The sequence below is a fragment of the Mucilaginibacter sp. GW821-FHT07G05 genome (assembly GCF_059418565.1).
In genome coordinates, this window is record NZ_JBWKQC010000001.1 from 403,699 (window position 1) to 461,369 (window position 57,671).

The following is a 57,671-nucleotide window of genomic DNA, read 5'->3' on the forward strand; positions in this document are numbered from 1 at the left end:
CGAATTGGTTGTTCCAAAATCAATTCCGTATAAAAAGTTATTCATAGCAAGGATTAAAACAGTGAAAAATTTAAAAGGGCGACGAAAATATGGAAAAATTGCCTGTGAACGAAACGATAATTAACTTTTAGCGAAAATTGCATCCACTTAATATTACTAAATATTATATTAGGAAGTATATTGCTAAATTTGCAGGAATGACAGACCTTAACGAGTATGAATGCGAAATGCTTGACACCCTGCTGGAAGCCTTCGGGATTCCGGACAGCCTGACGCGTTTACAATTACTTGAACTTTTTGATCAGGACGAGGCCGCGGCCTTTGCCATGGTTAAGGCGCTAACCAGGGAAGGTTTTATAGCCGAATCGGGCAAGCATGGCGATTATGAACTGCCTGAAAAACTTATTCTGAAACCCAAAGGTGAAAAGTTTCTTAAAGAAGGCGGCTTCACCAAGTGGTATCAGTTAGAGCAGCAAAAGGGTGTTGAGGTTGGCGGTACACTGGCCAAGTTGCAACAGCAAAACATGAAGCTGCAAAACGAAAAGCTATCCAATCAAACACAGATAGGTAACCTTGAAAAAATGGTTAATACACTAAAGGTACGCCAGTACATACTGTGTATATTAATAGTTGTAGCACTGATAATTGGATACTTTATAGGTTCATTCAGTAAAGGCTAATCTGCATTTATACCAGCTGCCTCTATTGCCTTAAGAATAGTATTCTACTATCTTAACTAAGTTCATTCCATCCGGAATTTTAAATTCATTCACTCAGTATATGTTCTAAAATGTGATATCCGTCAGTTTTTAGCGGCTACCGTCATCATTTAAAACATGGTAATTGCGGGGCATTTTTGTAGTAGAAATTTTATCCATGATAGATACTATTACAAAAACAAGCTGTTACCATTGCGGTAACGACTGCAACGCCAATACTTATCATATAGATGAAAAGCAGTTTTGCTGCGCCGGGTGCAAAGGCGTTTATCAGATATTGTCGCAAAGCGGCCTGTGCAGTTACTACAACTTTAACGATCATCCGGGTGCCAACCGTGCAAGTCTTGATAAGCGTTTTGAATATTTGGATGATCCTGCCATTATAGGCGACCTTATTGATTATACCGACGGTCAGGTCACCATTATCACCTTTTATATACCGCATATTCATTGCAGTTCGTGCATCTGGCTGCTGGAGCAACTTAACCGTATCAATCCGGCGATCTACCACAGCCGGATTGATTTTCTGAAAAAGCAGGTTAACATTCGTTTCACCAATGCTGAAATTTCTTTAAGGCAAGTTGTTGAACTACTGTTTGATATTGGTTACGAGCCATTGATCAGCCTACAGGATATTGTTAAAAAACAACATACCGGGCAGAGCGATAAACTGGTGCAGAAAATTGCCGTGGCAGGTTTTTGCTTCGGCAACGTAATGCTGTTAAGCTTTCCCGAATACCTGGGTTTATCTGAATATGAGCATTCATTTAAGCAACTTTTCGGCTGGTTAAATATATTGTTTGCATTACCGGTTACTCTTTATAGCGGCGCCGAATATTTTACATCGGCTTATACAAGCCTGCGTAACAAGGTTTTAAATATTGATTTTCCGCTGGCTTTGGGTATCGCGGTGCTTTTTATACGCACCGTAGCAGAGATACTTACCAAACAAGGCGCGGGTTTTGCCGATACGCTTTGCGGCCTGGTGTTTTTTCTGTTGGTTGGCAAGTTTGTGCAACGTAAAACCTATTACCATATTTCGTTCGAGCGCGATTACCGTTCGTTTTTCCCGGTGGCTGTGCAAGTGATAGAGGATGGTGTTGAGAAACCGGTGCAGCTTTCTAATATTGAAATTGGCCAACGGATCCGTATCCGTCACAACGAAATTATACCTGCCGATGCGATTTTGCTGAAAGGGAATGCACGCATTGATTTCAGCTTTGTAACCGGCGAATCAATACCTGTAAATAAAACCCTGGGCGAGGTAATCTACGCCGGGGGCAGGCAAATGGGCGAAGCATTGGAACTGGAAGTAATTAAACAGGTATCGCAAAGCTATCTTACCCAATTATGGAACAACGAAGCTTTTACCCGGCAGCAGGATAACCGCATGCAAACCTTTAACGAAAGGGTAAGCCGGTATTTTACTATCGTGCTGCTAACTATAGCTTTCGGCTCGCTCTTTTTTTGGTTAGGATCAAACTGGCAAAGAGGCTTATCAGCATTTACTGCTGTGCTTATAGTGGCTTGCCCATGCGCGCTCGCGCTGAGTACGCCCTTCACCATGTCGGCAGCGCTGGGGGTGTTTGATCGTAACCGGTTTTATTTAAAGAATACGGCTGTTGTTGAGCAGCTTGCCCGCATAAATACGCTTGTATTTGATAAAACCGGTACCATTACCATAGCAGGCGATAATACCATTAGCGAAGTAGCCACGCTATCTGCCTACCAACGAAAACTGATCTATAATGTATGCAATAACTCGGGGCACCCATTGAGCAGGCAAATTTGCAGGCACTTGGGGGCAATGGCTATTATGCCCATCGCCGCTTACCATGAAACGGCAGGGAGGGGTATATCAGCTCAAATAGGTGAGGATGTTATCCGTATAGGCAGTTTAGAGTTTGTAGTGGGCGGGTATAGCATTCAAACGGTAAACACCACGCAGGTACATTTGATGATCAACAGCGAATACCTCGGTTATTTCGGTTTTACGCAAACCTATCGTGATGGTTTAAAGCATGTAACCTCTTTAAGTTCTGTGTACAATACATTTCTTTTATCGGGCGACCAGGATCATGAGCGAAACCAGCTTTTGCCTTATTTTACAGATGAGCATATGCAATTCGGCAAGTCGCCGCAGCAAAAGCTCGATTTTGTTAAACAGCTGCAACATGGCGGTAACAAAGTAATGATGATAGGCGACGGGCTCAATGATTCGGGCGCGTTAAAGCAAAGCGACCTGGGTGTGGCGGTGACCGACAATGTCAATAATTTTTCGCCGGGGAGCGATGCTATTCTGGATGGTACTTCATTAAGTAAGCTGCCTGCCTTTTTGCAGTTCTCTAAAGATACGGTCACTATCATTTACATCTCGTTCTTCATTTCGCTTACCTATAATTTTATTGGTTTAAGTTATGCGGTTACCGGTAAGCTATCGCCTTTAACGGCCGCTATCCTGATGCCATTAAGCACGGCGACCATCATATCATTCACCAGCATTGCCACACATTTAGCGGCAAAAAACAGAAAACTGTCATGACCATCATTTACTTCCTCATCGGGTGCAGTATTGTACTCGCGCTCGCTTTTTTGGGCGCTTTTTTCTGGGCGCAACGCAGCGGTCAGCACGACGATCTTTACACCCCATCGGTAAGGATATTGCTGGATGACGAGGCCAGCGATGAATTAAAAAAGTGATTCATCTCACCCTTTTAGCCAACCGCTGTCATTCTGCCGGTAGGGCAGGCTCAATAATTTTACACCATTAAATACAAGCACTAATTAATACATATGCAACCCGAAAAATTTTACTATGACAATAAGATCGTTCGCAATTTTGGTATTGCCACGGTTGTATGGGGCATTATCGGTATGACGGTAGGCCTGCTGGTGGCCATTCAGCTTTACCATCCGGCGGCCAACATGGGTAACCAGTATACCACGTTTGGCCGTATCCGGCCGCTGCACACTAATGCCGTTATATTCGCCTTTGTGGGCAATGCCATATTTATGGGCGTATATTATTCCCTGCAAAGGCTGCTAAAAGCCCGCATGTTTAGCGATGTGTTAAGTAAGGTACACTTTTGGGGATGGCAGCTTATTATACTGGCGGCTGTACTTACATTACCTTTAGGCATTACCACATCGCACGAATACGCTGAACTGGAATGGCCCATAGATATCGCCATTACATTGATATGGGTGGTTTTCGGTGTAAACATGTTCGGTACCATTATAAAACGCCGCGAACGACATTTGTATGTTGCCATTTGGTTTTACATTGCCACGTTTGTAACCATAGCGGTGTTGCATATTGTTAACTCGTTCGAGTTGCCAATTTCGGCTATTAAAAGCTATTACTTATACGCCGGTGTGCAGGATGCCCTGGTGCAATGGTGGTACGGGCACAACGCGGTGGCGTTCTTTTTAACAACACCATACCTGGGTATGATGTACTACTTTTTGCCTAAGATGGCCAACCGCCCTATCTACTCCTATAAACTAAGTATACTGCACTTTTGGGCGCTGATATTCATCTATATATGGGCCGGCCCGCACCACTTGCTGTATACCTCATTGCCGGGCTGGGCGCAATCTTTAGGTGTTGCGTTTTCTATTATGCTGATAGCGCCAAGCTGGGGTGGTATGATCAACGGACTGCTTACTCTACGCGGTGCATGGGATAAAGTACGTGATGACGTGGTGCTGAAGTTTATGGTAGTGGGGCTTACCGCGTACGGTATGGCCACGTTTGAAGGGCCAATGTTATCGCTTAAAAAGGTAAACGCCATCGGTCACTTTACCGATTGGATTGTGGCACACGTACACGTTGGCGCCTTAGGCTGGAATGGATTTTTAACCTTTGCTATACTGTATTGGCTGATACCACGCATTTATAGAACCGAACTTTTCTCAAAAAAGCTGGCCGCGTTCCATTTTTGGATAGGCACACTGGGCATCCTTTTCTACGCCGTACCTATGTATTGGGCAGGGTTTACCCAAGGCCTTATGCTGAAAGAGTTTACTGCGGAGGGCATGTTGAAATACCCTAACTTTTTAGAAACCACACTGCGCATTATCCCTATGCACGTTATGCGTTCGGTTGGTGGGGCATTGTATCTTGCAGGAGTTATTATTATGGCCTACAATCTGGTGCGTACCGCGGCACAGGGAAAATTAGTGGCCAATGAGGGTGCCGAAGCCATTCCGCTTGCGCCTTTACATGTTGACCAGCACCAGGAAAAATGGCACCGCCGTTTAGAACGCCGACCTGTAAAACTGATGGTGTTCTCACTCATTGTTATCCTGATAGGCAGCGTTATTGAGCTCATCCCAACATTTACCATATCATCAAACGTGCCTACCATTGCCAGCGTTAAACCCTATTCACCGCTGGAATTACAAGGCCGGGATATTTACATCAGGGAAGGATGTGTTAACTGCCACTCGCAAACGGTGAGGCCTTTCCGTTCAGAAACGGAACGTTACGGTGATTACAGCAAAGCCGGTGAGTTTGTATACGACCATCCGTTCTTGTGGGGATCAAAACGTACCGGGCCAGATCTGGCCCGTGAAGGAGGGAAGTATGGCGATGCCTGGCATTTTAATCACTTGATGGATCCAAGGTTAATGTCGCCCGGAAGTATTATGCCTGCTTACGATTGGCTGATCACTCAGCAACTGGATACTACCAATACCGCTGCCAAAATAAATGCCATGCGCAAATTGGGCGTACCATATAAAGCCGGTTACGAAAGAATTGCGAATCGTGAACTGGATGCACAGGCGCAGGCAATCGCCTTAAATCTGTCAAAAGATAAAATAAAGGTAAAAAGCGACAAAGAGATCATCGCCCTGATAGCTTACCTGCAACGCATGGGGATCGATATAAAAGCAAGTAAAACCGCCAATAATAACTAAGCATCATGTTTAAGCAATTTACAGAAAATATAAAGGGTAACGAGGTTTACCTGATATCATCATTGGGCCTGTTCCTCGTATTTTTTATAGTGGTGACCATCTTGTTGATACGTGTACGACGAAACCATGTTAATTATATGAGCAATTTACCCTTGAACGATGGCGCGGCAGAAATGGAAAGGATCGGTTTATGAAAAAGCTTTTTCCTGCGTTATTAATTTTAACAGCGATAGTGCAACCTGTATTTGCCGACGACGCTCCTGCGGAACTGACCACCGGTGAGTTGATGAACTATTGGGGTTTCGGCGCAATAGTACTGGTATTGTTGCTATTGCTTGGCGCAATGTTGATGTTGCTGCACACCTTTAAAGTGCTTACCAAAGTACTTGCCCCGGTTACTGCTGATGAACTGGAAAACGATGAGGCTACATTGGCACTGCCTGTGAAACCTAAAAAAACAATAGTAGAAAAACTCTTGTCGCTCAAACCATTATCTGAAGAAAAATCAATATTGATAGAGCACGATTACGATGGGATACAGGAACTGGATAATCCTACGCCAACATGGTTCATGGGTTTATTTTACACCTCTATTATAGCGGCAGCAGCTTATTTGTTGGTTTATCATGTGTTTGAACTCGCTCCCCTGCAAGATGAGGAATATCGTAATGAGGTAGCGCTCGCCAATAAAGAGAAAGAGGCCTATCTGGCCAAATCGGCAAACCGGGTCGACGAGAATACGGTAAAGCTATCAACCGATGCAGCGGTACTTACAGAGGGCGGCAATATCTTCAAGCAAAATTGCGCCGCCTGCCATGGCGATAAAGGACAGGGCATGGTTGGCCCCAATTTAACCGATGAGTATTGGCTGCACGGCGGTAAAATATCCGACCTGTTTAAAACCATTAAATATGGTGTGCAGGCAAAAGGGATGCCTACATGGGAGAAACAGTTATCCCCTAAACAAATTGCCGATGTAGCCAACTATATAAAATCGTTACACGGCACCCATCCGGCAAATGCTAAAGAGCCGCAAGGCGATAAGGAAGGTAATGATGAAGGCGCGTCAGCTAAAACGGCGATGGTAGTAACCCATTAAAATGTTAAGCACACCAATTACCGGGCAACCCAATACAACAGCCGCAGGCGGCCGCAAGTGGTTATATCCGCTGGTACGCAAAGGCAAGCTGTATAACTATCGCAGCTGGCTTAGTTACGCTTACCTGCTGTTGTTTTTTGCCGGGCCTTTCATCCGTATTAATGGCAATCCTTTGCTATTGCTGAATTTTATGGAAAGGCGATTTGTTTTGCTCGGACAGGTTTTTTGGCCGCAGGATTCCATACTCTTTGTACTGGTAATGCTGGTGGGTATGGTGTGTATCATATTGTTCACCATCGCCTTTGGTCGTATTTTTTGCGGATGGATCTGTCCGCAAACCATTTTTATGGAGATGGTTTTCCGTAAGATAGAGATATGGATAGAAGGGCAACCTCAAAAACGCCGCAAGCTGGATGAAGGCCCGTGGACTAACGAAAAGCTGTTAAAGAAAGGGGCGAAGCACTCTCTTTTTATAATACTATCATTCTTAATAGCCAATACGTTCCTGGCCTATATTGTTGGCAGCGAACAGCTTATTAGTATTGTTAGTGAACCGATTGGTTTGCATTGGACGGGTTTTATCAGTATATGGATCTTTACCGCGGTGTTTTACCTTGTTTACAGTCAGGCGCGTGAACTTATATGTACGGTTATTTGTCCCTATGGCAGGTTGCAGGGTGTGTTGACGGATAAGCATACCCTTGTGGTCGCTTATAACTTTTTAAGAGGCGAGCCAAGGGGCAAGTTATCAAAAAAGGAAGCGGAAGCCACACCCAAAGGCGACTGTGTGGATTGCGACCTATGCGTGGCCGTTTGCCCAACCGGTATAGATATACGTAATGGCACGCAGTTAGAATGTATTAATTGTACTGCCTGTATAGATGCCTGTAACCAGGTGATGGCTAAAATTAATAAACCGCTTAACCTGGTGGGTTTCTATTCCGAAGAAATGATCAGGGAAAACAAGAAGCCCACTTTTAATACACGTATGGCGGCCTATAGTACTGTGATAGTTGCTTTATTGGGGGTATTAACCTATTTCGTATTACAGCGAAGCCCTGTTGATGTAACCATTATGCGTTCGGCAGGGATGCTATACCAGGAACAGCCCGACGGGTATATAAGTAACCTTTATAATGCCGAGGTTACCAATAAAACCAATGCAGACCAACGTATCGAATTGGTGGTCGATGATCCGGCTGTAAAGATCAAATACATACAGGTACCCGGGATACTTAAAAAAGAGGAAACAAGCAAGATCGTATTCTTTTTACTGATACCGGAAGCAAATATCCGCAGCGCCAAAACCGATATCACATTACATATTATGCAGAATAAAACAGATGCGGGAAGTATCAGTACCACATTTATAGGTCCGGTAAACGGGGAGGTAAGCAAATGAAAATGAATTGGGGTAAAGGAATAGTAATAGGCATGGTTTGCTTTATGCTATTCATCATAGTGATGGTTGTAGCCATGTTTAGTCAACCGGCCGATGATTACGATAAGCAGTATTACGAAAAAGGCTTGGCCTATGATAAAGATTACAAGCGGGCACAGCAGGTAATAAAAGATAAAGCACAACCTGTAATAGAATTTAAGGGCGCCGAAGCGCTCATCCATTTCAGAACGCCTGTAAAGGGGCAGGTTACGTTCGCACGACCGTCTGACCGTAATATGGATGAGAAGTATTATCTGGATGTTGACAGCGAAAATATAGTCCGCATTCCGTTAACCCGGTTAAAAACCGGTCAATGGCAATTAACATTTGAATGGATAGCTAATAACAATCAATACCTATATAAAAAAGAAGTATACCTGCCATGAGCACCAATGAGGTGGCATTTTTTATCGGCTTATTTGGCAGCGTGCATTGCGTAGGGATGTGCGGTCCGCTCGCGTTTGCCGTGCCTTTTACGGGCAGGTCGCGGTGGTTATTGGTGTGGGACAAGTTTATTTATCAAATAGGGCGTACCATAAGCTACTCATTATTGGGCTTGATAACCGGGATTATAGGTAAACAAATATGGCTGTTTGGCGCGCAGCAAAGCATCAGCATTATTAGCGGTGTACTTATTATAGGAGTGGCGTGTTCAAAGCTATTAAACCTACATTCTTTAAAAACCAAAAGATTATCCGAGTTTCCGTCACTGATCAATAGGTTTATCGTTAGGGCTGTTACTCAAAAAAACGGGCACCTCTATATAGGCATGCTCAACGGGTTACTGCCATGTGGTTTTGTATACCTCGCCTTAATTGGCGCTGTAAACACCCCAACCGTTATATTGTCGGTACAATATATGTTTTGGTTCGGTATTGGCACTTTACCTTTAATGCTGGCGGCCACGCTCGGCGCCGGGTTACTAACTGTAACAGTACGCAACAGGTTGAATAAAGCCGTTCCGTATTTTATGCTATGCTTGGGTTTATGGTTTGTGCTGCGCGGAGTTCCGCTGAATATACCGTATATAAGTCCTGCGGAAATTACCGATCCGGCTTTATGCCGCTGAAATAATCACTGATTTACTATTCTTAAATTTTTTTTATTTTTTTTGTAACGTTTGTTAAGGTGCTACTGTCTTATAGATATAAATTAAACAATTAAATATTTTACATAACACCTTAAATACCAATATCATGAAAACTTTAAAATCAATATTTTTAGGCTTAGCCTTAATCATAGCAACCAATGTAGTTAAAGCAGACGAAGTTGCAAAATTAACCAAAGATCACGCAGTATCTACTTACATAGATGCCCTTACCCACGGCAAAGTTGAAGGTCTTACAGACGTACTTGACAGCAGTGTAAAATTCAGCATGATGCGCGGTAACAAAGTGCTTTCATTTAGCAAAACTCAAATGGTTGACTACTTGAAAACAAACGAAAATATCGAGCAGGAGTGCAAAGTAAGTTCTTCAACAGTTGAAAACAATGGCGAAGTTGCCATAGTAAAAGTAGATATGGAGTACAATGGCTTTACCCGCAGCAACCTGGTCACCGTATCAAACACCGGTAGCGGCTGGAAGATCACCAACGTGCACTCAGTATTTAAATAATCAACAATTTTAATAAAATAGCAAGGCCCCTTTTTAGGGGCTTTCTTGTTTATATCAACAGCCGAAGCGGTCTGCATTTGAATAGTGCTTAATGTATATATAGAATAAACCTTTGAATTTGATAATGAATGGGTTATTTTTGATTTGGTACCTGTATCAAAAATATGCTTTCAAACAAATTCGTACGGTTCGTAATATTAGGCTGCCTGTTTTTGTGCAGTTATAACCGGTCGTACGGGCAGGCTGTGGTTAGTGAGATTGATGGCCATAAGTTTGATAAACTATATCAGATTACCTTAATTGATTCGCTTTGGTATTTTCATGCCGGGGAGTTGCCTAAAGACAATCATTCTTTACTAAATACTACAGGCTGGGATACCATACGAAATACTTCGTTCTCAAAACTTAAGGCGCCGCCGAGCTGGCAGGGGATAGGTTGGTTTGCCCTGTGGGTTAAGATTGACACAGGACTTGTGAACAAAAAATTGGCGCTCCGCATCAACCACGATGGCGCATCCGAGATCTTTGTAGACGGCAGACCTGTCGGCGGTTATGGAAAAGTAGGTAATTCGGCACAGGAAATGGAGGCCATCCGCGCCCCACGCGAGCTGATTCCCCTATGGTTCAATGATACGCGCCCGCATTTGATCGCCATACATTACTCAAACTTTTTTGGTGTCTTTCCGGATTTTTTAGGTTTCCAGGTTTGGATAAGCGATTATACCAACCGTGCCAAACAGTTAACAAGCGGTAAACAGTTGCTGGGTTTTGTACCCATATTCGCGGCTGCCGAGATCATATTAGGGCTTTTACATTTCCTGCTGTTCCTTTTTTATCCAAAGCAAAAACTCAATTTATATTCCGCGGTATTTGTGTTGCTGGTAGGCATTAATGGTATTGGGGCGTATTTATTTTACCTCACCAGTTTCCCTACAGTACAGTTTTGGGCAGAGTTGTTAACGTTTACATGCAAGGTATCGCTGATGTGGTCGGGTGTAGCGCTTTTGTATATACTTGATTATGGCCGCGTACCGCGCTGGCGCTTTATCGCGTTAAGTATTGTAAGCGCATTTTACCTGATCCTTTATTTTTTGAGATCTTTCGCCGAACTTGTTCTGCCTTCAAATGATTATTTCTCGGTGGTATTTTTTATTTGTGTGCTGGATGGCCTTCTGTCGGCCTATCATTTGGTAAAACGAAGACATAAAGGAGTATGGTTGATTATTGCGGGAGAAGCTGCCGTAATTTTAGTATACTTTTTTGCCTGGGGCGATGTGTTTGGCATTTGGACATACGAACTCAATGCCATGCGGGTATTTGTGATGAGTGCCGGCAACCTTTTACTACCAATCTGCCTCTCTTTATACCTTGCGCTCGATTTTGCACGAACCAACCAAAACCTCAGTAAAAAACTGGCAGAGGTTGAGCAACTATCTGGCCAAAACCTTGCACAAGAGGCGGAAAAAAGTGCTTTAATAGCCGCTGAGGCCAAACGATTAGAAGAGCTTGTGCAATTACGCACAGCCGAATTGAGCGAAAAGGCCAGTAAACTTCAGGAAATGGACGCGGCGAAATCGCGCTTTTTCACCAACATTACCCATGAGTTTAAAACACCGCTTACTTTAATTATTAACCCGGCGAGGGAGTTGTTAAATGATCCTGCCAATAAAAATGTACCGGGTTATCTTAACCTGATACTTAACAATGCTAATCGCCTGCTTCAGCTCATCAATCAGTTACTCGACTTGAGTAAACTGGAAAACGGCCTGATGGAAGTTAACGCCGAGTCCTTTAACCTGATAGCACTTGTAAAAAGCCATATTCATGCTTATAATTCAATAATTATACAAAAGGGTATAGTGCTGAAGTTGATAGCGGATATGGATCAGCTTTGGATACTTAGTGACAAAGATAAGTTGGACAAGATCATCCTTAACCTTATCTCGAACGCTATAAAATTTACCGATAACGGCCGCATTGAAATATTTATACAACAAAAAGGTTCTGCTTTAAGCTTCACCATTCGCGATACGGGGCAGGGCATCCCTACTGAAAAACTACCCTATATTTTTAGCCGCTTTTACCAGGCCGATCCTTCCGATACCCGTTCGGCAGAAGGCACCGGCATAGGGCTGGCCATTGTAAAGGAACTGGTGGAGGTACTCGGCGGCAGTGTGAATGCGAAGAGTATGGAAGGTTTATTTACCGAGATCGATATTCAACTGCCATACCAGGCAGCGGCCATTCCGCCAGAATCTTTGCCCGAACCGGCAAGTCCGGATACTTTAATTATTGAGGACAATGAATCTGTCTTAACAATTGCCGATGATAGCAAACCGCTCATATTGCTGATAGAAGACCACTATGAATTAAGGGATTTTATTAGCCAATCGCTCGCTCCCGAATACCGGGTATTATGCGCACAGGACGGAGAAGAAGGAATAGCGCTCGCCCTTAAACATGTGCCCAATTTAATTATAACCGATTTAATGATGCCCCGGCTCGACGGTTACCAGGTAAGCACTAACTTAAAGCACGACGAAAGAACCAGCCATATCCCCATCATTATATTAACCGCAAAAGCCGATATTGACAGCAGGGTACAAGGTATTGAAACCGGGGCCGATGCCTACCTTGGCAAACCCTTTGACAAACGCGAACTATTTGCCCATATAGAAAACCTGATGGCTGTGCGTACCCAATTACGCGAATTTTATGGTCGTCATGATTCATGGTTTAAAGAAACCTCATCGCTGCCGTCTATCGAGCAGGATTTTATAACTCGTGTACGCCAGGCAGTGGAAAGTCACTTGAATGAAGAGGGTTACAGTGCCGACCAATTAGCCACTGAGCTTGGTTTAAGCCGCACACAGTTACACCGAAAACTAAAGGCGCTTACTGGGCAAGCCCCCGGCGAATTGATACGTATTGTACGCCTCCAGTACGCTCACGACCTTTTAGAACGCCGCGTGGCTACCGTAGCCGAAGTGGCTTACATGATTGGGTTTAGTAGCCCGGCAAGTTTCTCTGCCAGTTTCTCACGCCATTTTGGTTTCACACCAAGCAAGGTGCCAGAGGTATAATTTTTAATTACCAGTTTAACTTTTTGATCTGTTTGTTGCTTTTTAATACTAAATGCAACAAAAACGAAAGCATTTGCAACAAATGCGAAAGTGTTTTTTATGCAGGTAATGTTTATTTGTGATAAAAATTATGCTCAATTAATTCCGGTATCCTACGGTTAAACCAATAACTATAGGACAGACATATCGGCTGTAAGGGAGAAATATTACACTCCTTATTTTCTTGAGCATTTTACAAAATCACTATCATTTATCTTAAAATCTACCAGCAATGAAAACACTTCAAAACTATTTTACATTTAAACGGATACTAACTCCGTCTGCGCAGCCCGAACAAAGTTTCAAACTCGCCGTATTCCTCATGTGTGGCCTGTTAATTACTTTATATGGTTGCGGCAATAAACCGTCAGATAACCCCATGCCGCTGGTAGAAAACCCTACGGGATGCGCAATTGCGAGTGATATAGATCAGGCACTCGGAATCCGTAATTTTGAGTATGATGATAAAGGACTTTTAATAAAAATGACAGGCCCCAACTATTTTTATGGCCCATTTGTGAGAACCATTACACCTACTAAAGCTATTGACGCCTATCCTTCGGCGGCGGTTGATGGTAACGGGAATCATTTATATGGTAATATAAACATTACCTATAGTTACACCGGCGGCAGCGGGAATATTTATGATGGCAATCCCGGCTACATGCATCAGGTGTTTGTTGCCTCTAACCCGCCTAACAACATGAAAAGCGACTCTTTGTATCAGTTTTTATATGACGATGCCAAGAAACACCTCACTACAGTTTTGCTTAGAGGCAGCGGTTCTACGGATAATGATGGTTTCGTGCTTTTCAGATATGAACTGGCTTTTGTTTATGACAATAACGACAACGTAACACAAGCAAAGATCATCTACGATTGGTCGAAAAAAACAACCGTTTACCCATCGGGTGAAAGTCGTATTGACTATAAACAAACATCTGATGAGTTACTGAAAATCACTTACGATGATAAACCGTCCCCATATGTTGCTATCGCTAAATATTGGAAATTTATAGGTGCCGATTTTAGCGGTTTTGGGGCATACAACCTGGATAAACTTCGTTTTTGGGCAGGCCGATGCGCGATATTGAGCAAAAATAACCCTGTTAAAATTACCGGGAAACTTATCACCACGGGTGGCGCGGCACCAGCGGATATAAATGCAACTCTTACCTATGAATACAACGACAAAGGGTTACCGGTTAGCATGGCAATAAACGGAGCTGGCACCAATGCTTTTACTTACAACTGCAAATAAACCATGTTAATAGAAGATATAAAATACATCATATGAAACGCGACAGATTTATATCAATGTTGATAGGTACCGGTGCTTTGATAACAGCATCTGTTAATGGCCTTGGCAAAAGTTTTATGAAGATCAGACAGAAGCTCGGCTATAAAGTTGATGCCGGTGCAGATCGTGCTCAAAAATCGATCACCTTAATGGAAGGCGATACCTTTTTCACCAAAGTATCTACAAACGATACCGATGGCGATATGTATGTTTACGAGTCTACCAGATCAAAAGAAGGCGGGCCGGCTCATCATTATCACTTCAGCCAAGATGAATGGTGGTATGTTTTGCAAGGTGAGTTCCTGATCCGTATTGGTGAAATAACGTATCATGCCAAAGCGGGCGACAGCGTATTCGGCCCCAGGATGATTCCGCATAGTTTTGCCAAGATTGGAGATGGCGAAGGCCGGTTATTACAGTTTTTTCAACCTGCCGGAAAAATGGAGGAATTCTTTATTAAAGTTAGTGAAGGTGTCGCGAAAAACATGACGGAAGCCGAGCAGGATAAATTCAGGGAAGAACACGGTTTTAAGAAAGTTGGGCCACCAATTAAAAATTTAAAAAAGTTGTAGCATTTTTATAAAGCTTTATTATTAAATAATTTGAGATGAACCTAATAAAAACATTGTTTAAATATGGCATTGGTTTAGTTAGTAGTATGTTGTTGCCTGTCGCGCTTTTTGCTCAGCAACCTGCAACTAAGCCCGTAGCCAGTAATGGCGCGAACGACGTGATGAACCAAATGTTGGATTATTCACGGCCGGGCAAAAACCACGCTGAGCTTGCCAAACTTTCCGGAACGTGGAACTTTCAGGATGCAAAATTATCTTTTGTTAAAGGCACACTTACCCGGAAGCCCATATATGATGGCCGATTTTATACGGTAGAGATTACAGGTGGTAAATTAAAGCTCCCCATTGTCGATGGGCAGATGAAAGAAGGCAATTATAGCGGTATGGAGTTGGAAGGGTTTGACAATGTAAAAAAGCTATTCTATACCACATCCATCAATAACCATATCGGAAGTGATATTCAAGTGCAAACAGGAAACTATGATGCGGCAAAGCATAGATTTACTTATAAATGGGATGATGAATTGATACCGGGAGTAAAGAATCAAAACAAAAGGATCCTGACTATTGTGGACGCTAATCACTATACCGAAGAGTATTACGAACTGCAAGATGGTAAGGATGTAAAAGTGCGCGAACTTGATTACACCAAGGCCACTGAATAAATACGACCACAACACATTACACCAAAACCTTCAATTACACTAATTAAAAAAGGCAGGCAATAGCGCCTACCTTTTTTTAATTTTAATCATATTGAAAATTTTTCATAAACAGATGTCGATATTTTAATGAGTTATTTTAAAAGATGGATGAAAAGTGGTATCGACCAAATCATAATACTTGGTATGTTCTTTTACATACCTCGACATAAAAGGGCAATACAGCATTATCTTTTTATGCTGTTCTTTGGCAAAGGTTAAAGCCGCTACAGCCATTTTTGAGGCGATACCTTTGCCCTTAAAAGCATCCGGGACAAAAGTGTGCATGAACGCTATGTTCTTTTTGTAGAAACGATAATCCACATATCCATACTCTCCGTCAAGATGCACTTCAACCTCAACTGATCTTTATTATTTACTACTGTAATATCGTCCATGCTTATTGCTCAATGTTGTATTTCGCTATTGTAAATAATAACGTTACTTATCTTTTATAGTTTTCAATGTTGTCAATAGCTCTTGCCTCGGCCTTATCCGGGTTTTCACCGGCATCGCGTAGCGCTCGGCGCTGTCTCAATAAATCCCAGCATTGGTCTAATTCCAATTTCACCTGGTGCAGTTTTTTAACGTCACCATCAGTCAAATTTTCTTTGCCGTATAGTTCCTCTTCTTTGGCGGTTAAGTTTTTAATGTGCGCCAATACCTGGTTATCTTCCATCGTGTTTATATTTTGATAGCTATCTGCTAAAGGCTTGCCAAACTATAATGTACTGTTAGTGAGTTCACTATACTGAATTCGGCTTTCTTTCGCTAACGGTATATCATTAATTTATGATTGGTTTATGTTGCCCTGTTCCTGCCCCCGCGAAGTATATAATCTTAACCTAAGTAAGATTACGCTATGTGGTAAAGCATATTGTTTTATGTTGATGTGTTAAGTATTTGTTTATCAGTTGTTTGACGTGATGGTATAGTAAATGCCCTATCAGGGTAAATTATACTCAAATGGAAAAATTAGTAAAACACTCAAACGCTGATGCTTTGGTTTATTTAAAAAATCTGGCTAAAAAAATTGTAATGATCATGCTGCCTCTAATTATTGGCGGTGCACTTTCTGCCGATGCTGCTACAACGATAAAAAAGCCTGTTAAAACCTACGTGTTGGTACATGGGGCATGGCAGGCTCCGTACGCCTGGCAAATGGTAAAAGCCAAACTGGAAAAAGATGGCCAGCGGGTAATTACCGTTCAACTGCCCGGCCACGGTACCGATACCACTAAAGCCGATAAGCTAACTATGGATACTTACATAACTACTGTTGTAAATGCAATCAATGCTGTTAAAGGTAAAGTGGTACTGGTAGGCCACAGTATGGGCGGTATGATCATATCTGGCGTAGCCGAACGAATGCCTGGCCGTATAGAAAAGTTGATTTATGTGGCGGCGTATGTGCCGGTAAGCGGTCAGTCGGCTTATGCTATTTCACTGCTGGATAAGCAATCTTTACTTGGCGCGGCGTTGATCCCATCGGCAGACAAAACCTTGTTCGACGTAAAGGCCGACCAGGTAACCCATATTTTTTGTCAGGATGGGTCAGCGAAAGTAAAAAAATTACTGCTCGATCATTACCGCCCGGAACCGGCTACACCATTCTCTAACCCGGTTACATTAACTAAAGAAAATTTTGGCAGTGTACCCAAATGCTATGTAGAAACTTTGCTTGATAACGGCGTGGGCATAATATTGCAAAACGAAATGATTAGCACAGCGGGCATCACCGAGGTATATAAACTAAAAAGCGGTCATTCACCTGCGCTATCTGTACCTGCTGAGTTAACCGCTGTTTTAATAAAAGCAGGCACCAATAATTAATTAAACTAAAAAGATCATCAAAATATGGAAAACGTAATCAACAATACCACAACAGGAGCAGGCAACTTCAACCCCGATCAGTTTTTGATTGTGCTTGCAAAAACATTCGAGGATTTGCAGATAGGCGATGTGTTTCGTGCACCAAGCCGTACCCTCACCGATGCCCACGCCTCCGCTTTTCAAACTGTTTCGTGCGATAATCATCCCATACATTATGATGCCGTTTATGCTAAAAAATACGGGCATAGCGCACCGGTGGTGCATGGTTTACAGGTATTAGCATTTACCGCGCCGGGTGCAACATTATTTCCGCATTATATAGGCGCGGTTTTTATAAGCTTTTTAGAATTATCGTGCAGCTTTTTGAAAGAGGTACATTCGGGCGATACGCTGTACCCGGCTTTAGAGATCATTGAACTTACCCCGCAGCAAGATAAAGGCATTGTTACAACCAGGGCCACCGTACATAATCAGCATGGCGAATTGGTGCTGGCCGGGCAGCATAAATACCTGTTATCGCGCAAGCCATAAACGGTAAATAATATTCAGTTTTAATTTTTATCAATACTTAAAGCACCCGGCTAAACATCCGGGTGCTTTGTTTTTTGGCGATGAATGTTATAGGCTACACTACCCAAACAACGGGTGAAAACCGGTTTGGTAAGTCGGTCATAAATCAGCGATATGCCGTAAGTTTATAATAAGTTGGCTTGGATATAAGTAGTTGATAATGAATCATTTATTTAATGGTATACAAATGGCAAATACATTATCACACAAACAGTTAAATATTAAAAACTCAATTAAAATGAAAACAAAATCTATTTTAAACAAAGTGTTTGCAGTAGCTGCAACGGTAGTATTAACAGGTACACAAGTACAGGCACAAAGCAAGGCCCCGGTTAAAAACATTGTAATTGTACACGGCGCATTTGCCGATGCATCGGGCTGGGAAGCAGTTTATAAAATACTGGTGAAAGATGGTTACAAGGTAACGCTGGTACAAAACCCAACCAGCTCATTGGCTGATGATGTAGCCGCAACAAATTTCGCGCTCGACCGTCAGGATGGACCGGTAATATTGGTTGGTCACTCATGGGGTGGTACGGTAATTACGCAGGCCGGTAATTCGCCAAAAGTAAAAAGCCTGGTATATGTGGCAGCATTCATACCTGATGCGGGCGAGTCAACGCTCTCGTTAGTTGAAAATGTAAAACCTGCCCCTAAAGGTATTTTAGCCCCCGATGATAAAGGCAATGTTTATTTAGGTAAGGCAACCTTTCAGGAAACATTTGCCAGCGGACAATCTAAAGAAAAATCAGACTTTATGTACGATTCGCAGATTCCGTTAACTGTAAAATCATTTACCGATAAGGTAACCGAAGCCGCCTGGAAAAACAAACCGGTATATGCCGTAAAACCATCAAACGACGAAACCATAAACCCGGGATTAGAAGACACCATGAATAAACGTGCCAATGCCAAAGTAACCAACATTACCGGCGGCCACACTTTATTTATGACCCAACCGAAAGCCGTTGCGGCGGTAATAGAAGCAGCCGCGAAAGAAGCTAAATAAAGCACATCTATAAACAAGTAATTTTAAGCAATTCCCCATCTGAACTAAAATTTCAGATGGAGAATTTTGCATATACGCAATAACCGGCAATGGGCATTTCAAACACCTTAAATAATACGATAATTATTTTATAGAGCGCTCTACAGTGAATGCAGGACTCTATTATTAAGCCTGTTATGTTTTTATATTTATTTGTTTTACAGCAACTTAATAAAGTATATCCATTTAGCACGGATGACAAAATTTGATTAGTAATTGATAAAAAGGTATTAGTTCGGGCTGGTTAATTGAAATATTTTTAAAGATATGTTTTCGGCTAAACTCACCCGGTGATAATTGGCTGTTTTCTTCTTTAAATCTATAATTATACCGGCATAGCGGCACTAATATGAACAGAGCATATTTCTTAGCATCATTCAGCATAATAACTATCTGGCTTTTAAAAATTTCGCCGCCTTCATTTGCCCAATCGGCCAACAAGCAGTTGGTTGAAGTTGGCTTAACTGATCTTTCGGCATTTACCAACCCTGCTAAAAACTGGCAACTCGCCGGCGATGTACATATGGATATTGAAAAAGACAATACCATTAAAACCACCAAAGGCACCGGGATATTGGTCAATGTTTTTGATGGAAAAAATCAAGAACAAGATCTGGTCTTCAATATCAAACATGGCGATATCGATATCGAGTTCGATTATATGGTAGCCAGGTCGGCTGTTTCGGGTATTTACCTACAAGGTATTTATAAGGTGCAACTGGCAGACAGCTGGGGAATTACTGAGCCAAAAGCAAGCGATAACGGCGGGATTTACGAACGTTGGGATACTGCTCAAAAACAAGGACTCGACGGACATAGCCCAAGGCAAAATGTAAGCCGTGCACCCGGCCTGTGGCAACATATTAAAATAGCATTCCGCGCACCAAGGTTTAACGCAGCAGGGGCAAAGGTTGAGAACGCGAAGATACTACTGGTGGAACTAAACGGAATCCGGATACAAGAGGATGTTGAGCTTTCAGGCACATTGCCGAGTATTCAGGAGGTAGCGGCCGGGCCGTTGAGATTGCAGGGTGATGGTGGCGCCATAGCTTTCAGAAATATAAAGTATAGTTTGTACGATAAGCCACGACCTGAAATTTCAAACCTGAAATACGCGGTATACAAAGGCTCTTTTGAAAACGAGCCCGATTACAGCAAGCTACATGCTGAAGCGGAAGGAACTTCGGCCACACTATCATCGAATTTTAGTCCACTGCAAAATGCCTTTGTTATGCACTACACGGGCAATTTAAACATTAAACAAGCAGGTAACTACACCTTTAATTTAAGCGTACCGGGCGGCAGTGGCCTCATGCGTATTGCCAATAACGTAGTGGTGCCCATTGCCGACTGGAAAAGTACCGGTAGTGCGGAGTTAAAAGAAGGTGTTATTCCATTTGATATATACTACTCTAAACAAGTCGACTGGGCTAAACCTGCTCTGGGCTTATCAATAGCCGGGCCCGGCATACGTGAGTTTTTAATAAGCGATGCCAACGTAAGTTCAAACGATGCTGTAGACCCCATACTGATCAATGTAACGGGCGAAAATATGCTGATGCGATGTTTTATTGACATCAGTGATAGTAAACGTGTAACCCATGCCATTAATGTAGGCAGCAATAGACAGGTTCATTATACCTATGATGCCGATAACGGTAGCGTAGTGCAAGTTTGGCGAGGTGGCTTTTTAGACGCCACTCCCATGTGGCACGAAAGGGGAGACGGTTCATCGCGCCCTACAGGTGCTGTGCTTCAATTCGGTGAGGATATACCGGCCATTCAAAGATTAAATTCTACGGAAGCTACGCTTGCAAATGATACTACGGGTTCAGGTTTTAAACCTAAAGGCTATTCGTTGGGTAAAGATAAGCGCCCTTTATTCAGGTACGCCATATATGGCACTACTGTTACCGATGCTACATCGGTACTCAACGGAGGCCAGGGGGTACAACGGGTTATTGAATTGCAGGATGCTCAAAAGAACCTTTATTTCCACATAGCAACGGTAAATAATGTGGAGGTGCTGGGCAATGGCTGGTATCTGATCGATGATAAATCGTGGTACCTGCATGTGGAACAAGGCGAGGCGAAAACCATTATCAAAAACAATGGCAACAAGAAGGAAATACTGGTGCCCATAAGTAAAAAATTAACCTATTCTGTCCTTTTTTAGCAAAACTATGAACCATCGCTTTAATAATATAAAACGTATATCTGTACTCCTTGCGTCCCTGCTGGGATTTATGCTGCTACAAAACAATACCTGTTTTGCCCAGGCAGAATCGCCCAAAGAGGATGATTATTTTAAGATAATGCGTGTACCCGCGCCGGAAGGGCTGATACTGGAAGTTGGCGGCTTGTGCGTTTTGCCAAACGGAAATTTAGGCGTATCTACCCGTCGGGGTGATATATTCATTGTAGAAAACCCGTCGGGCCAGCGTCCTTTCTTTCGCAAATTCGCATCGGGTTTGCATGAAGTGCTGGGGCTTGCCTACAAAAATGGTTCGCTTTATTGCGTACAACGTGGCGAACTCACTAAAATGACCGATACCGATATGGATGGCGTAGCCGATGAGTTTGAAACCATTTACGCGTGGCCATTATCAGGCAATTATCACGAGTACAGCTTTGGCCCCAAACTGGCTGCCGACGGCTCCTTTTTTGTAACGCTCAACCTTGGCTTTCCGCCTGATTGGTGGAACCCGAAAAGTATGGTACCATGGCGCGGCTGGGCGCTGCATATATTTGAGGATGGCCACGTAGAGCCATGGGCTGCCGGGATGCGTTCGCCCTGCGGTATCAGCATGATAGATGATCAACTTTTTTATACCGACAACCAAGGCGATTGGGTAGGCTCGGGCAGTATAATGCAGGTTAAAAAAGGCGCTTTTATGGGGCACCCGGCAAGTTTGGTGTGGACCGGCTTACCTAATTCGCCTTTGCATTTAACCCAGCAGCAATTCTTCACAAAAAATAAGCTAAGGCAGGATTTTGACAGCAAGGGCAAACCCGTGAAGCCCGAAAATATTGTGAATGAAAAATTCTTTACCGAGTTTGACATGAAAAAAGATTATCCCGACCTGCAGTTACCGGCAGTATGGCTGCCGCACGGTATTTTGGGTATCTCAAATTCCGAAATTGTAAAGATACCCGATGGTGTTTTCGGTCCGTTTGCAGGTCAGTTACTTGTTGGCGACCAGGGGCAGAGTATGGTTAGCCGGGTATTTATGGAGAAAGTAAATGGCGAATACCAGGGAGCCGCATGGCCGTTCCGGAGCGGGTTTCAATCGGGTGTAGTGCGTTTGGCCTGGGGTAAGGACGGCTCATTATTCGCCGGTGAAACCAACAGGGGATGGGGTTCGGCGGGTGAAGCTACCGAAGGCTTGCAACGCCTGATATGGAACAACAAAGTACCTTTTGAAATGCGGGCTATAAGGGCAATGCCCGATGGTTTCGAGATAGAATTTACCAAACCTGTAGATAAAAAATATGCCGAGGATCTTGCTTCATATTCTGTTAGCAGTTACATCTACAAATACCATAGCGTTTATGGCAGTCCGCCGGTTAATAACCAGGAGTGCCCTGTAAAAGGTGTAAAGGTATCAGCCGATGGACTGAAAGCCCGTATAATAGTTGGCAATTTAAGAAAGTACTACATTCATACTATTACGTTAGATGGCATAAGGGAACAGGAAAATTCGTATTCGCTGGTACATCCAACCGCATACTACACGCTAAATAACATACCCGAGGGTAAAGGTCTTACTATAAACGAAGTAAGTACGAAGAATTCGGCAGGCAAACCGAAAGCGGTCATCGCCAATAAAGGTGCGGCAAAAAAGACCGCGACAGGAAAAAGCAATCCTGCCAGCAGCAACGGTGAACCACAGATCAGCAAAGCGCCTACTTTTAACGAAGTGAAAGGCCTGTTGCAAAAAAACACCTGCCTTGCCTGTCATAATGCGAATACGAGGCAGGTTGGTCCTGCTTATGTTGACGTGGCCAAAAGGAAATACAGTGTTGAAGAATTGATCAGCCTGATACATAACCCTAAGCCCGAACATTGGCCGGAATATTCAACCCCGATGCCGCCCATGCCGCAGGTACCAGTCAGCGAAGCCCGGAAAATAGCCGAATGGATACGATCGTTAGATAAGTAGGTTTATCTAACGATTATACAAATACCCTGTTACCGGCGTAATTTTCCCTGAACTCGTTAGGGGTGCAGCCTTTTTTCGATTTAAATGTACGGTTGAAATTGGCCATGTTATTAAAGCCGCATTTATAGGCTATTTCGGCAACGGAATGGGTGGTATCTATCAGCATACGCGATACATGGCCAAGCCTTATTTCGTTAAGGCTATCAATAAAAGTATAGCCTATCCGTTTTTTTATAAACCGGCTGAATGAAGCATCGGGCATATTGGCAATTTTGGCAACCTGCGAAAGCGTTATCGGCTTATCAAAATTGTTGTTCATGTATTCAAAAACCTTCTCAATACGCCTGCTATTGTAATTGTATTCCTCCTTTGTAAAAGAAGAATCGGACAGCATTTTTGTATCAGTGGCGATGGATAGCTCGTGCAAAATGGAAAACAGTTCCAGTATAGAATTAAAGCCGCCTTCTTTATTAAGGGCGAATATTTTAGGCGCGATATTCTTTGTCGCTTCAGCCGAAAACAGCACGCCCCTTTTTGAATTATCAAACAGAGCCCGTAAAAAATTGAGTTGGTTACGCTTTAAAAAGCGTTCGTCGAGCAGGTCTTTATGAAACTGTATGGTAACTTCTTTAATCAGGTCGCTTTTGCAGTTATGTGTAAACCAGCCGTGCGGCAGGTTTGGGCCAACTAAAACGAGTTCATAATTACCTATTTCTTCAATATGATCGCCAACTATGCGTTTTGCGCCGGGCGCATCTAAAATAAGGTTAAGTTCCATTTCCTCGTGGTTATGCAGCGGAAAATCAAATTTGTTCTTCTCCCGCGAAAAAATGGTGAAACAGTCACTTTGGGTTAATGGGGTTATCTCTCTTGAAATATCCTTAAACATAAATTTATAAATTGGTAATGCAATTTAATCAAATTAGTTAAAATAATATCATTAAAAAGTTCAGTTTGAGCAGGCTTTTTTCAACTGCGTAACAGCTGCTGGTAAATATTCACAAATTACCTCTCAATTTTTGGCGGATCAATCATCACCAATAGCTATTTCCGGTAATTCCCGATAGTTCTTAGCCATATTAATTATCGCGAAAGCGTAGGTTAATACAATGTTTGGTTAAAATAGTATTAAAGTATTGAAGCCTGTCGCTCTATTTTTGAACAGTATCTTTTTTTTTCAAAGAGCCTGATATTTTTTAAACTATGTATAACCGGTTATTACAGTTTCTTGTTAAGTTTTTTCTGTTCAATATTAATGCTTGTTAAATAAATAAAGCTATGTTGTGCCCTATATTTAACTGATTAGCAAAACCTTATTGTAACAAAAAACCTAAATGAAACTACAAGTAATTGATGTATCGATCTTAATATGCTATCTCATTTTGATGGTGCTTATTGGCTGGTATTACCGCAAAAAAGCAAGTCAGAACAAGGAGAGCTATTTGCTTGGCGGTAAAAAGCTGCCATGGTATATGCTGGGGCTTAGTGATGCTTCAGATATGTTTGATATAAGCGGTACCATGTGGATGGTATCACTCTGTTTTGTATATGGTTTTAAAAGCATCTGGATCCCGTGGCTGTGGCCTGTTTTTAACCAGGTGTTCAACATGATGTTCCTGGCTAAGTGGCTCCGTCGTTCAAATGCTAATACTGGAGCCGAATGGCTTGCTTCGCGCTTCGGACTTACAGGTACGGGAGTAAAGGCATCGCACAATATTATAGTAGTGTTCGCGCTTATTGGCTGCCTTGGCTTTTTGGCGTATGGCTTTGTTGGCCTGGGCAAGTTCATTGAAATTTTTGTACCCTGGAATATTGTTGAACCTTACGTGCATTTTCATATACGGCCCGAATATGTAGCCCATTTTTATGGCATCATATTTACGTTGTTCGCTATGTTTTACTCCATATTAGGCGGTATGCACAGCATTGTATTAGGCGATGTTATCAAATACATCATCATGACGATTGGCTGCGTAGCCGTGGGTATAATTGCCATGCAGCACCTCAATGGTAAAGTATTGCTGTTTCCGCATGGCTGGGATAACCCTTTCTTTGGCTGGAAACTGGATTTGGATTGGTCGCATATAGCACCAGATGCCAATAAGAAAATTGCAGAGGATGGTTTCAGCGTGTTCGGTGCCTTTTTTATGATGATGCTTTGTAAGGGTATATTTTCCAGCTTTGCCGGGCCCGCGCCAAATTACGATATGCAAAAGGTGCTATCGTCGAGATCGCCAAAGGAGGCCTCTAAAATGACTGGCTTCGTATCTATTATATTGTTACCGGTACGCTATACCATGGTAATAGGCCTAACGGTACTTGCCTTATTGTACTATAAACAGCTCGACCTTAAAGTTGCCGGGGTAACTGATTTTGAGCGGATATTGCCCGCGGCCATTAACAGTTTTTTACCGGTAGGTATTTTAGGATTAGTGCTCACCGGGCTGATGGGTGCTTTTATGGGCACATTTTCGGGTACGTTGAACGCCGCGCAGGCCTATGTAGTAAATGATATTTATTTGAAATACATAAACCCGGCAGCATCCATCAAAAAAACAATTACCGCTAATTATATAACTGGCGTTGTTGTGGTGGCTATCGGGGTGATCCTTGGCTTTTTTGCAAAGGATGTTAACAGCATTCTACAATGGATAGTGGGCGCTTTATATGGCGGTTACATGGCATCAAACATACTTAAATGGTATTGGTGGCGGTTTAACGCGAATGGCTTTGCCTGGGGCATGATCACCGGTATTGCTGCCGCGCTGGCCTTTCCGTTTATTTTTGATGGCCTGCCTTTGTACAACTGGCCGTTATTATTCCTGATATCAATTATTGGCTGCATAGTGGGTACTTATACCGCGCCGCCTACCGATACCGAAATATTAAAGAGTTTTTACCGTACCGTAAAGCCATGGGGCTTTTGGGAGCCCATACACAAACTGGTAGTTGCCGATGATGAAAGTTTTCAGCCGAATAAAAGATTCAGGCTGGATATGTTCAATGTGGTGCTTGGCATTATAGCACAACTGTGTCTTACCATTTTGCCCATGTATTTTATACTATGGATGAAAGTACCCTTACTGGTTACCATAGCCATACTTGCCCTTATCATTTTTATACTGAAGAAAACCTGGTGGAATAAACTTGAAGATTAATTACAAATGAATATAGATTTTAGTGAACGACTGGACAAGATCAAAAGCGATTACGAAAAGCTGGTTATGCTTAAAAATGAACCGGCCGACGATACCAATGGGGTGTATCAGCGTTACAAAAACCCTGTATTAACGGGCAAACACGCGCCCTATTTTTGGAAATACGATCTTAACCCCGAAACCAACCCTTTATTGCTGGAGCGTATTGGTATAAATGCCACTTTTAATGCCGGTGCCATAAAATGGAATGGAAAGTATTTGCTGGTGGTTAGGGTGGAGGGCAGCGACAGAAAATCTTTTTTCGCCGTTGCTGAAAGCCCCAACGGTATAGATAATTTTCGTTTTTGGGAGAAGCCCATATTGGTACCCGGGCACCCCGATCAGCAGGAAGATACCAATATTTATGATATGCGCCTAACCATGCACGAGGATGGTTTTGTGTACGGCTTGTTCTGCACCGAACGCCGCGACCCGGAAGCGCCTGCCGGTGATCAATCGGCTGCTATAGCGCAATGCGCCATTGTGCGTACCCGCGATATGGAGACATGGGAGCGGCTTGCCGACCTTAGGACGCCTTCGCCGCAACAGCGTAATGTGGTATTGCACCCGCGTTTTGTTGACGGTAAGTATGCTTTTTATACACGCCCGCAAGATGGTTTTATTGAAGCCGGTAATGGTGGTGGAATAGGTTTTGGCCTGGCCGATAATATGGATAACGCCGTTATTCAGCAAGAATTTGTGATTGACAGCAAAGTTTACCATACCATTAACGAAGCCAAATTAGGCTTAGGCCCCGAACCTTTAAAAACCGAAAAAGGTTGGCTCCACCTGGCTCATGGCGTGCGTAATACCGCCGCCGGTTTACGATATGTGCTGTATGTTTTTATGACGGATAGCGACGACCTTACCCGCATTATTCACAAACCGGCAGGCTATTTTATAGCCCCGGAGGGGGATGAACGGGTTGGTGATGTATCTAACGTGGTGTTTTCAAATGGTTGGATAGCCGATGAGGATGGTACGGTTTATATTTACTACGCGTCGTCAGATACACGGATGCACGTAGCTGTTTCTTCGATAGATAAACTGGTTGATTATGCTGTTAACACACCCGAAGATGGTTTAACATCGCTGGCATCTGTAAGGAGCATTTTTCAGTTGGTTGATAAGAACAAGGCCTTTATATAAGCTGTCAACCATAAAGAAGCCCCGGCGCATCGTTAAGTATGCTGCCGGGGCTTTTTCTTTATCGGGATATTTATAACTTGATAACCATGGTTGTGGAGAACGATCTGCCGTCGGATGGCCAGATACCCGGACCCGGATAAAACTGCGGGCGTTTGGTAAAATATTGCCTGTTAAAGGCATTATTCAAGTTAAGCCTTAATTGCAGGTGACTGCTTATAAATACCGAGCTGTTAAAATCGAACAGGTGATAGGCCGGTACAAGTCCTGCTGAACCAGTTGCGGTTGGTGCAACCGAATTTAAGGCATCGGCAAAAGTATTGCCGGTGTAGCTGTATAAGGCGCTAACGCTTACCCGCTTTACTTTTAGCGTTACGCCATTGCGGCTTTGCCATTCGGGGGCGCTTTCTACCTTATTACCATCAATATTAACATTGGTATTGCCCGATCTTACATTGGCATCTTTATAAACCGCGTTCATGTAGGCCGTAGCGGTGAATACTGAAAGCACAGCGGTACGGCCAAGCGGCATATCAGCTTGGGTGAACAGCTCAACGCCCCTTGCCAAAGAATTGCCAATATTAGTACGGAAGATGATCTCATCCCCGGCACTATTCTTTTGCGCCAGTGTACCAAGCCTATTTTTATACAGGAGCTGAAAATAGCTTACATCCCATTGCAGTATTTTCCAGTTGCCCCTAAAACCTGCTTCGAGATCGTAGCCGCGCGCGTCCTTTAAATTTTTATCGGCCAGTTCATATACCGATGTTGGGATGATATCCTTAAATATTACCGGGCGGTAAGCCTGCGACCATCCGGCGTACGCGTTAATATTACTGCTTACAGCATACTGGGCATTTACCCCCAATAAAGGGAAACGGTGTTTGATAGTGTTAGGCACATCATTGGCAGGATAGTTATTGATAGTCCCCGTCATATTGGTTTCGCCCGATTCAACCCTTACACCTGCATTTACAGAAAGTTTGCGTGTAAGCGCGAACCTGTTCTCGGCAAACAGGGCAATATTATTGGTTTTGTATTGCATATCTCGCCCCCAACCGGGTGCAACCAGCGACAGGTCGTAATCATCACCGGTAGTGCCCTTTCCTAACTGCTGGCGGTGCAGGTTATTATTCATATACTGTATACCTGCGGCAAGGCTGCTGTTTAAATTAAATAAGGAATAAGTCTGCAATAAACGTAATTCAGTAGTGTAGCTGTTAAAATGATCGATATCAACCTGCCTGTTTGCATATTGCAATGTGGCCGGGTCAATAACATCAACCGTTGTGGTGGGTTTATCAAACAACACGCTTTTGCGCGCGCCTACAATAGCCGATGCGGTTAGCTTCAGTAAGGTATTTCTCCCGGCTTTCCAGTCTACACTTATAGATGGCACATTGATCTCCGGACTATAATAGTTACGGGACCGGGTTGACATACGCGGATCGGCATTGAACATGGCATCGGTAAGCGGGCCGGCAAGGTGCGTTACATAGTCAGACCGTGTCCATTCCGCTTTTATAAGCAATGATGGCGAAGCATCGTAATACAAGGTTATATCCTGCGCGTTGAATTTCGAATCGGAATTTTTTCGATAGCCATCTATCTTTTTATTGTTGAACCAGGCATAGTACCTGAACTTGCCCTTAGTGCCGTTTATTGAATTATAAGTACTCAACAAACCGTATGAACCTACCGTATTCACGCTTTCAAAAGCGAATTCTTTCGCTCCCGGCTGTTTGCTTACATAATTAAGCATCCCACCAAACTGGGCACCGTATTGCAGCGAACCTGTACCCCGTACCAGTTCGATCCTTTCCACTGCTTCCAGCGGAATATTGTAATGACTGGCAGGGTAACCATACATATCCGAATTGGTTATCACACCATCTTTACGGATATTGAACTCCCAGCCACGATGCGGATCAAGGCCCCGGGTTGAAATATTGGTTTGGTTGCCGGTGCCGTCCATGTCGTACACAAATACGCCCGGAATTTTGGCAAAGATCTGCCTGCCGAATTTTTCGGTAAGGGCGGCATCTTTATTGGCCAGCTCGATCACCTCATTCTTTTTGCCCGAATAAATGAAAGTCCCTTTAATTGAATCCATCCGGCTAATATCTTTTTGCTTGCGGATGTTGAATATGATCACCTCATCCAGCGTTTTTGAAGTATCCCTGCTTTCCGATTGAGCAAAGGACACCAGACATGGGATTGTGAGTAATAATGTGGCGTAAAGTTTCTTCATTATAAATAATAAGGTGTGTTAAAAACTATAATGAAAACGTCATTGTAATCAGGTTTAAAATATAGTTAATCAGGTATCGGCATCCGGATGATTTGCCCTCGGAATCATTAGGCGAATTTTATTCTTATTAAAATTGATATTAAAGTAATTACTTCTTTTTAAAAATAATAAAAAAGTTTAAAATTTAAAAAATCGAATTACAGTTATTTAGCAATGCGCTACGGTAACAATTTATAATTATTATCTAAATAAAAACATTGTACCATAAATTGAGCAGTAACAGATGTTTAGTATAAATAATTGATAAAATAGTATTAATGTAAACCTCTTTGGCATCGTAGTTTTGGTATCATCTAAAAGTTTGGTATTAAAAAGCTTTAATAATTTAACCTTGTCAGCACAGCAACATTTCAACCTGTACAAAACCGAAGTAACATCCGAGCTCAACCGTATACTCGATTACTGGTTGCGTTACACGCAAGATGATGTGAACGGTGGTATCATTGGCCGGATAGATCATGAGAACAATATATTTGCCGACTCGCCCAAAGGCGCTGTTTTGAACGCGCGTGTGTTGTGGGCGTTTGCTGCCGCTTATCATCTTAATGGCAACAACGATTATCTTGCCTTGGCAAGCCGCACTTTTGATTACCTGGTATCAAATTTTATAGATGAGCAATACGGTGGTGTTTATTGGACGGTGGACCACCGCGGCATACCTCTCGATACCAAGAAACAGGTATACGCTACGGCATTTGTAATCTATGCGTTCAGCGAGTACTACAAGGCCTCGGCAAATGAAAAAGCGAAACAGGAAGCCATCAACCTATATAAAATACTGGTTAAAAAGAGTTACGACATAGAGCATACCGGTTACCTCGAAGCGTTTACGCGAGATTGGCAGCCAATTGATGATCTGCGCCTGAGCGCAAAGGATGCAAATGAGAAGAAGACCATGAACACCCACCTGCATGTGTTAGAAGCTTATGGCAACCTGTACAGTATATGGCCCGATGCAGGGCTGAAAACGCAGATACAAACCTTACTCAATAACTTTACCGATCATTTTATTGATAAGCAAACAGGTCATTTATCATTATTTTTTGATGAAGACTGGAATAAGAGCTTTAATATTATTTCGTACGGGCACGATATTGAAGCTTCGTGGTTATTGCTTGAGGCCGCGGAAATTATTGGCGATGAAGAACTGATACCCGTATTTAAAAAATTGGCGATTGTAATGGCCGATGCAACGCTGGAAGGGCTTGACAACGACCATGGGTTATGGTACGAATACGATGCCGACAAACACGGACTGGTAAAGGAAAAGCACTGGTGGGTACAAGCCGAGGCTATGGTAGGGTTTTATAACGCCTGGCAGGTGAGTGGCGATGTTAAATATGCCGAACTATCTACACAGGTATGGCATTTTGTTAAACAGCATATTTTGGATATGGAGAGAGGAGAGTGGGTATGGGGCATTACAGCCGATGGTGAACTAATGCCGGGTGAAGATAAGGTGGGTATATGGAAATGCCCTTATCATAACAGCAGGGCCTGCATTGAAATTATTAACAGGATAAACCGGGCTCTATAGGTTCTTCACATAAAAAAGGCAAAGCTACCATTAGGTAACTTTGCCTTTTTCATATCGACGCTTTCTGTTATTTCTTATTTAACACATGGTCTGCTGCCATGGCCAGGAAAAGGTAATCAGTAGTGCCTCCGCCTAATACATATTCGCCTTGTTGCCACAGGAAAGGCCATTTCAGCAATTCAGGAAAATCCGGACGGATCAGTGCCGTACCCGAAGCGCTGCCGCCCGGTATGTACGACCAATCGGCACGGTTAAAGCCATAAGCGGTGGTCATTGATTGCGAACCAATCCCCGATACGAATGACGATGTATTTGAACCCGGATGGCAGCCCAAAACAAAGTTGAGCGCATCCAGCATATAATCGGCCGGTACAATATCAGAAAAGTAGGTATGCAGAAAGTACTGCCTGAAACCAAAATTTTGTATCCCCCAGCCGGCACCCCAAATATTGGGTTCATATGGTACACTATAAGGCGTTTTTTTGCCCTGCTGCTGTATGTTGGTATACAGCTTTTTTACCGCGCCGGTAATTGCAGTTTGGTAAGCGGGGTTTTCAATAACTTTTAAAGTACGGCCAACAAACCAGCCGGTATTATCAATATCATTAACAATATCCTGTGTTTTAGCAGTAAGATAGTCGGCATATATTTTATCCTTGGTAGTTAAAAATAGTTCCGTGGCTAAATGTATACGCTGCGATACCTGTTTTTCGCCCGTGGTTTGTTCCCAAACCTGTTTGGCTATTTGTACGCATTGGCTTGCGAGGGTATCATTATAACCCTGCATTGCCCTGCCGGCAGCCGCTAATGCGGCGGCGGTTTCTAATTCGCGGGTCGGATTATTTTCGGTAAATACCCAGCGGTCGTCGGCCCAGGCATTGGTTCCTGATACGGTAGTAATGGGTTTTGATGCGTTGAAAGGCACATTGTCAGTCAGGTTGGCCGCGTCGCCCAACAAAACGTACTGCCTTATGGTAGGTTCAATAATGCCACGGTAAAAGCGCCCCATCGCCTTGTAACCACCCGTTATGGAAAGCAGGCCATGCTCAATTTGCTGTAACAGGTCGGGTTTATTATCGGGCTCGTGTATTTCGGTAATTAAGGTTTGCTGGTTAATGGAGGTATTATCATGCTTCTCGCCAAACTCCTCATAAGCAAGGGTTAAGCCATATACCGTTTCCGCTTGCGATTCAACCCGAAGGTCAAAATCACCTGCATCATGCCAGGCACCACGATTCAGCATAGGTACATTATCGCCGGGTTTAAATTTGGTAAGGGTTGAGTTGCCTTGTAGATAACCATCAAAATGGTTGGAATCAAGCGGGGCCATGCGGGCATCATCCAAATGACACACGCCATGCCAAACCCTGTATTTGTCGTTTACGCGCATGTGGCACATTTGCGCGGGCAAAAAGTAATCGAGCGTTGGCTGCCATACATTTTCTTTATATACATCGGCTGTAATAGCAAACGGATTAGATTGATACTTACCGTACCGCACTACATACATACCCGGGCGTTCTACCTTGCTAAAATCAAGCTGAAGATAACGGTACCGTAAAAAATAGCCCCAGGTAGTAGCCGCTTGCGTGGTAACAGGCTCATAGCCGCCTTTTTCGGCAATGCGCAGTAATGATACCGGCGCGGTTTTCAGGTCATGTTTATCCAACTCTATCACCGCTATTTTTTGTTGCAGGGGATGGTAACCAACCTGCGAAACCTGTATTACCGGTTCCGATTTCCAGCCTTCTACCGCGTTTGGTGTAACCAGCCATTCAATAGCATTTTTGGTAGCGCCTTTAGCCACCAGTGACCGCACTACAAACCAGCCGTTGTTATGCTTGCCTCGTCCGTCAAGCAGTTCAAGGTCGCCGCCCGATAGGTTTTGGATCAGCATACGTTGCATGGCCTGTTCGGGGGCAATGGCAAGCGTCTTACCTTTCTCCATAGGCATTACCTGCGTTTCACCATCGGCATCTTTATACATTTGCCCATTGGCCTGCTGCGGAAATATGCCCGGCTTGCTATCCATATAATATGATTTGCCGAACAATATGCCCGGGAAAAGCTCGAAATTGAAACCAACCTTGCCTATCCATGAATCGGGCAGGGGTTTATCCAAATCAACAATTATTTTGAAAGCCTTACCCGCCGGCCTTACCCGTATGGTATAAGCAAAGTTAAGATCGGGGTAAATAATGGGGTTAAATCCTTTGCGGTTTATTTCCGGGTTCGGGTATTCCATCCGTACGCTTACCTCCTGTGTAGCCGGGTTAACCACCCGTTTGCCAACCTTAGGTATAGGCGACCACTGGCCAGGCGTAGGTTCAAGCCGAAGATCGCCATTGGTGGCAACCCGCTGGCCGTTTTGTATAATACCCACACCGCCCTGGTGCCCTTCGGGATAAAAATCATGGGCCAGCATTACATTTACGCCGCCGTATTCCAAGTATTCCTGTTTGTTTAGAGTGATAGCCTTAGGCTGCTGGGCAAAAGTAGCGGTAGCGCAGCCGGTAATAGCCGCAAAAGTTAATAGGTTTAATAATGATCGCATCAAGATGTTGTTTTAAAGGTTTTACCTCGCAGGCAGGATAAATAAAGATACCCCGAACCGTAAGCTCGCTTATAATGGTATTTTAACAAATGCTTATTGTTTCTTGACGATATGCCGCAATCACTGCCAGCACCGCTTATTTTTAAGCTGATAAATTATTAACCCATGAGGAGTACCTGTTTAATGCGTCGCTTACTATGCAGCGCTGCAACCGCGGCCACGTTACTATGGTCAGCCAATACCTACGCGCAAACCGAACGCTTAAAAATTGCCCGTGAAATGAACCGATCTGCAAGGGTAGAGTTACTTGATAAATGGTACCCTAAAGCTGTGGATACATTACATGGCGGCTTTTTAAGCGCGTTTACGTACAACTTTCAGCAGGGTGAAAACCAGGAAAAAATGATCGTTACCCAGGCCCGGCATGTTTGGTCAAATTCAAAGGCATCGTTAATGTACCCGCAGGTGGCTTATTTTAAGGCGGATGCAAAACATGGTATAGCGTTTTTAAAAGAGAAGATGTGGGATAAAACCAACGGCGGCTTTTATACCCTTGTTACACGCGAGGGCGACGTTATCAATACGCCTTCATTCGCGGCAAAGGAAGCCTATGGCAACTCCTTCGCTATTTATGCTTTGGCTGCAAACTACCAGGCAACGGGGGATACCGCTGTGCTGAACTTTGCCAAACAGGCTTTTTGGTGGCTCGAAAAACACAGCCACGATCCTGTTTATAAAGGCTACTACCAGCACATGGAGGCCGATGGCACGCCGGTTAAAAGAACGGCCGCTTTCGCTTCCACATCCGACATGGGATACAAGGATCAAAATACCTCCATCCATTTGCTGGAGGCTTTTACCGAACTGTACACCGTTTGGCCGGATAGCCTGCTGAAAGTACGCTTGCAGGAACTTTTGTTTTTAATACGCGATAAGATCACTACACCGAAAGGCTACCTTAATTTGTTCTTTCAGCCCGACTGGACCCATGTTTCTACCAGGGATTCAACGGATGAAAGTATACTTAAACACCGTTACCTCGACCATGTATCTTTTGGCCATGATGTAGAAACCGCTTACCTGATGCTGGAAGCTTCGCACGTTTTAGGGATACATAATGATGCCGTAACCATGAAAGTTGCCAAACGAATGGTTGACCATGCCTTAAAAAATGGTTGGGACGGTAAGACGGGAGGCTTTTATGATGAAGGTTATTATTACAAAAACAAACCGGGCGTTACCATCATAAAGGATGGGAAAAACTGGTGGGCACAGGCCGAAGGATTGAATGCCTTATTGCTTATGTCTGATCATTTCCCAAAGGATAGCATGCAGTATTATGCCAAATTTAAACAGCTGTGGGGCTATGTGCAAACTTACCTGATAGATCATGAGAATGGCGATTGGTACCAGGGAGGGATAGATAAAGATCCTGAATATAAAATGGCTTTAAAAGGGCAGATCTGGAAAGGGACGTATCATAATTTCCGTGCGCTGATGAATTGTGTATTAAGGCTCGATCCTGATAGGCAGGCACCATCTGTGCCCAAAAATGTTAAACTAAAAACTGACCGATCTGGTATTCAACTTACATGGCTTGCCTCAACAGATAACCGCCAGTTTATGGGTTACAATATTTACAGCAACGGTAAGCGTATAGGTTATACCCCTTTAACAACATTTACAGTTGAATCTCCATTAATACAAAAGAACGCCGTATACACTATACAAGCTGTGGATTTGCAGGGCAATACATCTTCTAAGAGCTCTGCCGCAACTCGTTGATTTGGAAAAAAAATAAAACCATATAGGCCGCGACATTTTACTGTGCGGCCTTTGTGGTTTTATATGACTATTTCTTCGGATGTCTACTTGTAAGCAGGCGCTTCGCCTAATGACAGTGTTTTGGGGTTGGCGTATACTTCTTTTACCAGTTCGTGGGTGTTATGTGTCCATAGCCAGCTGGTCCATACCATAAACCAGGTCCACTCGGGTTGAGCTTTTAGTATGGCGGCCTTGGGTAGTTCGCCCACTTCAGTTAACGCTATAGGTTTGCCGTTGGCGAGTGCCAGCAATTCGTTATAATCCTTTTGCTCGTAATCGGCATTATAGATATCGGTGCCCAAAATGTCAACATATTTAGCGCCAGGATAATAGTACTTATAAGGAAATGCTTCATCCTCCGGCAAATCGCGCGGGCCATTCGCACCCCAAACCCATATAAGGTTGTTTAATTTGTGGTAGTTGGTATAGCGATCGTACATCATTTTCCATAATTTGGCTATGCCATCCGGCCCTTTTTTATCGCCCCACCAAAACCACACTCCATTCATTTCATGGTAAGGCCGCCATAAAACAGGTATATGCGCGTCCTGTAGTTTTTTCAGCCATAAGGCCACCTGGTCTATCTGTGCCAGCCATCTTTTATTAAGTTCGGTATTAGGGGTTATCAGTTCCTTCCATTGTTCGGGTGTGAGTTTTGCCTGCACGCTTTCTTTCCATCCGTAAGGCGGATTATCACTTGGGCGCCCCTGATGCCACATAAGGCAAATAATGTAGCCCTCTGCATATTTTTTTATCGCCTCGGTAACAATGTCCTGGCCCGGATCTTTGGTGCCGTTCCAGATAAAATCGCTGCCCCACAACGCGGGCTTTTTACCCGTGATAGCCTTAACGCTATCAATAAATTTTTCAGATTCGTGATTATAGTTATGTTGGCCTGAAATAAGGTATTTCCCTTTAATACTGTAGATGTAAGTGAGTAATTTACGTGCTTCCGGAGTGGTGTTTGGATTAACCGGTTCGAATTGTTTTTGCGCAAAGGCTCCCAGCCCCGCGCATAACGCGAGTAATGTAAGTTTGATTTTCATGATGTTTTTAGTTTGTTACCTGTATGGTTCTTACTTTTTTATCTTTAACTGACTGATGATATAGTCGCTCACTTTTTTACCCTGCAAGGCGCCCTGTTCAACACTATTCTTATAATGGATACCACCGTAAAAGCGACTTATAGAGGCTTCATCTGCGGCTTGTACAAATGATTTAAAATCGCGTTTCATACCTATATAGTGCAGGTCGCTGGTATCCTGAAAAGCGAAGTTGTCGCCGAATAAATGTGTAAGCATTACTGCCGCGGCACGTGTAATGGTGCTATGCCCGCTCGGATATTCCGGGAATGGGGGCGTTTGCAGGCGTGATGTCCAGGTTGGGTCTATTTTATCATTAATAACGCTTACCGGTCGTATGTAATTGGTTTCGTACTTGGTATTCCAACAGCAAACAAAGGCATCAAACATACTCACTGCCGTAAGGGCATAAGCTTGCGCTGTTTTCACCGCGTCGGCATGGGTTTGTTTACAGGCAATAGCGGTAATGCCTATCCAATGGCCGCCCGGCGTTATTTTTTTATTGGCAAATGTGAGGTGACCGGCATGTTCTAAAACAAAAGGATTATCGTCCCAATAGCGGGCAATGTCCTTCTGCTCGTCGGTAAGGTTTTTACTTTGCTCGTAAACGGCCACGTTCTGCTTGTAATAGTCGCTGTTTTTATCTTCACTGTAGGGCGGCGGAGGTGGGATAGAGATCCGGGTTGATGAATCGAGAGCGAAAGTTTTCATGGTACCCCAGCAATACTCTACACCATCTAAGTAATCGGGCGGGGTAGGGTGCCATTTACCGGGCGCGTTACTGCCCAAAAACCGGGGCTTGCCTCGTGTTTGCAGGTAATTATCCGTTACCAAACGTTTAATGATAGTTTTAGCGATCTTATCACCAAATGCAACCGACCAAGCGTACGTAGAATCATCCAGCGCGTTTTTAAAACGTGCGTGCAGGCCATCCTCATAAGCTTTTAAAGAATCAACTGAGAAGGTTACCTTACGGGCTACCGTAAAAAATGCCTGTGTGGCTGCCAGTGTAAAATTATATGTTTTATCCTTTTCGGGTTGGGGCATGGCATCGAAGCCTTTTAACTGTGTCGTTAACGACTCATAGCCGGGCTGCCCAAACCTAACCGCTTCGTACGATGCTAACGACGCGTAGGCATAAATACGGCTTGCAACGGGAGGAGTAAATACATCATATATAATGAGCTGTGTTAATTTATCCTCGTTTTGGTGCAGCACATCAGTATCATTAATAGCCTTAATATTACCCGTTTTTTTATTTTGGCAAGCTGTATAACAAGCAATTAGTATAAGCAGCGGAATAAAAAGTTTCTTCATAATACCATATTATTTTAGGTTAACGGCCCGCATTTGGCCCTTGCTGTTAACTATAGTTACACCCACCACATTTGCGCCCACACTCAAAAACCTACCCGATTGCGACAGGAACGATGAGCCGTAATAAAGTTCCTGCTTTTGTGTTTTGCCATTGCTTAGTTTAAGGGTGGCAGCTATATCAAACGGCCCGGTTTTAACATTTCTGTTCGCTTGTTTTAATTGCATTACTTGCAGTTTTCCACGGTTTTGGCTGGCTGCCAGCATGTAACCTCCTGTGTTGTTTTGCAGCTTTACAAGCGCTTTACCATTGCCGGGCAGGTAAATACCACTCTCCAATATTGATAACGGCTTAAAGTTGCCTTTACCATCACCCTTTAGTAATAAGCCGTTCAATGCGTCATAGCGCCCGGTGGATACATCGGTACCGTAATCATTTCCGTTTATGGCTACATCAAGGTTACCGTCGCCATCAAAATCATCAGCAACCATGCCGTTAAGGGTGGAAATTTGCGCCTGTTTAGGCAGCGGTATCATGGTGAATTTGCCATTGCCATCGTTACGCAGATAGCATGATTGCAGCATATTTGCTTTCAGTTTTAAGGCTCCTTCTTTTTGTTCGGGCGATAGGATATCGTCCATAGTAGCCTCGGCGTATGATTTGTAGTTGGTATACTTCTTTTTAAAGCTGATCATTTGCTTTAAAATATCGTCGCGACCTATTGCCGGAAATTCCTTTCGTTCGCCATTAGCATCAGGAAAGTAAATTGACGGGATAGCCGCGAAACCACCGTTCTTATCAAAATCTTTAGCGATAATACCTACAGGGTACTGATCGCTGGCCTGGTAAATAGTGTTCAAGCCAACGTTACCCACTATATAATCCATACGGCCGGTATGCCTGAAATCACCCGCGATAATGGTGTTCCACCAACCTGATTTATCGCCCACACCGGTAACTGGTGTAACATTTTCAAATCTGCCTTTATTATAACGCATAAAGGTAACGGGCATCCATTCACCGGCCAGTATCAGGTCGGGGTGGTTATCGTTATCAAAATCGGTGAATAAGGCGTCGCACACCATACCTATATTCTTTAAAGCCGGGGCGGCAGTTGCCGTAACATCGGTAAACTTAATCAGTCCATTTTGGCTGTCGTTCCGCAAAATAAAACTTGATACAGGCTTAGGGTAATTCCATGGATCAACCCGGCCGGATACAAACAGATCGAGCTTGCCATCGCCGTTGTAGTCACATGCCCTTACGCAAAGTTTGCTGGTGCTGTTAACCGGCAGGGCATTGGTAGTTAAGGTGAAGCTCCCCTTGCCGTCGTTTACATATAACCTGTCCTGATATACCGCACTACCGGGTTCAGCGTGATAGCCGCCACTCGCAGCGTACAAGTCCAAGTCGCCATCACCATCGGCATCAAAAAGGAGCAGCCCGGCATCTTTAAAATCTTTTGTCATATCGGTACCTATAGCAAACAGGTTTTTCTTAATGAACTTTCCGTTGGGCTGTTGTAACAATATTTGCGTTGGCTTAAAGGCACTGCCGCCTATTACCACATCATCGAATCCGTTTTTATCAATATCACCAACAGCCAATGCAGGGGTATATTCGGATAGTTTATGGGGTAATAATTTTTGAATATTAAAGTCAATAAAATCAGGATCGTTATTTACCACATCCACACCCAAAGAATCGGTAATTTCTTTAAACAGGGCATTGGTCGCGTATTGAGGCACATCTAATGGATAATTATCGGCAGCGTTGCTTTGCCTTACCGTTATTTCGGCATCGGCTTTTATGTTGGTGAGTTTTTGTTTTTTGTTACCCGGCCATTTAATAATAATGGAGTCTATCAAACTAACCTTTCCCAAACCGAAATGAGCCACATTCTCCATTGATGAAAGGTAGCCCCGGTAGGTGTTATTTTCGGCTACCTGTTTTTTGCCTTTGTCATAATATATTTCGGCAATAGCGCCAAGGCCATGTACATTGTTCTTGTTGCCGTAAAACTTAAGTTTAAGGTAGTGCAGGTTATTTAACCTGGTCGTATCATCGCGCGATGTGTTGCGATAAACGGATGCCTCATCATTTATATTGCTCACCACCATATCCAACGCGCCATCGTTATCCAGGTCAACATAAACGGCTCCGCTCGAAAAGTTCTTTACATCCAGCCCCCAGCTTTTACTTACATCGGCAAAGGTGAGGTCGCCATTATTTAAAAAGGCGTAGTTATGCAGCTTTATCTGTGGAATTTGCTTCAGCATTTTATCTTTCGAGGTAACGGCATAGGCCTGCTGGCGATAGGTCATGAAATCATGATCTGAAACATCTTTCGGGAAACCGTTGGTTACTACGATATCGCGGTAGCCATCATTATTAAAATCGGCCACAAGGGGAGTCCAGCTCCAGTCGGTTTGTGATATACCGCTCATAAATCCAATTTCGCTGAATGCGGGGCTGCCAATTTTGCCTTGCTGCCCAACACGCGGACCCTGATTTAGCTGTAATGTGTTGCGCACATACTGGTACTGGTAGCCGTAATAATCAAAGTTTTGATAGGTTTGATAAGTGGATGGCCCCAGCATCATCTTCTTACGGAAATTATCTTCCGGGTTCATATCCAATTCTATTACATCGGCCAGGCCATCGTTATTAATGTCAATAATATCCTGGCCCATAGAATTATAGGAAGTGTGCTTAAAGTATTCTTTAGTACGATTGGTAAAAGTACCATCGTGATTATTGATGTACAGAATATTGCTCGATATAAAATCGTCGGATACATAAATATCCTTCCATCCGTCATTATTGATATCAACCGTAGTAGCGCCGTGCCCGTAGCCATCCAGGTTGATACCGGCCTCTGCCGATACATCATGAAATACGGTATGCTGCAACCGGGCATCCCAATCGTTACGATATAATCTGCCCCGGCTATGTGTGGGAGCGGTATTGGTTTTGCCAAAAATACCGGGGTTATAACTTGCGGTGGCGGTATTAACGGTGAGGTACATATCGAGGTCGCCGTCGTTATCATAATCAAAAAAGCTGCCCATGGTTGATTGCTCTTTTACATCAAGCCCATAAGCTACGGCCATTTCCTTAAATATGGGGATTCCTTTATTGTTCTTCCCCTGGTTAATATACAACAAGTTAGCGCGCCGTGCGGGATCGGCGTAAATGGTATTGCACACGTAAATATCCAGCAGCCCATCGTTATTAATATCGATGACTGACACGCCGCGTCCCCAGCGGCCCATACCATCTACCTGCGCTGTTTTGGTTACATCTTCAAACTTAAAATTGCCCCTGTTAAGGTACAGCCGGTTTGATACCATATTGCCGGTAAAGTAAATGTCTTGCAGACCATCGTTATTAAAATCGCCAATACCCACGCCGCCGCCATTGTATATGTTAACAATATCCAAAGGGTTGATGGAGTCGGTTTCAGTGATGTCATTACTGAAGATTATACCCGAATACGAAGAGGGGATTGCCTCGAACAGCGTAGGCTGCTTTTTTTTGCACGAGTACAAACCTAAAAAACACAATATAAGTGCAGCAATGTGAAATTTCTTCATCGTTAGGTATAATTGGGAGCAATCCGTAATGCGCGGTTATGATATAATATTACAAATTTAACCCCTGATATTCAGTGCGTTTTTTAATTACCAGCAAAAAAAGGCTTCTCCCGTTAAGGAGAAAGCCTTTCATGTTATCACCAAAAAATATTAATAGCCCGGGTTTTGTGTAAGGTTCGGGTTGAGCCCTATTTCATTTTGCGGAATAGGATATACTTCGCGGCCGGTAGGTATAGTTACTCCGTAAACTTCTTTAACAAAAGCAGTTGCCACACCGGCACGGCGAAGATCGTAAAAGGTAGAATACTCAGCCGAAAGTTCGTGCCTGTATTCATGATAAACCATTTGCAATGGATCTGTTACTACTTTGCCTTCGCTCATGAAAACAGCAGGGGCACTGCCGCCAAAAGCACGGTCGCGTACAATTTTCAGGGTTGCTAACGCGCCTGAAGCATCACCTGTACGCGCCTGGCATTCGGCTTTGCTTATTAAAACTTCGGCATACCTTAATAATATCTGGTTTTGCGCGCCGAAAATGATACCGTTGCCCGAGTTCCCTGTAAGGCTTGGATCGCGCCACATCTTTTCGTTGTAATAGCCTGTTCTTAATTGCGATGGATCGCTTCCGATCCATGGATTAGCCACTGTGCCGCAGGTGTTAATGATCTTACCATCTGTACCTGTATATTTCTTTTTGATGTTTGCATCGGTACTGGCAAAACCTGCAATAACCAGCGGGTAGGCCTTTATACCGCCATTGGCAATAATGCCCGGGCTTGGGTTTTCATCACCGGGGCCAATTACTGTGGCTACTTTGCGCAAATCACCGGCCTGGTAACCGGTATACAATTCTTTATTAGCGTAATCATAGCCAAAGTTTGATACCTCCTCGGGCATACCGAACGAGCCTATCCAAGCCACCTCGTTACCGCCGCCCCAGCTTTGGGTACCGGCAACCACAAACTGAACTTCAAATAGCGATTCGGCATTGTTTTGATTATCGTATTCATGTATTTTAATAAAATCAGATATCAGTGTGTATTTGCCGGTAAGTTGGTTATAGGTCGCCAATGCTTCAGCATACTTTTTGAGCCACATTTGTGCTGCGCCCAAATAACCTAAAGCAGCTCCTTTTGTAGCACGACCAAGGTTTGCGGCATCATAACCCTCTTTCCATGGTAATAAATCCGCAGCGGCTTTAAGGTCTGTTTCTACCTGTGAAAAAACCTCATCCTGGCTGTTGCGCGGCCTTAATCCGTCATTTGCGCCTGTGGTAAGCTCCAATGGTACACCACCAAAGCTTGCTGCAAGGTAATAATAGGTAATACCACGTAAAAAGTAAATTTCACCGGTTAAACGGTTGGCAAGCTCCGGGGTTAATATGCCGTTATCCTTCATTTTAGCTATAATGGGTAAGGCCGAATTGGCACGGGCAATGCCGATATAGGCACGTTGCCAGAATACCTGTATAGCTCCAAAATTTGAAGGAATAGCGTAAGTATTATAAAATCTGTCGTTACCCCAGTTTTCAAAATCGTGTGTTTGAAAATTGGCATAATACCACAACGATTTCTTTAAAAGATCCGAACTTTGATAAGTATCATAAATGGCATTTACAAGCGCTATGCCATCCGATGCTTTATCAAACAAAACATCTTCGGTAGGGTTTGATGAATCAAGCTGATCCAAAAAGCCCTTCTTACAACTTAGCGGGAGAAACACTACCAGTCCTACTGATAGTATGTATATGTATTTGGAAATTTTCATTTGTTGTTTCTGTTATTTTAAATATTATTTAAAATGTTACGCTTAGGCCCATGGTATAAAACTTTGATGACGGGTAAGTGCCCACATCAACTCCTGATGCAGTAGGAGAGCTGCCGCTAACCGCGCTGTTATTAGGGTCTGTTCCTGTAGGCTGGCCAATTTCAGGATCGAGCCCGGTGTATTTGGTAATAGTGAACAGGTTTTGAGCGGCTATATAAACCCTCACCTTGTTTAAGGTTAACTTATTAGTTAAAGCTGATGGCAACGTATAACCCAAAGTAACGTTGCGCAAACGCAGGTAGCTGCCATTTTCAACATATACACTTGATGCTACGTTATTGGCTGTAATATCATCGTTGTAAGTTACCCTTGCATAACGGTTTGAGGGGTTAGTAGGTGTCCAGCGGTTTTCATAATATTGCTGACTTACATTTTGCACGCCTACAAAACCGGGTGCTTGAAAACTTTCGAGGTTACGGGCCTGGTAGTTAAATATTTTATTGCCGTAGCTGCCGTAAAAGAAAGCGTTAAAATCAAATGATTTATATGAAAGATCAAGATTTAAACCACCATAGAACTTAGGTATGGGGCTGCCCAAACTTACCCTGTCTTCCGGGGTTATCTGTCCGTCGCCGTTAACATCTTTAAAGTAGCGATCGCCGGGTTGTGTAGTGCCTTTTTTATCGGCCTGGTAATAACCACGGGGTGCACCGGCATCTAAGGCGTCAATTTGTGCTTGTGTTTGAAATATACCCAAGGCTTGGTAGCCATAAAACTCGCCAACAGGCTGCCCAATATTGGTTTGGCTGAATTGTGTCCATCCGTTAGCAGGGGTGGTTAAATTTACAAGGTTGGTTATAAATTTGGTATTCCTGTTTATGCTCAATAGTTCATTATCAACCGTAGTAATATTTACCCCTATGCCGTAGTTAAGGTCTTTTAAACTGTGCTTGTAATTAAGCGCTACTTCAAAGCCCTGGTTACGGATGCTGCCTGCATTTTGTGCCTGCCTGAGTGTACCTGTTTGCGATGATGTTGGTACCGATAATAAAAAGTCTTTCGAATCCTTTTTGTAATAATCAACTGTTAAAGCAAGGTCGCCATTTAAAAAGGCGATATCCATACCTATATTGGTTTGCCGTGATGTTTCCCAGGTAAGACCACGGTTATCCAGATTGAGGTAGGCTAAGCCGCTTTGATACTCTTTACCGAATGGATAACCTACGTTGGTAGGCGACGTGGCCGGGCCGCCCGAACCATATCTGGCCAGGAACAGGAACGGATCGATACCTCTTTCGTTACCTACCTCACCATAACCGCCCCTGAATTTCAGATCAGACAACCAGTTAACATCCTTTAAAAAAGATTCTTGCTTGGCACGCCATGCGATCGAAGCTGATGGAAATACGCCATATTGGTTATCCTGGTAAAATTTTGATGAACCGTCTCTTCTCACGGTAGCTGTAAGTAGATACCTGTCGGTAAATTTATAGCTCAACCTTGCAAATTGCGATGCGAGAGTAGTGGTACGCTGACCACCATATGCCACAAGATTTTTCACCTGTGCCAAATCTCTTATAGAGTTACTTGGCAAATCATTACCATTACCGCCAATGCTGCGGTAGGTATTACTTTGCTGCGAAACACCTCCTACAAAATCTAATGAATGCTGACCAAAGGTTTTGCTGTATGATATGGTATTTTCCCACAACCACTCATAGGTATTGTTAGCGCTTTGCGAATAAGTGCTCAACACGTTGTTGCTTGCTACACCATATTGATCTTGTGAGCGGGTATCGGCAGGGGTAAAAAAGTAGCCTGAATAATCAGTAGTGTTTATACCAAAATTGGTTTTAACCTTCAGCCCGTCAATAATGGTTGCCTCTAATGATGAGTTACCCAGAAAATAGTTAGTCAGGTTTTTAGCATCATTTGTTTCAATGGTATACAGTGGGTTGTTCCAACTGCGGGTGTAAGTGTTTACCGGGTCGTAAAAGCCGTAATTGCCGTTAGCGTCTTTAGCCTCGTTGGTCAATTTATTACCGCCGATGGTAGGTATCAACTCACTTAAGGTAGCCAATGCGCCTGTGCCAAACAGATTGTTACTGTTTTGCCTTGAAAACTTCAGGCTTGTTGATGATTTGAGCCATGTTTTGGCATTATAATCAATATTACCGGCAAGGTTTACCCTTTTAAAAAACGAGCGTAATACAATGCCTTTCTGGTCATAATACCCGGCAGAAAAAGCTGTTTGCACTTTATCGTTACCGCCACGTATCGCCAGGTTGTAATTTTGTTTTAAGCCGCTTTGATAAATAAGGTCCTGCCAATCGATACTGCGTAATGCCGATGGATTGCTCCATTCGGGCAATTTTGTAAAACCGGGCGTTTCGTTGGCAAGTGTAGCCCAATCCTGCGCGTTCAATACCTTGTATTTTTTAGGTTCAGATTGTATGGATGCGTATGCGTCGAACGCTATTTGTACACCATCTTTACGGCCCTTTTTGGTAGTGATGATCACCACACCGTTTGATGCACGTACACCATATATGGCAGTGGCTGATGCATCTTTTAAAATGTCCATCGACGCAATGTCATTAGGGTTGATATTGTTGAGGCCGCCGGTAGTAGGGTAGCCGTCAATTACATACAGCGGATCGTTATTACCCAAACTACCCACACCGCGTATTAAAACCGTTACGCCACCGCCGGGGGTACCATCATTATTGGTTACCTGCACGCCCGATGAACGGCCTTGCAATGCCTGGTCTAACGAGGCAACGGGTACTTTAGCTATTTGGTCTGCAGTTACCGAACTGATGGCGCCGGTAAGGTCTTTACGTTTAGCGGTACCGTAACCAATTACCACAAGCTCTTGCAATGATTTACTGTCGGAAGCCAGCTTTACATTAATAGTTGTTTTGTTACCTACCGTGATTTCCTGGGGAGCATAACCAACAAAGCTAAACACCAATACATCATCCGGGCTTGCATTAATACTATAGGAGCCGGATACATCAGTGGTAACCCCTGTGTTGGTACCTTTTATCAGCACGCTTGCGCTTGGGGTAGGGCCTCCATCGTCAGATACTTTACCGGTTATTCTTTTACTTTGTGCAAAAGATTGTGATAAGGTAAAAACAGTAAATATCAAAATCAGGAATATCCTGAGATACTTACTGTTTTTAATAAACAGTAAATTTCTTTTCATGTTACTTTAAATTAGGTTTGTTAAAAAGAGTCGTTTATAATATTGATTTAACAAAACTACTTTACATTTAAGTGTATTGTTAATATTAATTTATCATAATCAGATAATATTTAATCGTTTTTGAAATGCGAAAGAGTGAGAGAAATAGATCTGTTCAGATTCACGCGTTAATTAACTTGAGATTTACTTGATTTCAATCGATTGATAATAAGTTATTTATAACGATATTATAAATATCAAAAATGTCAAATCATTCAATGAGGTATGATGCTTTATTAACATACGCAACCTTAGTTAATTGTCAATATAACACTAAAACAGTATATAAAAAAGTCTTCGTTTTTATCATGCAGATGATCACGCAAAGGGCAAGTAGGGGAAAGTTGAATAGACTGCTTTTAGTACATTTCCACACCAATATTTATTAAACCTGAGATGACAAAAAATTCCCGCGTTTCGCAAACGATAGTTTTTAGCCTGATGCTAAGCTGCCTGTTGTTTTTACATGTCAACATGTATGCTGTTGATAAGATCAATAACCTTAAAGTGGAGTATACCAACACGCCCATTGGTATTGATGTTGAAATACCAAGGTTTAGCTGGCAAATGCAATTGTCTAAAAGTTCAGCAGCGGCAAATACACAGTCGGCCTATCAATTAATAGTTAAGGATGCTGCCGGTAAGGTGGTTTGGAACAGTTCAAAGGTAAAAAGCGGAAAGGCGCTCGGTATTCTTTACGCCGGAGAACCTTTAAAAGCATCAACGAAGTATTACTGGACCGTTAAGGTTTGGGATCAGTCAGGCGGCGAATCATCAGCCGCATCATGGTTTGAAACAGGGCTGATGGATACAGGCATTTCTGCCTGGGAAGGAGCGAACTGGATAGGCGGCGGAGATAAAGACCTGGTACTTCATGCAAATTACCTGCCGCAGTTTGAGCTTCAATACCAATTAGCCATAGACGCGGGCAGTAAAAAAGCCGGATTTGTATTAGCGGCTAATGATCCGCGTTTGATGGACAGGAACAAGAACGTTTTTCAGCTGGAAAACAAAAAAGATCAATCGTATTTTAAGATTGAATTAGACATTTCAGGGATAGAAAACAATGGAAATGCCCGCATAAACATATACCGCAGTGGCTACGCTGCTACAGATATTCCAACTAAGGTATTTAAAAGTTTCCCGGTTAAGCCCGGGATCATCAATAACGAAAATAAAAACAAGTCGCATCGTATTGTAATTCATAATGAGTATGGTACATTAATATTTTCTGTAGATGGCGAAACCCGTTTCTTCTTGTCCGAAACATCCGGTAATGCCAATCCGCCCGAATATGCTAAGGTTGTTTTAAACCCGTTAGGTGAGGGGCACGACCTTATCACTTACGGTATGTTGGGCGATATTGGATTCTCTGTTGATGCAGGTCAGAGTGCCCGCTTCTCAGATATAAAAGTTATCAATAACCGAAGCCCAAAGAACACCCTTTTTGAAGAACAGCGTAAGGGTGCCAATTACAGCGGAATTTTCAGCAATGCTGTTTCAGATAAACTATTGCAGGTTAAAGACGGCGCGTTTTACATTAACGGCGGCGAAAAAGGAGTGATGCTAACAGCCGACCCAAGCCACAACGCCATGCCAATGATGCGCACCCGCTTTGATGCAGGCAGCAAGGTAATAGCAGGAGCCCGATTGTATGTAACAGCACGCGGCATTTATGAAATTTACCTGAATGGCAAACGCGTGTGTAACGACTATTTCAACCCCGGTTTAACGCAGTACAATAAAACGCACCTTTATCAAACCTATGATGTAACCAACATGGTTAATAAAGGCAAAAACGCTTTAGGCGCTATGTTGGGCGAAGGTTGGTGGAGCGGTATGCTAAGCTACGGAAACGTATGGAACCACTTTGGCGACAGGCAATCGTTACTGGCTAAACTGGTTATCAGTTATGCCGATGGCACAAGGGAGGTGATCAAAACCAATGACAAAGACTGGAAATACTTTAACAAAGGCCCAATTGTGTATAGCAGCCTATGCATGGGCGAAGTATACGATGCCACCCGCGACAATGCGATCAAAGGTTGGAGCGCCGCCGCTTATGACGACAGCGATTGGGGTAAAGTACAGGAGATTCCCTTACAGGGCACTACCAGTAAAGATGACGGATTAAATTATGACGATTTTAAGCTGATAGGCCAGATAGGCAATTCGGCTACCATTTATAAAATTTTAACCGCCCAACATTTTACGGAAGTTAAAAAAGGCATTTATGTGTATGATATGGGGCAAAATTTTGTTGGTGTACCGCGTATACATATCAGCAATGGCAAGGCCGGTAAAAAGATCATTTTAAGATATGCCGAGATCATGTACCCTAACCTGAAAGAGTCGGGTAAAAATGTGGGAATGCTCATGACCGAAAATTACCGCGCCGCCCTGAGCCAGGATATTTATATTATGAAAGATGGCGATCAGGTTATACAGCCTAAATTTACTTCGCATGGGTACCAGTATATAGAGATAACAGGTTTAGATGCTCCTTTACCGTTAAAAGATGTTCAGGGAGTAGTGATCAGCTCGGTGCAAAAGCTTAGTGCAGATTATGTAACATCAAACCCAAAGGTTAACCGCTTATGGTCAAACCTTACCTGGTCAAATATTGATAATTTCCTAACCATCCCTACAGATTGCCCTCAACGCAATGAACGCATGGGCTGGTCGGGCGATATAAGCGTATTTTCACGCACGGCTACTTACCTTTCTAATGCCGATCAGTTTCTTCGCAGGCACATGTTTGCCATGCGCGATGTGCAGACTGCAGAAGGAAAGTTTACAGACATAGCACCCGTTGGTGGTGGTTTTGGAGGTGTAATTTGGGGAAGTGCAGGTATCACGGTTCCGTGGGAAACCTATTTGCAGTACGATGATGTGAGCTTGTTAAAAGAACATTACGATGCTATGCGCAAATACATGGATTTTGTTGAAGGCACAATAGATAAAAGCACAGGCTTAAGCAAAGACAGGGTATTGGGCGACTGGTTAGGCCCGCAGAACGACCAGTTAGGTACAGCTTTCCCGGTGACGGCTTATGAAATATATGACCTGGATATTATGGCAAAAGTGGCCGGTATTTTAGATAAAAAGGAAGACGAAGAAAAATTCCGCGGGTTGTATAACGAACGCAAAGCTTTCTTTAATAAAACTTTTATCAATAGTGATAAGAAAACAGTGGGCCTGGTAGGCGGAAACCCGTGGGCTATGCAAGGGCAGGAGTATAAGGTTTCAGATACACAAACAGCCTATGCCACCGGCTTGGGCTTAAATGTGTTTAGCAAAGAAAATGAAGCTTTTATGGCTAAAAACCTGTTAGCCACCGTTGAACGCCAAAACAAGGATGACCAGAATGTATTAAGGCCTGCATACTCGTTGATGACAGGCTTTGTTGGTACAGCCTGGATCAGCAAAGCGCTGTCGGAACAAGGGTATTCTGCGGCAGCCTATAAATTACTACAGAACGAGCAGTACCCATCGTGGCTTTACGCGGTTAACCAGGGTGCTACCACTATATGGGAACGGTTAAACGGCTATACTGTAGAAAACGGTTTTGGCGGCAATAATAGCATGAACTCTTTTAACCATTATTCTTTTGGCGCTGTTGGGCAATGGATGATAGCGCATTCGCTGGGTATAGAACGCGACGAACCCGGTTTTAAAAAATTCATCCTGCAACCCGAGCCTGACGCTACCGGGAAGATGAAGTTTGCCAACGGATATTATGATTCACCTTATGGCAAGATAGCAAGCGGCTGGAAACTGAACGGTAAATTGCTAACATACAATGCAACCGTACCCGCCAATACCACGGCTATTTTATACTTGCCTGCTACCAGCAAAAACAATGTTAAAGAAAATGGGAAAATGATTTCCGGTTTAACAGGAGCGAAGTTTATGCGGTTTGAAAAGAACAAAGCTATTTACACATTGCAACCTGGCAGCTATAGTTTCACGTCGAAGATTCATTAAATAAAGCACATCTCATGCGTACAAAAAAGTCCGATTGTCTAAAAACTTCGGACTTTTTTCATTTTTTACTTTTCTAATTAATCATTTCATATTTAATTGTTTTATTGCCTAACTTGCATCAGAGGGAGATGTCCCGAATCTGAAGACAGGAACCTTTTATAAATTATACAGTACTAAAATATTTTCTATCTATTTTAAAATGAGCATGTACCATTACAACGTTAATGGCATCTGTTTTATATAATGCTTAATATTTGAAAACAGGGTAATGCTAATAAAAGATAGACTCACTTGTTCTTTACTCTGTTTATTGTAAGAAAAATTGAATAGTATATAAATTCTATAGATTTAATATATTATACTTGTAGATAGATACCTTTTTAAATCAGCTAATCATAATTACAATTCAGATACTATGGCAGAAAAACCAAAACAAACAGCATTAGGTGATGTAGCCGCAAGGCAGTTAGCCATCGCTACACGTACAGTACCACAATTATTAAACACATCGCCCCGCTGGTTAACGTTATTGTTAAACTGGGTGCCTGTAGAGTCGGGAGTTTACCGGTTAAACAAGGTAAAAGATGCCGATAATGTAGAAGTAGATTGCTCATCGCGCGATGAACGCGAACTACCATCAACCTTTGTTGATTACATTGATAACCCGCGCGAGTATAACCTAAGCGCGGTAAACACAGTACTTGATGTGCACACGCGTGTATCTGATCTGTACAGCAAGCCTTACAACCAAATAAGTGAGCAGTTACGCCTAACTATTGAGATCATCAAAGAAAGGCAGGAGAGTGAACTCATCAACAACCTGGAATATGGTTTACTAAGCAGCATTGCCGATTCACAAAAAATTAAAACCCGCCTTGGCCCCCCAACACCTGATGACTTGGATGAACTGATCACTAAAGTGTGGAAAGAACCTGGTTTCTTCCTGTTACACCCCTTAGCTATCGCCGCCTTCGGGCGCGAATGTACCCGCAGGGGCGTACCGCCGCCAACCGTATCGCTGTTTGGCTCCCAGTTTATTACCTGGAGAGGTATACCACTTATCCCTTCAGATAAATTGCCTATTGTAAACAACAAATCTAAAATAATACTTATCCGCACAGGCGAGAGCCGCCGTGGTGTAGTTGGCTTATACCAACCGGGCCTTCCGGGCGAGCAATCACCGGGCTTATCGGTTCGCTTTATGGGTATCAATAACAAAGCAATTGCATCGTACCTGGTATCATTATACTGCTCATTAGCAGTGCTTGTTGATGATGCTATTGCAGTTTTAGAGGACGTTGACCTGGGAAATTACCATGAGTACAAATATTAATCACGAAAACCTGCCCGATACCGGCGAACTGGAGAAACTGGCCAACCAGTTCTTCAAAGCTGTTCCGGGCGACTTTTTGGAGCAGTTAACGGCGCAGCAATCCCAACCGGATTTGCCAAAGCCCGATAACCTGCTGCAACAAAGTTTTGCACCTGATGAGAGTTTGTTAAACATTACTCCGCAGGCAAATACTTATGAGTACGCTAAATCGCCAAAATCGGTAGCGGGTAGTGGAGTATCGCCATCGGCTATAAATCAGGGAAATGTGGTGAACCTACAAAATCCGCAAACAAGTTTTGATGACCCGGATTTTAAAGCATCAAACGCGCCTGCGGCCAACGGAGGTTTTCCATTCGGTACCGGTTTGCCTGTGCAGCCGCCGAACATAGGCTTTAGTTATTTGCAGCAACCCGATATTCCTGTTAACAATGTACCCGAAACATTCCCGGTAGGGGAACAATTTACATCGGTACCTTCAAATTTGTTTCAGCTGCCTTATCAGCAGGAGCAGCCCTTTGAGGCCGAGCTACGCGCGCTTTTAACACATAGCAATGGTGCAGGCATCAGTCCGCAAATACCGTTTGCGGGTTTACCATCGGTTAACGAAAGCTCTTTTTACTTTTTAAATAATGAGGTTGCCAAACCATCGGTTACCCCCGTTCAAAAAGATAAAAAGGTTGGACTAAGCCAAATAATACCACCGTTTGATGTGAATTTGGTGCGCCGCGATTTTCCTATACTACAAGAGTATGTGAACGGCAAGCAACTAATATGGCTTGATAACGCGGCAACTACGCAAAAGCCTAAGCAAGTAATTGACCGCATCAGCTACTTTTACGAGCACGAAAACTCTAACATACACCGCGCGGCGCATGAGCTTGCTGCAAGGGCAACCGATGCGTATGAAGGAGCACGCAAAAAAGTGCAGGAATTTTTAAACGCGGGTTCTGTTAACGAAATAGTATTTGTGCGCGGTGCAACTGAAGCCATTAACCTGGTTGCTAAAAGCTGGGGCGAGCAAAACCTGCATGCCGGCGACGAGATCATTGTAAGTAACCTGGAGCACCATGCCAATATAGTACCGTGGCAGCAGTTGGCCGCTAAAAAAGGCCTCAAGATAAAAGTGATCCCGGTGGATGATGACGGACAGATACTGCTTGACGAGTATACCAAACTGCTTGGCCCTAAAACTAAACTGGTTTCCTTTACACAAGTTTCCAACGCTTTAGGTACGGTTACCCCGGCAGCGCAAATTGTTCATCTGGCACATTTGGCAGGAGCGAAGGTATTGGTTGACGGCGCACAATCCGTATCACACATGCGGGTTGACGTTAGGGCGCTTAATGCCGATTGGTTTGTATTTTCGGGCCACAAGGTGTTTGGTCCTACAGGCATCGGTGTGCTTTACGGTAAAGAAGCGCTGCTGAACGAAACCCAGCCTTGGCAGGGTGGAGGTAACATGATAGTAGATGTAACCTTTGAGCATACGCAATACCATAACGCGCCTTCACGCTTTGAAGCCGGTACCGGTAATATTGCCGACGCGGTTGGCTTGGGCGCAGCTATTGATTATGTGAGCCGTTTGGGTATGGATGCCATAGCCCAATACGAACATTATCTGCTGGAATACGCTACAGGATTACTAAAAGAAGTGCCGGGCATACGCCTCATAGGTACCGCCCCTGATAAAGCCAGTGTATTATCATTTGTATTAGCAGGCTATAAAACCGAAGAGGTGGGCGCCGAACTGAACAAAGAAGGCATTGCCGTACGCTCGGGACATCATTGCGCGCAGCCTATTTTGCGCAGGTTTGGAGTTGAAAGTACAGTACGCCCATCACTCGCATTTTACAATACCTGTGCCGAGATAGATGTGCTGGTTAATACTCTTCACAGGCTTGCCCGTTGATCGTACGATCCGGAATACAGACACCACTTTAGCACAAATTTATAATTACAGCATGAAGCAAAGCTTTATGCTGTAATTATTTACGCCTCTCTATGATATTGTGTTGATGAAACGCATAAAAATTCTACTTAATCTATAGATTTTATTAAGTTTGTGTTCCTGCTGTTTAAAATATAGCCGGGACCGGTCGCAAATTAATTTAAACAACCTGATGCATGAAAGAGGATAAACTGGACGGATTTATAGCGCTCCTTTACGAAACCCATAAACGTGAGTGGGAAGCTACGCCCAAGATAAGGGAATGCGTTAGCTGGCTTTCAGATCTGTTTGAATTTCTTTTTCCTAATAATCACGCCCATAAATTGTCTATATACGGCGGACAGCTCAAAAAAAACCAGATCGATCTGGAAAACATATTATTAAGTTACCTTGATACCAGAGAGGTAGAAGTGGAAAGCGCGGTAAATGCCTTTTACGACTCGCTGCACAATATTTACCAGGATTTGCGGCAGGATGCATCAATGATCTATGAAAAAGATCCGGCTGCCATCAGCATACATGAGGTCATCGTATCTTACCCCGGGTTTTATGCTATTGCCGTGTACCGTATAGCTCACCGTTTAACCCAACTCGCTATACCTATTTTGCCCCGTATATTATGCGAACACGCGCACGGTAAAACCGGTGTGGATATTCATCCCAAAGCCAGTATAGGCGTACCATTTTGTATTGACCATGGTACCGGTATTGTAATAGGCGCTACAAGTGTTATCGGCAAAAATGTAACCATCTATCAGGGTGTTACCTTAGGGGCATCGCAGGTAAGTAAACAACTGTCGGAAACTAAAAGGCACCCTACGGTAGAAGATAATGTGATCATTTATGCAAGGAGCACTATCCTTGGCGGCCACACCGTGATAGGTCATAATAGCGTAATAGGCGGCAGCGTATTCCTTACCAAAACGGTGCAGCCTTACTCTCATGTATTTAACACGCATCAACTGCGTATCGAAATAAAAAACAATTAATTCATTATTTAACAATGGTTGCCAAGCTTAGCTCATCCGAGGTAGTACATTTTTTGATCATCCTGATCGTTATTCTTATCCCCGCGCGTTTATTGGGCGAGCTATGTAGAAGATTTAAGCTTCCGGCTATCATCGGTGAAATATTTGCAGGCATCATTGTTGGCCCAACTGTTTTGGGTTTATTGTTTCCGGCACTGTTCGAAAATATCTTTTTATCGGCCCCGCACGCTTTCCAGGCTTTCGACGGTATATCGAATATCGGTATCATCCTGCTGATGTTCATTGCCGGGTTCGAGGTCGACCTGAAACAGATCAGGCAAAATGGCAAGCAGGCCATCAGTATCAGTCTTACCGGTATTTTATTTCCCTTTGCTATCGGCTTTGCCGCGGTATGGTTCTTTTATGATAGCCATTTCGCCAATGGATTCAATACTCAGCTGGTTACGTCGCTGTTTTTTGGCACCGCGCTTTCCATCACCGCGTTGGCGGTAATCACCAAAATATTGCTCGATCTTGATATTTTGAACACCCGCATAGGTAACATAGTGCTTACAGCCGCCATGGTAGATGATTTTTTGGGCTGGATATTGTTTTCGATAATTATTCAACTGATGCATACCGGTAAAGAGGAGGCATCTTTTTGGTCGGTTACTATAGTCGTATTGTACGCGGTCTTTATGCTTACTGCCGGCCGTTGGCTTATTCACAAAGCATTAGCCTTTGGCGGCAGGTCGCAAAAAACAGGTAGGATGCTTACTATGGCCGTATGTCTTTGCCTTATCAGTGCCTGCATTACCGAAACATTGGGCGTGAGGGCTGTGTTCGGCGCCTTTTTGGTAGGTATAGGTATCAATGATTCCGCCTATTTTACCGAGAAGCATAAGCATGTGCTGCATCAGTTTACCATTTTCGTGTTAGCACCACTCTTTTTTGCCTCGGTAGGTCTTCGATTAAACTTCATCGCAAATTTCGACATCGAGATTGTAGGTCTTATATTGGTTGTAGCGTGCTTGGCTAAGCTCATTGGCGCAGGCATTGGCAGCGCGTTAAGCGGCATGAGCAAAAATGAATCAATAGCGGTAGCTTTTGGTATGAACGCCAGGGGTGCCCAGGAGATAGTACTTGGTTTGCTGGCGTTGCAGGCAAAGATCATCAGCGAACCTGTATTTGAAGGCCTGGTAGTGATGACCATTGTTACCATGATCATTTCGGGCCCTATCATGAAATACTATTTTTTAAAGGAGCAAAGCGCGACCTTAGTAAAACCAACCGAAGCGGGAGTTGTGGAAATATAAATACATTGCAAATGTGATAGCATTGTTGCCTTTAATGTACTTATCTTAGTAATTATGGGCCAGGCAGTTAATTTCTTTTGGACGATACTTTGCTTTGCACCCCTTGTTATTTATTGGTTTAAAGCGGATCATTTAACAGCGTGCTGGTATTTGATTGGATTCAGTTTTTTGAGCCTGCTTATTCCCGCCCGATGGTTACAACTCAGCCGCAACCCTAAATTTTATAAGCGTGCCGGTGTGCGTTTTATACGCAGATTTGTGCAAAACGGCGATCTTTTTAAGGGCGTCAAGCCAATTGTAAATAACAGGGCAGAGGCTATGCGTTACAAAACTACCATAGCCATGTATGAGCGGTACCATTTTTTGTGTTTGGTATTTTTTATGGCAACCGGTATCCATGCGCTTATTTACAGACAATACTTAATGGCTGCGCTTATTACTGCGGTAAACATAATTTACAATGTTTATCCTATACTATTGCAGCAATACAATTACGCCCGCCTGTTAAGTATGGGCGGGCGTACAGGTGGTGTTATCCAATAGTATTATACGAGCTGATAAACATTTCAACACATGGGTCCTTTTTTTCGATTATATAACCGAGGCGCTGACCGTTGATGCCAATGTTTTGCAGAATGAGTAACCAATTAAAACCAATATATTATATACCAACCTATTTCAAAGGTTTAACTACAATTGACGATGCAAAACCACCCCGGCCAATGGGCGACGAAAGGTAAACAGGTATATCGTTTTTCCAGAAAGCAGCAACAGACTTTTTTTGATAAGTGGACTGGGTTGAGGTATAAACATCATTATCAAGTACCGCTATGCCTGTCATCTCTGAAAATTCATTGGGAAGCGATATTAGTTTATTGTTCTTAAAATAACCGGCACCTTTTGATGTGTTGCAAGCAAGGTAAACATCGTTGCCATTTACTGCTATTTCAATTGCATTAATGCCAACTATTCCATCTGCCAATGAAACGGGGGCACCATTTTTCCAATAATTGACTACCTCTTTTCCGGAGTAGTAGAAAGGATAAGTTGCCGGCATATACATGTTGCCATCTTGAAATACAATATTCTTACCTGCATATGATATACTATCATTTGGAAGTTTTGTTGCAGTATTGTTTTTCCAATATACAGAAGCGGCCTTATTGCCTACCTGATATCCTGAAACATAAACATCCGACCCTTGTATAGCTATACCGGCACTGCTTCCTATGCTCATACCCGGTAGTAACGGAAGGAAAACTCTTCGTTCATTCTTCCAGTAAACGGCATAGTTATCTATAAAACCGGCGATATAAACATTGTTTCCTTTTACTACTATACTGCCCGAAGAAGCGTTTGTAATATTACTTGTTAAATTTACCTGTACCCCGTTTTTCCAATAAGTAGCAATGTAAGCACCGTTATCATCGGTT

The 57,671-nt window shown here is 43.3% G+C and carries 41 protein-coding genes (2 of these 41 only partly in view); 29 read left to right on the forward strand and 12 right to left on the reverse strand.

Annotated elements, in window-relative coordinates; translation table 11 throughout:
- On the reverse strand, window positions 1-45 hold the beginning of the coding sequence (locus AC07NA_RS01575) for an Hsp70 family protein (protein WP_494895083.1). Its footprint begins 1,212 nt before the window's first position; the window shows 45 of its 1,257 coding nt (coding positions 1-45); it begins with the start codon at window positions 43-45; its stop codon lies beyond the left edge, outside the window.
- A 152-nt stretch (window positions 46-197) separates the two neighbouring features.
- Between AC07NA_RS01575 and AC07NA_RS01580 the strand changes: the two genes are divergently transcribed.
- The 14 genes from AC07NA_RS01580 (at window position 198) to AC07NA_RS01645 (ending at window position 15,457) form a co-directional block, all read left to right on the forward strand.
- The gene (locus tag AC07NA_RS01580) at window positions 198-680 is read left to right on the forward strand and encodes a hypothetical protein (protein WP_494895085.1); all 483 of its coding nucleotides are present in this window, start codon (window positions 198-200) and stop codon (window positions 678-680) included.
- A gap of 196 nt (window positions 681-876) precedes the next feature.
- Window positions 877-3,261, forward strand: coding sequence for a heavy metal translocating P-type ATPase (locus tag AC07NA_RS01585; protein ID WP_494895087.1), 2,385 nt, complete (start codon window positions 877-879; stop codon window positions 3,259-3,261).
- The gene (gene ccoS, locus AC07NA_RS01590) at window positions 3,258-3,419 is read left to right on the forward strand and encodes a cbb3-type cytochrome oxidase assembly protein CcoS (RefSeq protein WP_494895089.1); all 162 of its coding nucleotides are present in this window, start codon (window positions 3,258-3,260) and stop codon (window positions 3,417-3,419) included. The genes AC07NA_RS01585 and ccoS overlap by 4 nt, the downstream gene beginning before the upstream one ends.
- 93 nt (window positions 3,420-3,512) lie before the next feature.
- Entirely contained in the window at window positions 3,513-5,642 is a 2,130-nt protein-coding gene (gene ccoN, locus AC07NA_RS01595; protein WP_494895091.1) for a cytochrome-c oxidase, cbb3-type subunit I, read from the forward strand.
- A 5-nt stretch (window positions 5,643-5,647) separates the two neighbouring features.
- Window positions 5,648-5,836: a hypothetical protein gene (locus tag AC07NA_RS01600; protein WP_345209373.1), complete on the forward strand. Its 189-nt coding sequence runs from the start codon at window positions 5,648-5,650 to the stop codon at window positions 5,834-5,836.
- Window positions 5,833-6,741 carry a cbb3-type cytochrome c oxidase N-terminal domain-containing protein gene (locus AC07NA_RS01605; protein WP_494895093.1) on the forward strand — a complete coding sequence of 303 codons (909 nt, stop codon included), beginning with the start codon at window positions 5,833-5,835 and terminating at the stop codon, window positions 6,739-6,741. Before AC07NA_RS01600 ends, AC07NA_RS01605 begins: the two co-directional genes overlap by 4 nt.
- Window position 6,742: 1 nt before the next feature.
- On the forward strand, window positions 6,743-8,143 hold the full coding sequence (gene ccoG, locus AC07NA_RS01610; RefSeq protein ID WP_494895095.1) for a cytochrome c oxidase accessory protein CcoG: 1,401 nt from the start codon (window positions 6,743-6,745) through the stop codon (window positions 8,141-8,143).
- On the forward strand, window positions 8,140-8,568 hold the full coding sequence (locus AC07NA_RS01615; protein WP_494895097.1) for a FixH family protein: 429 nt from the start codon (window positions 8,140-8,142) through the stop codon (window positions 8,566-8,568). The genes ccoG and AC07NA_RS01615 overlap by 4 nt, the downstream gene beginning before the upstream one ends.
- Window positions 8,565-9,251: a sulfite exporter TauE/SafE family protein gene (locus AC07NA_RS01620; protein WP_494895099.1), complete on the forward strand. Its 687-nt coding sequence runs from the start codon at window positions 8,565-8,567 to the stop codon at window positions 9,249-9,251. Before AC07NA_RS01615 ends, AC07NA_RS01620 begins: the two co-directional genes overlap by 4 nt.
- Before the next feature lie 127 nt (window positions 9,252-9,378).
- Window positions 9,379-9,798 carry a nuclear transport factor 2 family protein gene (locus AC07NA_RS01625; protein ID WP_494895101.1) on the forward strand — a complete coding sequence of 140 codons (420 nt, stop codon included), beginning with the start codon at window positions 9,379-9,381 and terminating at the stop codon, window positions 9,796-9,798.
- Between the two features lie 164 nt (window positions 9,799-9,962).
- Window positions 9,963-12,881 (forward strand): ATP-binding protein, encoded by a 2,919-nt coding sequence (locus AC07NA_RS01630; protein WP_494895103.1) that lies wholly within the window; start codon window positions 9,963-9,965, stop codon window positions 12,879-12,881.
- 271 nt (window positions 12,882-13,152) lie between these two features.
- Window positions 13,153-14,181: a hypothetical protein gene (locus AC07NA_RS01635; RefSeq protein ID WP_494895105.1), complete on the forward strand. Its 1,029-nt coding sequence runs from the start codon at window positions 13,153-13,155 to the stop codon at window positions 14,179-14,181.
- A 32-nt stretch (window positions 14,182-14,213) separates the two neighbouring features.
- The gene (locus AC07NA_RS01640; protein ID WP_494895107.1) at window positions 14,214-14,792 is read left to right on the forward strand and encodes a cupin domain-containing protein; all 579 of its coding nucleotides are present in this window, start codon (window positions 14,214-14,216) and stop codon (window positions 14,790-14,792) included.
- Between the two features lie 35 nt (window positions 14,793-14,827).
- Entirely contained in the window at window positions 14,828-15,457 is a 630-nt protein-coding gene (locus AC07NA_RS01645) for a DUF1579 family protein (RefSeq protein ID WP_494895109.1), read from the forward strand.
- A gap of 123 nt (window positions 15,458-15,580) precedes the next feature.
- Here AC07NA_RS01645 and AC07NA_RS01650 read toward each other — a convergent pair whose 3' ends face one another.
- Together AC07NA_RS01650 and AC07NA_RS01655 are read right to left on the reverse strand one after the other, a co-directional pair.
- Window positions 15,581-15,844, reverse strand: a complete 264-nt coding sequence (locus tag AC07NA_RS01650) for a GNAT family N-acetyltransferase (RefSeq protein ID WP_494895111.1) — start codon at window positions 15,842-15,844, stop codon at window positions 15,581-15,583.
- A 94-nt stretch (window positions 15,845-15,938) separates the two neighbouring features.
- A complete protein-coding gene (locus AC07NA_RS01655; RefSeq protein ID WP_494895113.1) occupies window positions 15,939-16,172 on the reverse strand; it encodes a DUF2630 family protein in 234 nt (77 codons plus the stop codon).
- A 287-nt stretch (window positions 16,173-16,459) separates the two neighbouring features.
- Here AC07NA_RS01655 and AC07NA_RS01660 point away from each other — a divergent pair, with 287 nt between their 5' ends.
- From AC07NA_RS01660 to AC07NA_RS01680, 5 genes are all read left to right on the forward strand, one after another.
- A complete protein-coding gene (locus AC07NA_RS01660; RefSeq protein WP_494895115.1) occupies window positions 16,460-17,326 on the forward strand; it encodes an alpha/beta fold hydrolase in 867 nt (288 codons plus the stop codon).
- Between the two features lie 24 nt (window positions 17,327-17,350).
- Window positions 17,351-17,857, forward strand: coding sequence for a MaoC family dehydratase (locus tag AC07NA_RS01665; RefSeq protein ID WP_494895117.1), 507 nt, complete (start codon window positions 17,351-17,353; stop codon window positions 17,855-17,857).
- 277 nt (window positions 17,858-18,134) lie between these two features.
- Window positions 18,135-18,905 carry an alpha/beta hydrolase gene (locus AC07NA_RS01670; protein WP_494895119.1) on the forward strand — a complete coding sequence of 257 codons (771 nt, stop codon included), beginning with the start codon at window positions 18,135-18,137 and terminating at the stop codon, window positions 18,903-18,905.
- A 388-nt stretch (window positions 18,906-19,293) separates the two neighbouring features.
- On the forward strand, window positions 19,294-21,120 hold the full coding sequence (locus tag AC07NA_RS01675; protein WP_494895121.1) for a 3-keto-disaccharide hydrolase: 1,827 nt from the start codon (window positions 19,294-19,296) through the stop codon (window positions 21,118-21,120).
- A 70-nt stretch (window positions 21,121-21,190) separates the two neighbouring features.
- A complete protein-coding gene (locus AC07NA_RS01680; protein WP_494895123.1) occupies window positions 21,191-23,107 on the forward strand; it encodes a c-type cytochrome in 1,917 nt (638 codons plus the stop codon).
- 13 nt (window positions 23,108-23,120) lie between these two features.
- On the opposite strand, the gene AC07NA_RS01685 is transcribed toward AC07NA_RS01680, so the two are convergent.
- Entirely contained in the window at window positions 23,121-23,996 is an 876-nt protein-coding gene (locus tag AC07NA_RS01685; RefSeq protein ID WP_494895125.1) for an AraC family transcriptional regulator, read from the reverse strand.
- 445 nt (window positions 23,997-24,441) lie between these two features.
- Between AC07NA_RS01685 and AC07NA_RS01690 the strand changes: the two genes are divergently transcribed.
- Together AC07NA_RS01690 and AC07NA_RS01695 are read left to right on the forward strand one after the other, a co-directional pair.
- Window positions 24,442-26,265, forward strand: a complete 1,824-nt coding sequence (locus tag AC07NA_RS01690) for a sodium:solute symporter family protein (RefSeq protein WP_494895127.1) — start codon at window positions 24,442-24,444, stop codon at window positions 26,263-26,265.
- 6 nt (window positions 26,266-26,271) lie between these two features.
- Window positions 26,272-27,453, forward strand: coding sequence for a glycoside hydrolase family 130 protein (locus AC07NA_RS01695; RefSeq protein WP_494895129.1), 1,182 nt, complete (start codon window positions 26,272-26,274; stop codon window positions 27,451-27,453).
- Window positions 27,454-27,523: 70 nt separating this feature from the next.
- Here AC07NA_RS01695 and AC07NA_RS01700 read toward each other — a convergent pair whose 3' ends face one another.
- Window positions 27,524-29,701 (reverse strand): TonB-dependent receptor family protein, encoded by a 2,178-nt coding sequence (locus tag AC07NA_RS01700; RefSeq protein ID WP_494895131.1) that lies wholly within the window; start codon window positions 29,699-29,701, stop codon window positions 27,524-27,526.
- A gap of 391 nt (window positions 29,702-30,092) precedes the next feature.
- On the opposite strand from AC07NA_RS01700, the gene AC07NA_RS01705 reads away from it, so the two are divergent.
- Window positions 30,093-31,298 (forward strand): AGE family epimerase/isomerase, encoded by a 1,206-nt coding sequence (locus AC07NA_RS01705; RefSeq protein WP_494895132.1) that lies wholly within the window; start codon window positions 30,093-30,095, stop codon window positions 31,296-31,298.
- A 67-nt stretch (window positions 31,299-31,365) separates the two neighbouring features.
- On the opposite strand, the gene AC07NA_RS01710 is transcribed toward AC07NA_RS01705, so the two are convergent.
- A complete protein-coding gene (locus AC07NA_RS01710) occupies window positions 31,366-33,852 on the reverse strand; it encodes a glycoside hydrolase family 9 protein (protein WP_494895133.1) in 2,487 nt (828 codons plus the stop codon).
- 165 nt (window positions 33,853-34,017) lie between these two features.
- Here AC07NA_RS01710 and AC07NA_RS01715 point away from each other — a divergent pair, with 165 nt between their 5' ends.
- On the forward strand, window positions 34,018-35,637 hold the full coding sequence (locus AC07NA_RS01715; protein WP_494895135.1) for an AGE family epimerase/isomerase: 1,620 nt from the start codon (window positions 34,018-34,020) through the stop codon (window positions 35,635-35,637).
- An 83-nt stretch (window positions 35,638-35,720) separates the two neighbouring features.
- Here the strand turns inward: AC07NA_RS01715 and AC07NA_RS01720 are convergent, their stop codons facing one another.
- From AC07NA_RS01720 to AC07NA_RS01740, 5 genes are all read right to left on the reverse strand, one after another.
- Window positions 35,721-36,722: a glycosyl hydrolase gene (locus tag AC07NA_RS01720; RefSeq protein ID WP_494895137.1), complete on the reverse strand. Its 1,002-nt coding sequence runs from the start codon at window positions 36,720-36,722 to the stop codon at window positions 35,721-35,723.
- 30 nt (window positions 36,723-36,752) lie between these two features.
- Window positions 36,753-38,075, reverse strand: coding sequence for a vanadium-dependent haloperoxidase (locus AC07NA_RS01725; protein WP_494895138.1), 1,323 nt, complete (start codon window positions 38,073-38,075; stop codon window positions 36,753-36,755).
- 9 nt (window positions 38,076-38,084) lie between these two features.
- Window positions 38,085-41,669 (reverse strand): VCBS repeat-containing protein, encoded by a 3,585-nt coding sequence (locus AC07NA_RS01730; RefSeq protein ID WP_494895140.1) that lies wholly within the window; start codon window positions 41,667-41,669, stop codon window positions 38,085-38,087.
- Between the two features lie 150 nt (window positions 41,670-41,819).
- Complete coding sequence (locus tag AC07NA_RS01735) at window positions 41,820-43,436, reverse strand: RagB/SusD family nutrient uptake outer membrane protein (protein WP_494895142.1); 1,617 nt, start codon at window positions 43,434-43,436, stop codon at window positions 41,820-41,822.
- Window positions 43,437-43,464: 28 nt separating this feature from the next.
- Window positions 43,465-46,647: a SusC/RagA family TonB-linked outer membrane protein gene (locus tag AC07NA_RS01740; protein ID WP_494895143.1), complete on the reverse strand. Its 3,183-nt coding sequence runs from the start codon at window positions 46,645-46,647 to the stop codon at window positions 43,465-43,467.
- Between the two features lie 435 nt (window positions 46,648-47,082).
- On the opposite strand from AC07NA_RS01740, the gene AC07NA_RS01745 reads away from it, so the two are divergent.
- The 6 genes from AC07NA_RS01745 to AC07NA_RS01770 all read left to right on the forward strand — a co-directional run bounded on the left by AC07NA_RS01745 (window position 47,083) and on the right by AC07NA_RS01770 (window position 56,781).
- Window positions 47,083-50,673 carry a family 78 glycoside hydrolase catalytic domain gene (locus AC07NA_RS01745; protein WP_494895145.1) on the forward strand — a complete coding sequence of 1,197 codons (3,591 nt, stop codon included), beginning with the start codon at window positions 47,083-47,085 and terminating at the stop codon, window positions 50,671-50,673.
- Window positions 50,674-51,088: 415 nt separating this feature from the next.
- Window positions 51,089-52,006, forward strand: a complete 918-nt coding sequence (locus tag AC07NA_RS01750; RefSeq protein WP_345211281.1) for a family 2A encapsulin nanocompartment shell protein — start codon at window positions 51,089-51,091, stop codon at window positions 52,004-52,006.
- Window positions 51,990-53,915, forward strand: coding sequence for a family 2A encapsulin nanocompartment cargo protein cysteine desulfurase (locus AC07NA_RS01755; protein ID WP_494895147.1), 1,926 nt, complete (start codon window positions 51,990-51,992; stop codon window positions 53,913-53,915). The genes AC07NA_RS01750 and AC07NA_RS01755 overlap by 17 nt, the downstream gene beginning before the upstream one ends.
- 215 nt (window positions 53,916-54,130) lie before the next feature.
- The gene (locus AC07NA_RS01760; protein WP_494895148.1) at window positions 54,131-54,943 is read left to right on the forward strand and encodes a serine O-acetyltransferase; all 813 of its coding nucleotides are present in this window, start codon (window positions 54,131-54,133) and stop codon (window positions 54,941-54,943) included.
- A gap of 14 nt (window positions 54,944-54,957) precedes the next feature.
- Window positions 54,958-56,238 carry a cation:proton antiporter gene (locus tag AC07NA_RS01765; RefSeq protein ID WP_494895149.1) on the forward strand — a complete coding sequence of 427 codons (1,281 nt, stop codon included), beginning with the start codon at window positions 54,958-54,960 and terminating at the stop codon, window positions 56,236-56,238.
- A 168-nt stretch (window positions 56,239-56,406) separates the two neighbouring features.
- Complete coding sequence (locus tag AC07NA_RS01770) at window positions 56,407-56,781, forward strand: glycosyl-4,4'-diaponeurosporenoate acyltransferase CrtO family protein (protein ID WP_494895151.1); 375 nt, start codon at window positions 56,407-56,409, stop codon at window positions 56,779-56,781.
- Window positions 56,782-56,911: 130 nt separating this feature from the next.
- Here the strand turns inward: AC07NA_RS01770 and AC07NA_RS01775 are convergent, their stop codons facing one another.
- Window positions 56,912-57,671 carry the 3' portion of a hypothetical protein gene (locus AC07NA_RS01775; protein ID WP_494895152.1) on the reverse strand. 308 nt of this gene lie beyond the right edge of the window, so 760 of the gene's 1,068 nt are visible here — the last part of the coding sequence; its start codon lies off the right edge, out of view — the gene reads right to left on this strand; the stop codon is at window positions 56,912-56,914.

Coding starts and splice junctions, on each gene's coding strand:
- AC07NA_RS01580 (WP_494895085.1), top strand. CDS start 198: ATGACAGACCTTAACGAGTATGAATGCGAAATGCTTGACACCCTGCTG.
- AC07NA_RS01585 (WP_494895087.1), top strand. CDS start 877: ATGATAGATACTATTACAAAAACAAGCTGTTACCATTGCGGTAACGAC.
- ccoS (WP_494895089.1), top strand. CDS start 3,258: ATGACCATCATTTACTTCCTCATCGGGTGCAGTATTGTACTCGCGCTC.
- ccoN (WP_494895091.1), top strand. CDS start 3,513: ATGCAACCCGAAAAATTTTACTATGACAATAAGATCGTTCGCAATTTT.
- AC07NA_RS01600 (WP_345209373.1), top strand. CDS start 5,648: ATGTTTAAGCAATTTACAGAAAATATAAAGGGTAACGAGGTTTACCTG.
- AC07NA_RS01605 (WP_494895093.1), top strand. CDS start 5,833: ATGAAAAAGCTTTTTCCTGCGTTATTAATTTTAACAGCGATAGTGCAA.
- ccoG (WP_494895095.1), top strand. CDS start 6,743: ATGTTAAGCACACCAATTACCGGGCAACCCAATACAACAGCCGCAGGC.
- AC07NA_RS01615 (WP_494895097.1), top strand. CDS start 8,140: ATGAAAATGAATTGGGGTAAAGGAATAGTAATAGGCATGGTTTGCTTT.
- AC07NA_RS01620 (WP_494895099.1), top strand. CDS start 8,565: ATGAGCACCAATGAGGTGGCATTTTTTATCGGCTTATTTGGCAGCGTG.
- AC07NA_RS01625 (WP_494895101.1), top strand. CDS start 9,379: ATGAAAACTTTAAAATCAATATTTTTAGGCTTAGCCTTAATCATAGCA.
- AC07NA_RS01630 (WP_494895103.1), top strand. CDS start 9,963: ATGCTTTCAAACAAATTCGTACGGTTCGTAATATTAGGCTGCCTGTTT.
- AC07NA_RS01635 (WP_494895105.1), top strand. CDS start 13,153: ATGAAAACACTTCAAAACTATTTTACATTTAAACGGATACTAACTCCG.
- AC07NA_RS01640 (WP_494895107.1), top strand. CDS start 14,214: ATGAAACGCGACAGATTTATATCAATGTTGATAGGTACCGGTGCTTTG.
- AC07NA_RS01645 (WP_494895109.1), top strand. CDS start 14,828: ATGAACCTAATAAAAACATTGTTTAAATATGGCATTGGTTTAGTTAGT.
- AC07NA_RS01655 (WP_494895113.1), bottom strand. CDS start 16,172: ATGGAAGATAACCAGGTATTGGCGCACATTAAAAACTTAACCGCCAAA.
- AC07NA_RS01660 (WP_494895115.1), top strand. CDS start 16,460: ATGGAAAAATTAGTAAAACACTCAAACGCTGATGCTTTGGTTTATTTA.
- AC07NA_RS01665 (WP_494895117.1), top strand. CDS start 17,351: ATGGAAAACGTAATCAACAATACCACAACAGGAGCAGGCAACTTCAAC.
- AC07NA_RS01670 (WP_494895119.1), top strand. CDS start 18,135: ATGAAAACAAAATCTATTTTAAACAAAGTGTTTGCAGTAGCTGCAACG.
- AC07NA_RS01675 (WP_494895121.1), top strand. CDS start 19,294: ATGAACAGAGCATATTTCTTAGCATCATTCAGCATAATAACTATCTGG.
- AC07NA_RS01680 (WP_494895123.1), top strand. CDS start 21,191: ATGCTGCTACAAAACAATACCTGTTTTGCCCAGGCAGAATCGCCCAAA.
- AC07NA_RS01685 (WP_494895125.1), bottom strand. CDS start 23,996: ATGTTTAAGGATATTTCAAGAGAGATAACCCCATTAACCCAAAGTGAC.
- AC07NA_RS01690 (WP_494895127.1), top strand. CDS start 24,442: ATGAAACTACAAGTAATTGATGTATCGATCTTAATATGCTATCTCATT.
- AC07NA_RS01695 (WP_494895129.1), top strand. CDS start 26,272: ATGAATATAGATTTTAGTGAACGACTGGACAAGATCAAAAGCGATTAC.
- AC07NA_RS01700 (WP_494895131.1), bottom strand. CDS start 29,701: ATGAAGAAACTTTACGCCACATTATTACTCACAATCCCATGTCTGGTG.
- AC07NA_RS01710 (WP_494895133.1), bottom strand. CDS start 33,852: ATGCGATCATTATTAAACCTATTAACTTTTGCGGCTATTACCGGCTGC.
- AC07NA_RS01715 (WP_494895135.1), top strand. CDS start 34,018: ATGAGGAGTACCTGTTTAATGCGTCGCTTACTATGCAGCGCTGCAACC.
- AC07NA_RS01720 (WP_494895137.1), bottom strand. CDS start 36,722: ATGAAAATCAAACTTACATTACTCGCGTTATGCGCGGGGCTGGGAGCC.
- AC07NA_RS01725 (WP_494895138.1), bottom strand. CDS start 38,075: ATGAAGAAACTTTTTATTCCGCTGCTTATACTAATTGCTTGTTATACA.
- AC07NA_RS01730 (WP_494895140.1), bottom strand. CDS start 41,669: ATGAAGAAATTTCACATTGCTGCACTTATATTGTGTTTTTTAGGTTTG.
- AC07NA_RS01735 (WP_494895142.1), bottom strand. CDS start 43,436: ATGAAAATTTCCAAATACATATACATACTATCAGTAGGACTGGTAGTG.
- AC07NA_RS01740 (WP_494895143.1), bottom strand. CDS start 46,647: ATGAAAAGAAATTTACTGTTTATTAAAAACAGTAAGTATCTCAGGATA.
- AC07NA_RS01745 (WP_494895145.1), top strand. CDS start 47,083: ATGACAAAAAATTCCCGCGTTTCGCAAACGATAGTTTTTAGCCTGATG.
- AC07NA_RS01750 (WP_345211281.1), top strand. CDS start 51,089: ATGGCAGAAAAACCAAAACAAACAGCATTAGGTGATGTAGCCGCAAGG.
- AC07NA_RS01755 (WP_494895147.1), top strand. CDS start 51,990: ATGAGTACAAATATTAATCACGAAAACCTGCCCGATACCGGCGAACTG.
- AC07NA_RS01760 (WP_494895148.1), top strand. CDS start 54,131: ATGAAAGAGGATAAACTGGACGGATTTATAGCGCTCCTTTACGAAACC.
- AC07NA_RS01765 (WP_494895149.1), top strand. CDS start 54,958: ATGGTTGCCAAGCTTAGCTCATCCGAGGTAGTACATTTTTTGATCATC.